General features: G+C 63.7%; 43 protein-coding genes and 1 pseudogene. 21 read left to right on the top strand and 23 right to left on the bottom strand.

What is annotated here, in order from left to right; translation table 11 throughout:
• The 3 genes from HP546_RS01070 to HP546_RS01060 form a co-directional block, all read left to right on the top strand.
• Nucleotides 1–288 (top strand): TolC family protein (locus tag HP546_RS01070; protein ID WP_172218805.1); only part of this gene is annotated, 288 nt, incomplete at its 5' end.
• 92 nt (nucleotides 289–380) lie between these two features.
• Entirely contained in the window at nucleotides 381–1,244 is an 864-nt protein-coding gene (locus tag HP546_RS01065) for a sensor domain-containing diguanylate cyclase (RefSeq protein ID WP_172218804.1), read from the top strand.
• Between the two features lie 5 nt (nucleotides 1,245–1,249).
• Nucleotides 1,250–1,918, top strand: coding sequence for a bifunctional 2-polyprenyl-6-hydroxyphenol methylase/3-demethylubiquinol 3-O-methyltransferase UbiG (locus HP546_RS01060; RefSeq protein ID WP_172218803.1), 669 nt, complete (start codon nucleotides 1,250–1,252; stop codon nucleotides 1,916–1,918).
• Between the two features lie 36 nt (nucleotides 1,919–1,954).
• Here the strand turns inward: HP546_RS01060 and quiC are convergent, their stop codons facing one another.
• On the bottom strand, nucleotides 1,955–3,862 hold the full coding sequence (quiC, locus tag HP546_RS01055) for a 3-dehydroshikimate dehydratase QuiC (protein WP_172218801.1): 1,908 nt from the start codon (nucleotides 3,860–3,862) through the stop codon (nucleotides 1,955–1,957).
• A gap of 288 nt (nucleotides 3,863–4,150) precedes the next feature.
• Here quiC and HP546_RS01050 point away from each other — a divergent pair, with 288 nt between their 5' ends.
• On the top strand, nucleotides 4,151–5,524 hold the full coding sequence (locus HP546_RS01050; protein WP_172218799.1) for an MFS transporter: 1,374 nt from the start codon (nucleotides 4,151–4,153) through the stop codon (nucleotides 5,522–5,524).
• 135 nt (nucleotides 5,525–5,659) lie between these two features.
• On the opposite strand, the gene HP546_RS01045 is transcribed toward HP546_RS01050, so the two are convergent.
• From HP546_RS01045 to HP546_RS01025, 5 genes are all read right to left on the bottom strand, one after another.
• Complete coding sequence (locus HP546_RS01045; RefSeq protein WP_172218797.1) at nucleotides 5,660–7,072, bottom strand: DOPA decarboxylase; 1,413 nt, start codon at nucleotides 7,070–7,072, stop codon at nucleotides 5,660–5,662.
• 179 nt (nucleotides 7,073–7,251) lie between these two features.
• A complete protein-coding gene (locus tag HP546_RS01040; RefSeq protein WP_172218795.1) occupies nucleotides 7,252–8,196 on the bottom strand; it encodes a LysR family transcriptional regulator in 945 nt (314 codons plus the stop codon).
• 94 nt (nucleotides 8,197–8,290) lie between these two features.
• The gene (locus HP546_RS01035; protein ID WP_172218793.1) at nucleotides 8,291–9,001 is read right to left on the bottom strand and encodes a YebC/PmpR family DNA-binding transcriptional regulator; all 711 of its coding nucleotides are present in this window, start codon (nucleotides 8,999–9,001) and stop codon (nucleotides 8,291–8,293) included.
• Nucleotides 9,002–9,098: 97 nt separating this feature from the next.
• The gene (locus HP546_RS01030; RefSeq protein WP_172218791.1) at nucleotides 9,099–10,490 is read right to left on the bottom strand and encodes an FAD-dependent oxidoreductase; all 1,392 of its coding nucleotides are present in this window, start codon (nucleotides 10,488–10,490) and stop codon (nucleotides 9,099–9,101) included.
• A gap of 15 nt (nucleotides 10,491–10,505) precedes the next feature.
• A complete protein-coding gene (locus tag HP546_RS01025) occupies nucleotides 10,506–11,822 on the bottom strand; it encodes an MFS transporter (RefSeq protein ID WP_172218789.1) in 1,317 nt (438 codons plus the stop codon).
• Between the two features lie 244 nt (nucleotides 11,823–12,066).
• Here HP546_RS01025 and HP546_RS01020 point away from each other — a divergent pair, with 244 nt between their 5' ends.
• Complete coding sequence (locus HP546_RS01020; protein WP_172218787.1) at nucleotides 12,067–12,987, top strand: LysR substrate-binding domain-containing protein; 921 nt, start codon at nucleotides 12,067–12,069, stop codon at nucleotides 12,985–12,987.
• Between the two features lie 24 nt (nucleotides 12,988–13,011).
• A complete protein-coding gene (locus tag HP546_RS01015) occupies nucleotides 13,012–13,383 on the top strand; it encodes a DUF2784 domain-containing protein (RefSeq protein WP_172218785.1) in 372 nt (123 codons plus the stop codon).
• Here HP546_RS01015 and tam read toward each other — a convergent pair.
• The 3 genes from tam to HP546_RS01000 are packed head-to-tail and all read right to left on the bottom strand — an operon-like array spanning nucleotide 13,373 to nucleotide 15,011.
• A complete protein-coding gene (tam, locus tag HP546_RS01010; protein ID WP_172218783.1) occupies nucleotides 13,373–14,149 on the bottom strand; it encodes a trans-aconitate 2-methyltransferase in 777 nt (258 codons plus the stop codon). The genes HP546_RS01015 and tam overlap by 11 nt on opposite strands.
• Before the next feature lie 60 nt (nucleotides 14,150–14,209).
• On the bottom strand, nucleotides 14,210–14,746 hold the full coding sequence (locus HP546_RS01005) for a thioredoxin family protein (protein WP_172218781.1): 537 nt from the start codon (nucleotides 14,744–14,746) through the stop codon (nucleotides 14,210–14,212).
• Complete coding sequence (locus HP546_RS01000; protein ID WP_172218779.1) at nucleotides 14,736–15,011, bottom strand: DUF2790 domain-containing protein; 276 nt, start codon at nucleotides 15,009–15,011, stop codon at nucleotides 14,736–14,738. The genes HP546_RS01005 and HP546_RS01000 overlap by 11 nt, the downstream gene beginning before the upstream one ends.
• Before the next feature lie 218 nt (nucleotides 15,012–15,229).
• Here HP546_RS01000 and HP546_RS00995 point away from each other — a divergent pair, with 218 nt between their 5' ends.
• The 3 genes from HP546_RS00995 (at nucleotide 15,230) to HP546_RS00985 (ending at nucleotide 17,919) form a co-directional block, all read left to right on the top strand.
• Nucleotides 15,230–15,970, top strand: a complete 741-nt coding sequence (locus HP546_RS00995) for a response regulator (RefSeq protein ID WP_172218777.1) — start codon at nucleotides 15,230–15,232, stop codon at nucleotides 15,968–15,970.
• On the top strand, nucleotides 15,967–17,253 hold the full coding sequence (locus HP546_RS00990; protein WP_172218775.1) for a HAMP domain-containing sensor histidine kinase: 1,287 nt from the start codon (nucleotides 15,967–15,969) through the stop codon (nucleotides 17,251–17,253). Before HP546_RS00995 ends, HP546_RS00990 begins: the two co-directional genes overlap by 4 nt.
• Nucleotides 17,254–17,430: 177 nt before the next feature.
• Nucleotides 17,431–17,919 carry a DoxX family protein gene (locus tag HP546_RS00985; RefSeq protein ID WP_172218773.1) on the top strand — a complete coding sequence of 163 codons (489 nt, stop codon included), beginning with the start codon at nucleotides 17,431–17,433 and terminating at the stop codon, nucleotides 17,917–17,919.
• A gap of 51 nt (nucleotides 17,920–17,970) precedes the next feature.
• Here HP546_RS00985 and HP546_RS00980 read toward each other — a convergent pair whose 3' ends face one another.
• The 7 genes and pseudogenes from HP546_RS00980 to HP546_RS00950 all read right to left on the bottom strand — a co-directional run bounded on the left by HP546_RS00980 (nucleotide 17,971) and on the right by HP546_RS00950 (nucleotide 29,083).
• Nucleotides 17,971–18,666 carry a DUF2063 domain-containing protein gene (locus tag HP546_RS00980; protein ID WP_172218771.1) on the bottom strand — a complete coding sequence of 232 codons (696 nt, stop codon included), beginning with the start codon at nucleotides 18,664–18,666 and terminating at the stop codon, nucleotides 17,971–17,973.
• Nucleotides 18,659–19,507, bottom strand: coding sequence for a DUF692 domain-containing protein (locus HP546_RS00975; RefSeq protein WP_172218760.1), 849 nt, complete (start codon nucleotides 19,505–19,507; stop codon nucleotides 18,659–18,661). The genes HP546_RS00980 and HP546_RS00975 overlap by 8 nt, the downstream gene beginning before the upstream one ends.
• A gap of 152 nt (nucleotides 19,508–19,659) precedes the next feature.
• Nucleotides 19,660–19,944: pseudogene (locus HP546_RS00970) on the bottom strand (EF-hand domain-containing protein); the annotation flags it as partial.
• Nucleotides 19,945–20,115: 171 nt separating this feature from the next.
• Complete coding sequence (locus tag HP546_RS00965) at nucleotides 20,116–20,676, bottom strand: DUF4174 domain-containing protein (protein WP_172218758.1); 561 nt, start codon at nucleotides 20,674–20,676, stop codon at nucleotides 20,116–20,118.
• Nucleotides 20,677–20,918: 242 nt separating this feature from the next.
• Nucleotides 20,919–25,364, bottom strand: coding sequence for an NEL-type E3 ubiquitin ligase domain-containing protein (locus HP546_RS00960; RefSeq protein WP_172218756.1), 4,446 nt, complete (start codon nucleotides 25,362–25,364; stop codon nucleotides 20,919–20,921).
• A 77-nt stretch (nucleotides 25,365–25,441) separates the two neighbouring features.
• Nucleotides 25,442–27,802 (bottom strand): DNA polymerase II, encoded by a 2,361-nt coding sequence (locus HP546_RS00955; RefSeq protein ID WP_172218754.1) that lies wholly within the window; start codon nucleotides 27,800–27,802, stop codon nucleotides 25,442–25,444.
• An 84-nt stretch (nucleotides 27,803–27,886) separates the two neighbouring features.
• Complete coding sequence (locus HP546_RS00950) at nucleotides 27,887–29,083, bottom strand: MFS transporter (RefSeq protein ID WP_172218752.1); 1,197 nt, start codon at nucleotides 29,081–29,083, stop codon at nucleotides 27,887–27,889.
• A 116-nt stretch (nucleotides 29,084–29,199) separates the two neighbouring features.
• Here HP546_RS00950 and HP546_RS00945 point away from each other — a divergent pair, with 116 nt between their 5' ends.
• The gene (locus HP546_RS00945) at nucleotides 29,200–30,096 is read left to right on the top strand and encodes a LysR family transcriptional regulator (RefSeq protein ID WP_172218750.1); all 897 of its coding nucleotides are present in this window, start codon (nucleotides 29,200–29,202) and stop codon (nucleotides 30,094–30,096) included.
• Here HP546_RS00945 and HP546_RS00940 read toward each other — a convergent pair.
• Complete coding sequence (locus tag HP546_RS00940) at nucleotides 30,077–30,997, bottom strand: LysR substrate-binding domain-containing protein (RefSeq protein ID WP_172218748.1); 921 nt, start codon at nucleotides 30,995–30,997, stop codon at nucleotides 30,077–30,079. The two genes, HP546_RS00945 and HP546_RS00940, sit on opposite strands and share 20 nt — an antisense overlap.
• A gap of 161 nt (nucleotides 30,998–31,158) precedes the next feature.
• On the opposite strand from HP546_RS00940, the gene HP546_RS00935 reads away from it, so the two are divergent.
• The 8 genes from HP546_RS00935 to HP546_RS00900 all read left to right on the top strand — a co-directional run bounded on the left by HP546_RS00935 (nucleotide 31,159) and on the right by HP546_RS00900 (nucleotide 36,764).
• Nucleotides 31,159–31,947 (top strand): YqcI/YcgG family protein, encoded by a 789-nt coding sequence (locus HP546_RS00935; protein WP_172218746.1) that lies wholly within the window; start codon nucleotides 31,159–31,161, stop codon nucleotides 31,945–31,947.
• A 2-nt stretch (nucleotides 31,948–31,949) separates the two neighbouring features.
• On the top strand, nucleotides 31,950–32,576 hold the full coding sequence (locus tag HP546_RS00930) for a LysE family translocator (protein WP_172218745.1): 627 nt from the start codon (nucleotides 31,950–31,952) through the stop codon (nucleotides 32,574–32,576).
• A gap of 39 nt (nucleotides 32,577–32,615) precedes the next feature.
• Nucleotides 32,616–33,698 carry a hypothetical protein gene (locus tag HP546_RS00925; protein WP_172218744.1) on the top strand — a complete coding sequence of 361 codons (1,083 nt, stop codon included), beginning with the start codon at nucleotides 32,616–32,618 and terminating at the stop codon, nucleotides 33,696–33,698.
• Between the two features lie 138 nt (nucleotides 33,699–33,836).
• Entirely contained in the window at nucleotides 33,837–34,532 is a 696-nt protein-coding gene (locus tag HP546_RS00920) for a sel1 repeat family protein (RefSeq protein ID WP_172218743.1), read from the top strand.
• Between the two features lie 96 nt (nucleotides 34,533–34,628).
• Nucleotides 34,629–35,321, top strand: coding sequence for an AzlC family ABC transporter permease (locus HP546_RS00915; RefSeq protein ID WP_172218742.1), 693 nt, complete (start codon nucleotides 34,629–34,631; stop codon nucleotides 35,319–35,321).
• A complete protein-coding gene (locus HP546_RS00910) occupies nucleotides 35,318–35,632 on the top strand; it encodes an AzlD domain-containing protein (RefSeq protein ID WP_172218741.1) in 315 nt (104 codons plus the stop codon). Before HP546_RS00915 ends, HP546_RS00910 begins: the two co-directional genes overlap by 4 nt.
• On the top strand, nucleotides 35,629–36,462 hold the full coding sequence (locus HP546_RS00905) for an AraC family transcriptional regulator (RefSeq protein ID WP_172218740.1): 834 nt from the start codon (nucleotides 35,629–35,631) through the stop codon (nucleotides 36,460–36,462). The genes HP546_RS00910 and HP546_RS00905 overlap by 4 nt, the downstream gene beginning before the upstream one ends.
• A 74-nt stretch (nucleotides 36,463–36,536) precedes the next feature.
• Complete coding sequence (locus HP546_RS00900; protein ID WP_172218739.1) at nucleotides 36,537–36,764, top strand: hypothetical protein; 228 nt, start codon at nucleotides 36,537–36,539, stop codon at nucleotides 36,762–36,764.
• Between the two features lie 49 nt (nucleotides 36,765–36,813).
• On the opposite strand, the gene HP546_RS00895 is transcribed toward HP546_RS00900, so the two are convergent.
• The 5 genes from HP546_RS00895 to HP546_RS00875 form a co-directional block, all read right to left on the bottom strand.
• Nucleotides 36,814–37,296, bottom strand: coding sequence for a copper chaperone PCu(A)C (locus HP546_RS00895; protein WP_172218738.1), 483 nt, complete (start codon nucleotides 37,294–37,296; stop codon nucleotides 36,814–36,816).
• Complete coding sequence (locus HP546_RS00890) at nucleotides 37,297–37,905, bottom strand: SCO family protein (protein ID WP_172218737.1); 609 nt, start codon at nucleotides 37,903–37,905, stop codon at nucleotides 37,297–37,299.
• A gap of 243 nt (nucleotides 37,906–38,148) precedes the next feature.
• Nucleotides 38,149–38,733, bottom strand: a complete 585-nt coding sequence (gene nfuA / locus HP546_RS00885) for a Fe-S biogenesis protein NfuA (protein ID WP_172218736.1) — start codon at nucleotides 38,731–38,733, stop codon at nucleotides 38,149–38,151.
• 58 nt (nucleotides 38,734–38,791) lie between these two features.
• Nucleotides 38,792–39,826, bottom strand: coding sequence for an acyltransferase (locus tag HP546_RS00880; protein ID WP_172218735.1), 1,035 nt, complete (start codon nucleotides 39,824–39,826; stop codon nucleotides 38,792–38,794).
• A 207-nt stretch (nucleotides 39,827–40,033) separates the two neighbouring features.
• Nucleotides 40,034–42,334, bottom strand: coding sequence for a fatty acid cis/trans isomerase (locus HP546_RS00875; RefSeq protein WP_172218806.1), 2,301 nt, complete (start codon nucleotides 42,332–42,334; stop codon nucleotides 40,034–40,036).
• Nucleotides 42,335–42,509: 175 nt separating this feature from the next.
• On the opposite strand from HP546_RS00875, the gene metH reads away from it, so the two are divergent.
• On the top strand, nucleotides 42,510–46,217 hold the full coding sequence (metH, locus tag HP546_RS00870; protein ID WP_172218734.1) for a methionine synthase: 3,708 nt from the start codon (nucleotides 42,510–42,512) through the stop codon (nucleotides 46,215–46,217).
• A gap of 171 nt (nucleotides 46,218–46,388) precedes the next feature.
• Nucleotides 46,389–46,604, top strand: coding sequence for a DUF2970 domain-containing protein (locus HP546_RS00865; protein ID WP_043201995.1), 216 nt, complete (start codon nucleotides 46,389–46,391; stop codon nucleotides 46,602–46,604).
• A 378-nt stretch (nucleotides 46,605–46,982) separates the two neighbouring features.
• On the opposite strand, the gene HP546_RS00860 is transcribed toward HP546_RS00865, so the two are convergent.
• Nucleotides 46,983–48,056: an ABC transporter substrate-binding protein gene (locus tag HP546_RS00860; RefSeq protein ID WP_172218730.1), complete on the bottom strand. Its 1,074-nt coding sequence runs from the start codon at nucleotides 48,054–48,056 to the stop codon at nucleotides 46,983–46,985.
• A 213-nt stretch (nucleotides 48,057–48,269) separates the two neighbouring features.
• Here HP546_RS00860 and HP546_RS00855 point away from each other — a divergent pair.
• Nucleotides 48,270–49,139: nitrite/sulfite reductase (locus HP546_RS00855; protein ID WP_172218728.1), on the top strand; the 870-nt coding region annotated here is incomplete at its 3' end.

Below are 49,139 nucleotides of genomic sequence, written 5' to 3'. Positions count from 1 at the left end.
GTGCAAAGTGGCGCCCTGCGTGTTCATGCACTGGAAAAGGCCGTGGCCTCCAACGAACGCTCGCTGACCTCGACCCGCAAGGGTTTCAAGGAAGGCGGCACCAGCACCAACTCGGATGTGCTCAATGCCGAAGAGCTGCTGTACGACGCGCGCCACGACCTGTTCGAGGCCAAGCTGAACTACCTGATGTCACGGCTGCGCCTGGCCTCGTCGGTGGGCAGCCTGGGGGATGACGATATCGAGCAGATCAACGGCTATCTAGGGCCGGAGTTGATGGTCAGCAACTGATGGGTGGATCCACGCAGGCATGTCACTGCACCGTAGCTGCCCGTTCCACCTTCAGGCTATGATCGGCCATCCTGCCGAGGACGCCCTGACCCATGCCCGTCGACCTGCAAGCGTTGTACCCCAGGCTGATCCACCTGATGCTGGACACGGTGTTCGTGGTCGACCGGGACAACCAGATCGTCTTCGTCAGCGATGCCTGCGAGGCCCTGCTGGGCTACCGGGCCTGCGAACTGGTCGGCACGCCGATCACCGCCTACATGCACCCTGACGACCTGGCTGCCACCCGCGCATCGATCGTGCGGGTGATGAACGGCCAACCGCATTACGACTTTCGCAATCGCTACATCCGCAAGGATGGCGGCATCGTGCACATCCTGTGGGCGGCATCGTGGTCCGAGGAGGCCGAGGCCCGCATCGGCGTGGCGCGCGACGTGACTGCCCAGCGGCAAGCCGAGGACGCGCTGCGCTTCCTGGCTCATCACGACCCGCTGACCCGGCTGGCCAATCGGGCCATGTTCAATGAGCAGCTGGACGCCGCCCTGCACGATGCACACCGCCGGGGTGGCAGGCTGGCACTGCTGTTTGTCGATATCAACGACTTCAAAAGCATCAACGATGTTCACGGCCATGCCGTGGGAGACCGTGTGCTGTGCACGCTGGCCCGGCGCCTGGAGGCCTGCATGCAGGCGACCGACACGGTGGCCCGAATTGGCGGGGATGAATTCACCGTGCTGCTGAACGACATGGCCTCGCAGGATGCCGTTGCCGAGAAAGTGGCCTGTGCCCTCGCTGCCATGGCAGCGCCGCTAGAGGGAGAACTGTCCGGCATCAAGGCGCCCACCTGCAGCATCGGGGTGGCCTGCTACCCTGAAGACGGCAGAGATGCCGACGCACTGTTGCGCCATGCCGATGGCGACATGTACCGGGTCAAGCATCTTTACTCCGCGAAACGGTGACACGCATGCCCAACTCCGACAACGCCCTGCTGGATAGCTGGCAGCATAATGCCAAGGCCTGGATCGACGCGGTGCGCAGCGGCGCCATCGAAAGCCGGCGCCAGGTCACCGACCAGGCCATCCTGCTGGCTATCCTCGGCCGCATGCCCGCACGTGTACTCGACCTGGGCTGTGGTGAGGGCTGGTTGCTGCGGGCGCTGGACGACCGGGGTATTGAAGCCGTGGGCGTCGATGGCGACCGGACGCTGGTGGATGCTGCGCGCGCAGCCGGCTCGGCCGAGGTGCACCTGGCCAGCTACGCACAGTTAGCCGATGGGCAGGCCTTTGTGGGTAAAGACTATGACCTGATCTGTGCCAACTTTGCCCTGTTGCAACAGGACATCATCCCGTTGCTGGCTGCGCTGAAAGGTTTGCTGCGGCCCGGTGCTGCGCTGGTAATCCAGACCCTGCACCCTTGGAGCGTGGCGGGCGGGGATTACCAGGATGGCTGGCGGGAGGAGTCGTTTGCCGGGTTTGCCGGGGCCTGGCAGGTGATGCCCTGGTACTTCCGCACCCTGGCCAGCTGGCTGACTGCGCTGGACATGGCGGGGTTGCGACTGGTCAGCCTGCAGGAACCGCAGCACCCGCAGAGTGCGGTGCCGCAGTCGTTGCTGATGGTGGCTGAACACCTCTGAGAAGCTGCTCCTACAGCAGAAATGGCGCCTTGAGGCCTACAGCACCGGCTTGCGCGCCGCGCCGCTGCGGGCCTTGGCCATGGCGGCCAGGCGCACCGCGACGTTGGCCGCGCCGTAACCGGCATAGCCACCTTTGCGCTGGATGATCTCGAAGAAGAAACGCTCTTCGAACGGCTCGGTGTACACGTGGAACAGCTCGCCACCCTGGGCATCGCGGTCGTACAGCACGTTGTAGTACGCCAGTTCGCTGAGGAACTCGTCATCGAAGTCGAACCGCGCCGCCAGGTCGTCGTAGTAGTTCAGCGGGATCTCCAGCAACGGCACACCGGCCAGCTTGGCCCGCGCCACTTCACGGAAGATGTCGTCGCAATCAAAGGCAATGTGGTGCACCCCTGAACCGCGGTAGCTGGACAACGCATGGGCGATGGCGGTGTTGCGGTTTTCCGAGATGTTCAGCGGCAGGCGCAAGGTGCCGCACTGGCTGCGCAAGGCGCGGCTCTTGACCAGACCATAGGGGTCGGGGAGCACCACCTCGTCATCGGCGGCGAAGTCGAACAGGCTTTTGTAGAACAGCACCCAGCTGTCCAGCGACTCGGCCGGCAGAGCCAGGGCCATGTGGTCGATGCGGCGCAGGCCACCCGTGGCAGTGGCGGCCTGGTCCAGGCTGAAGTCGGTGTCGTACAGGGTCTGGCCGGCAGTGCCCGGCTCCACCAGGTACAGCAGGCTGCCATCCGGCGCGCGGACCGCCGGCACTTCGCACTCGTTGGGGCCGACCAGGCCGCGGAATGGCTGGCCGCGGAACGCCGTGGCGCGCTTCAGCGCGGCCTGCTGGTCCTTGACCCGCAGCGCGGTGGCGCACAACGACGGGCCATGGGCCTCGAAGAAGTTGTGGCCAAAAGAATACGGTTCGGCGTTCAAGACAATGTTGATATCGCCCTGGCGCAGCAGCTGCACATCTTTGCTACGGTGCTTGCCCGCTTCGGCAAAGCCCAGGCGCTTCAGCCAGCTGCCCAGGCGCGCGCCGACGGCTTCGTCGACGGCAAATTCAAGGAACTCCACGCCGTCATAGGTACTGGCTGCAGGGGGGGTGAACAGCACGCCGGGTTCGATTGGCGTGCCTTCCTGCTCCAGGCGCAGGCGGGTGTGCTCTTCGAGGTACAGCAGAGAGCGCAGGCCGTCAGCGGCATTCTGCCGGGGTGGTGCGGCGCGGAAGCCGTCGTTGAAGATTTCCAGCGACAGCGGGCCACGGTAGCCGGTGGCGAGGATCGGCGCGAGGAAACCGGCCATGTCCATTTCGCCCTGCCCCGGGAAGCAGCGGAAGTGGCGGCTCCATTCCAGCACATCCATGGCCAGGATCGGTGCATCGGCCATTTGCACAAAGAAGATCTTGTCGCCGGGTATGTCGCGGATCGCGCTCGGGTCGCCCTTCAGCGACAAGGTATGGAAGCTGTCGAGAATCACACCCAGGGCCGGGTGGTCGGCCTGGCGCACCAGGTCCCACACTTGCTGGTAGGTGTTGACGTGGCGGCCCCAGGCCAGGGCTTCGTAGCCAATGCGCAGGCCACGCTTGCCGGCGTGCTCGGCCAGCAGGCGCAGGTCGTCTACCAGCAGTTGCTCCTCGCCCAGGGCGTCGGCCTGGACGTTGCTGCACACCAGCACCAGGTCGGTGCCCAGTTCCTGCATGAGGTCGAACTTGCGCTCGGCGCGGTCGAGGTTTTTCTGCAGGCGCTCGCGGCGGCAGCCTTCAAAGTCGCGGAACGGCTGGAACAGGGTAATGGCAATGCCCAGATCGGCGCACATCTGGCGTACCTGACGCGGGCTGCCAGCGTAATAAAGAAGGTCGTTTTCGAAGATCTCGACGCCGTCAAAACCGGCGGCGGCGATGGCTTCGAGCTTTTCCGGCAGGGTGCCGCTCAAGGACACGGTAGCGATCGAACGCTGCATGGCGGGAGTTCCTTATTGTTGGAAAATGACGGTGCCAGGCAGGTAAAAACCCCTGTCACAGTTTATGGCACGATCGATTATTCGCAGGTAAAGTCGTCGCTTCAATCCCTTTGTACGGAATGGTTAGTTTTGCGTTCGATTATCGCACAAAACCCGTTTTAACGAATTGCTAGACCGCTGGCCCGTGGTCAACATGAACCACAGACGCAGGCACACCGACCACCGCCTCCTGCCGTGGCGAGAACACCGGCGGAACCTGCGCAAACAACAATAACAACGGAGACAACGATGGCTCACTCCAGCTCGCAAGCCAAGAAAGCGACCGCCAGTGGATGGATAGGCTCGGCACTCGAGTACTACGACTTCTTCATCTATGCCCAGGCCGCTGCACTGATTTTCCCGCAGATCTTCTTCCCCAACACCGACCCTAAAATGGCCATCATTGCCTCGCTGGCCACCTACGGCGTGGGCTACCTGGCGCGCCCGGTCGGCGCCTTCGTGCTGGGCCACTGGGGTGACACCCGCGGTCGCAAGAACGTACTGCTGCTGTGCATGTTCCTGATGGGCCTGTCGACCATGGCAGTGGGCCTTCTGCCCACCTACCACGACATCGGCTTCCTCGCCCCTGCCCTGCTGGTGGTACTGCGCCTGATCCAGGGCTTTGCCGTAGCCGGGGAAATCTCCGGGGCCAGTTCGATGATCATGGAGCACGCGCCCTTCGGCCGACGCGGCTACTACGCCAGCTTCACCCTGCAAGGCGTGCAGGCCGGCCAGGTGATGGCGGCGGCGGTGTTCCTGCCACTGGCCTACTTCATGCCCAGCGAAGCCTTCAACGACTGGGGCTGGCGCATTCCGTTCCTGATGAGCGCCATCGTGCTGATCGCCGGTTTCATCATTCGCAAGGAAGTGCACGAAACCCCGGCGTTCGTGAAGGAAGAGAAGCAGGACAAAGTTGCCAAGTCGCCGATCAGCGAGGCCTTCCGCCACAGCTGGAAGCACATGGTGCTGGTGATGTTCATGGCGTTGATGAACGTGATTCCGGTGGTGGCCACCATCTTCGGAGCGGCCTACGCGGTGCAGCCAGCCTACGGCATCGGCTTCGACAAGAGCGTGTACCTGTGGATTCCGGTGGTCGGCAACATCGTTGCGGTACTGGTGATCCCGTTTGTCGGCAACCTGTCGGACAGGATCGGCCGTCGCCCGACCATGATCGCTGGCTGCCTGGGCTCGGGTCTGCTGGCGTTCGTCTATCTGTATGCGATCAGTATCCAGAACGTACCGCTGGCGTTCGCCGCCTCGATCGTGATGTGGGGCATGGTTTACCAGGGTTACAACGCGGTATTCCCAAGCTTCTACCCAGAACTGTTCCAGACCCGCTACCGGGTATCGGCCATGGCCATCGCGCAGAACGTCGGCACCATGCTGACTGCCATGCTGCCAGCGCTGTTCGCCCTGGTGGCGCCACCCGGCTCGGACAACATCCCGCTGGTAGTGGGTGGGCTGGCATTCTTCATCACTTGCGTGTGCGCCCTGGCGGCCTACATTGCCCCGGAAACTCATCGACTGGCGATGGAAGACCTGGGTAATCCGCAGGCCAAGCCGATGGAGAAAGAGGCGTATGAGGCCAGCCGTAAAGGCAGCTTTCAGGCAGTGAGCCACTGACAGGTTGCACGGGGCTGTCCTGCAGCCCATCGCCGGCAGGCCAGCTCCCACAGGATCGCATCACGCCTGAGGCAGATGCGGTCGTTGTGGGAGCTGGCTTGCCGGCGAATGGGCCGCGAAGCGGCCCGGGCGATTTCAGCTTTTGACAACTTCCTGCAAGTGAGCCCAAAGCCTTTCGACATCCCCGCGCTCGGTCGGCAACGCGCCGATCGACACCCTCACCATCCAGCGCCCGTCCAGCGTCGCTGGCGTCACATAGGCCTCCCCGCTGGCATTCAACCGCTCTGCCCAGCCCCTGGTATGCGCATCCAGCGCCTCCCCTTCCAGCCCTGCCGGCCGGTGGCGAATGCACAAGGTCTGCAACTGCACCGGCGCCAGCACTTCCCACTCTGCCGCCGAGCCAACCTGCCCCGCCAACCACTGGGCATTGTCCAGGTCACGGCGCAACCGCGCCTGCAACGCCTCAACCCCCTCGCTGCGCAACATGAACCACAGCTTCAGCGCACGGAACCGGCGACCCAGTGGGATGCCCCAGTCACGCAGGTTCTTCACCTCGCCATCCACGGCCGACTGCAGGTAGCTGGGGTTGGTGCTCATCACCCGGATCAGGTGCTGCGGGTCGCGTACGTAATAAATGGAGCAATCGAAAGCCACACCCAGCCACTTGTGCGCATTGACCACCACCGAATCGGCCAGCTCGATGCCGTCCCACATCCAGCGGCATTCAGGCAGGATCATCGCCGAGCCGGCCATGGCCGAGTCCACATGCAGCCACAGGCCGTTGGCCTGGGCGATTTCGCCGATCGGGCGCAGCGGGTCGAGGGCGGTCGTGGTCGTGGTGCCGGTGGTGGCGACGACGGCGCACGGCTGGTTGCCAGCAGCCAGGTCCTGCTCGATGGCCGCCTGCAGCGCTTGCGGCTGCAGGGCGTAGCGTGTGTCGGTGGGGATCAGGCGGATATTGTCGCGACCAAAGCCGGCCAGCAGCGCCGCCTTGTCCACCGAGCTGTGGGCGTGGGCACTGACATACACGATCAACGGTTTGGGCTGGGCCTGCAGGCCACCGCGCACCAGGGCGTAGTCACTGGCGCGCTCGCGGGCACTGATCAGCGCCACCAGGGTGCTGGTCGAGGCGGTGTCCTGGATCACCCCGCTCCATTGGCCAGACAGGCCGAGCAGCTGGCGCAGCCAGTCAAGCGTGGTTTCTTCCAGTTCGCTCAAGGCCGGGCTGGATTGCCATGACAGGCCAAGAACGCCCAGGCCGGTGCTGAGGAAGTCGCCGAGTACCGACGACAGGGTGCCGTTGGAGGGGAAGTAGCCGTAGAAATCCGGGTGCTGCCAATGGGACAGGCCGGGCATGACCAGCTGGTTGACGTCGGCGAGGATCGCTTCGAATGGCTCGCCTTGCCGGGGGGCAGCTGCAGGCAAGGCAGACTTCAGGTACCCGGGCTCGACCTGGGCCATGACCGGGCGTTCGCCGACGGTTGTGCGGTAGTCGGCGATCATGTCGATCAGTTGGTGGCCGTACTGGCGGAATTGTTCTGGGGTCACGTGGGGGCTCCTGAGGTTAGTCCGCTGCCTGTGCCGGCCCTTTCGCGGGTGAACCCGCTCCCACAAGCGCCCGCTGATGTGGAAGCGGGTTCACCCGCGAAAGGGCCGGTACAGGCAACACAATGCCCCCAGTCTAGGCACCTGTGCCCAGACTATTAACCCCGCATCACGCATACCTGCTATGGCAAACCCGCATGCCCACCCTGCACGCCGAACTGCGACTGGCGCCACAACTCGAATACCCGGTTGCGCAACCAGCGGTGCTCGGCCGAAGCCTGCAGGCGCTGGTGCCACACCACCCAGTAGCGCTGGCTGTGGTCGATGAAGCCCAGCGGCCGCCAGGCCAGGTGATGCAGGCGGCTCAGTTGCCGGGCAATATGTTCGGGCACCGTAGCCACAGCCAGGCTGTTGGCGATCACCTGCACAGTGGCCGAGAAGAACGGCACCTCCAGGCTGACCCGCCGCTGCAGGCCCTGAGCGCGCAGGTGGCGGTCGATGAAGCTGTCTTTGTCACCCCCGCCGGAGATACGCACATGCTTGTGCGCCAGGTAATCGGCCTGGCTGAGCGTGGTGTGAGCGGCCAACGGATGATCCTGGCGCATCAGGCACACCGCGCGGTCCTCGCCCAGCAAGCGCCCGTGCAGGTTGGGCGGCGACTCGTCGAACAAGGTGGTGGCCAGGTCGATCTCGCCACTGGCCAGCAAGGCATACTGCCCGGCCTGCCAGGTACGGTATTCCAGCGACACACCGGGTGCTTCACGCTCCAGTGCGGCGACCAGCAACGGCAGCATGTGCTCGGCCACGTAATCCGAGGCGGCCAGGCAGAAGCGCCGCTCGCAACGCGCCGGGTCGAACACCGCGGGCTGGCGCAGGGCGTGCAGTTCTTCAAGGACTTGCCGCAGGGGTTCGACCAGCGCTTCGGCGTACTCGCTGAGTACGTAGCCACGGCCCTGGCGTACCAGCAACGGATCATCGAAGGCTTCGCGCAGGTGGGCCAGCTGACGGCTCAGGGCGGACTGGCTGACGCCCAGACGCTCAGCGGCGTGGCTGAGGTTTTTCAGCTGCAACAGGTGGTCGAGGGTGCGCAGGTGGGCAAGGCTGAGGGAGGCGAAAGCGGGGTTCATGCAGGCTCCCTGCGGTGAAATTCAGAAGCCCGCTCCTACAAAATACCTGTGGGAGCGGGCGAGCCCGCGAAGGGCCGCAAGGCGACCCCGGAATTTACGCGGTCAGACCGACGTACACGTTCTGCACGTCATCGTTCTCGTCGATGGCCTCGAGGAACGCTTCAACCTCGGCCAGCGCCTCGGCACTGAGGCTGGCCGCGCTTACCGGGTTTTTCGGGGTGTAGCCGATCTTCGCCGAGGTCACGGTGAAGCCATGCTCCGGCAGGGCCTTCTGCACCGCGTCGAGGTCGGTGGTGTCGGTGATGAACAGGGTCGAGCCCTCTTCTTCACCTTCCTCGAAGTCCTGGGCGCCGGCTTCGATGGCGGCCATTTCCGGGTCGGCATCGCCTTCGGCAGTGGCTTCGATCAGGCCGACATGGTTGAAGTCCCAGGCCACCGAACCGCTGGCACCCAGCTGCCCCTTGCGGAACAGCACGCGGATCTGCGCGACGGTACGGTTGATGTTGTCGGTGAGGCACTCGACGATCAGCGGCACCTGGTGCGGGGCGAAGCCTTCGTAGCTGACCGCGTGGTACTGCACGGCATCACCGTCCAGGCCGGCACCCTTGCGGATTGCCCGGTCCAGGGTCTCGCGGGTCATCGAAGCCTTCTTGGCCTGCACGATGGCCAGGCGCAGGCGCGGGTTCATGTCGGGATCGGCGCCCGATTTGGCCGCGATCTGGATTTCCTTGGACAGCTTGCCCATGATCTTGCCCTTGGCGTTGGCAGCTGTTTCTCTATGCTTGGCTTTCCACTGTGCGCCCATGTCGACTCTCTTGTTTCAGCGGCCGGTTCCGGAAGCGACCGGCCAAAAGTGGGTGCAGTTTATACGCCCTCAGGCACGGGATCGACAAGAAATCGCATCAGCCTTTATCGGCCTTGCCCGCCGCCGCGGCAAACCGCGCCAGGCGCACATCCAGCCTGCGCGGGCGCAAGCCGTGGTCTTCGGCGCGCTCCTTGCGACGGATGGCATTGCGCACCATCAGCGAGCCCAGGTAGCGGATCGGCTCGGGCGGGAACAGCCCCAGCGGCCCCTTGACCAGCGGTGAGCGGGTCCACGGGTTGTCCAGCCCCAGTGCCAGCGACGAGAGAATCTGCCCGCCCATATGGCACGGCCCGACGCCGCTGCCGGAATAGCCAAAGCCGTAGAACACATTGCCCTGCCCGTCCAGCCGGCCAAAGAATGGCAGGCCGGTTACCGAGCGGTCCGACGGCCCGTTCCAGCTGGCCGCCAGCGGCACGTCGGCCAGCGCCGGGAAAAACCCGCCCAGGCTTTCGCGCAGCAAGGGCCGGTACGGCGATGGCTGGTCGAACACCGGCAACATGCGCCCGCCATAGGCAAAGGTATTACCGCCCTTGCCGAGCATCAGCCGGCCATCGGAGGTGTTATGGTAGTAATGCACGAAGATGCGCGAGTCGAGCACGCTGATGCCGCTGTCCAGGCCGACCTGGCTCAGCAGGTCGGGGCACGGTTCGGTGATCACCATGTCGCTGGAGACAATCGCCACGCTGCGCTCGAACTGCGGGAAGGCCCGCGCCATCCAGGCATTCAGGCCCAGCACCACGCGATCGGCACGCAGCGTGCCATGGGCGGTGCGCACCTGCACCGGGGCGCCGTGCTCCAGGCCGGTCATGGCGGTGCCCTCATGGATGCGCACGCCGCGCTGCAAGGCCACACGGCGCAGCCCGCGCACCAGCTTGCCTGGCTGCACAGTGGCTGCCGCGGGTGAAAACCAGCCCTCCAGGTGCCGCGCCGACCCTGCCAGGCGCTGCACCTGCTGCAACGGCAGACGGCTGAAGGAATTGATGCCCTTGTGCTCCAGCGCGGCGATTACTGCGTCGGTCGCCCCGATCTGGGCCGCGTTGGTGGCGGTGTACAGCGTGCCGTCCAGGCGATAGTCGCAGTCGATGCCATTGGCCGTGCAAAACGCGCCGATGTCACCGATGCTGCGCTCCGACTCCTGCACCAGGCGCACAGCCTCTGCCGGTCCGAACAAGCGCTCGAGGGTGAAGTACTTGGCCGACCAGGACAGCGCACACCCACCGTTGCGGCCACTGGCACCGGCACCGCAGATATCGGCCTCGATCAGCACGATATCCAGGGCCGGCGCTGCCTCCTTGAGCATCAATGCAGTCCACAGACCGGTGTAGCCGCCGCCGACGATGCATACATCGCAACGGGCATCGCCTTGCAGGGGCGGGCACACCGCCTCCTGCGCCGAATCCAGGGCCTGTTGCAGCCAGAACGGTCTCATTCGCTCGCTTTCCTTTCAGGTACGCAGTGGCTTGATTGCCATGCTGGTGTTCGGCGCCACATCGGCACTGTGCGCAGCGCTGGCGGGGCGGCTGTTCCAATGCGGCAGCAGCACCAGTGCCGAGAACAGCGCGCAGCCGGCGAACACGATGAACACCGTAACGCCATCGAAGTAACCCGGCAGCAGCCCGCCCAGCACCGCCCCCACCGAACCGCAACCGTTGACGAAGCCCGCCGCGGTGGCACCGGCCTTGGCCGTGCCGAAGTCGATCGCAGCAGCACCACTGATCATCGAGTCTGGCCCGTAGAGGGTCAGGCCCATCACGAACAGCAGGGCCACCACCAGCATCACGCTGCCGGTGTCCATGGCGGCCATGAACAGCGCCAGGGTCACGGTCAGCAGCACCAGGCTGATGACACACGCCGGCATGCGCCTGGCGCCGAACAGCTTGTCCGAGGCCAGGCCGATGATGATCGGGCCAAGCAGTCCGGCCAGTTCGAAGGCTGTGGGGATGATTGCCGCGCCAACCTTGCCCACCGACGGCATCTGCTCGAAGACGATCACCGGCCCCCACAGCAGGATCGCGTAGCGCGCCGGCTTCAACAGGAAATACGCCAGGCCGAGGGTCAGTACCGTGCGGTTGCGCATGATCTCCTGCAGCGGTGCCCACACACTGCACAGGTTGCCGGCCGGGGCCATGCTCTGCGGCTCGGGCTCCACCGCTGGCAAACCGACGTCTTCAGGCTTGTTGCGCTGCAGGAAGAAGAACAGCACGGCCACCAGCGCCACCACCGCGGCACTGGAGAAGAACGCCGCATGCCAGGTGCCGACCAGGGTATAGGCCCACCAGCCGGCAAACGGCGAGGCCACCAGGCCGCCAAAGGCGTAGCAGGAGCTCCACAGGCCCAGCACCCGGCCACGCTGCGAGGCAGGGAAGAAACTGCCGATGTTCTTGCACAACCCGGCCCAGCCAGTGGATTGCGCCAGCCCCTGAACCAGCATGCAGGTGGCAAAAATCGGGAAGGTGGCATAGCTGCCCATCACCACCGCCGCCACTGCCGATATCAGCAGGCCGCCAAGCACCACCACGCGCGGCCCGAAGCGGTCGGCGAGCATGCCCCAGGTAAACTGGCCAACCGCATAGGCGGCCAGGTAGATGGCGTCGAGGTTGGCCATGGCGGCCTTGTCGAGCATGAAAGCCGGGTCTTCGGCGATGCCCAGCTTGGCCACCGAAAACGCCTTGCGGGTGAAATAGAAGGCGGCGTAGGCCAGCCAGGTTATCGCAAAAATCTGCATGCGCCAGCGTTTGAACGTGGCTAGGGAATTATTCATATGAGTCTGACCTCTTGCTCAAGTGTGCCGGCAGAATGTGAAAAAACGCCTGTCTTGTTGTTGTGTTGCGCACAGCGATGACGAGGCTGTCATCGGGTCAGATGGCGCCGTGTGAGCGCCATGGCCCTGGCGGGCACTTGTGGTGTTCGCGTCGGGCTGAACGGTATGGAAACAGTTGCTGACTGATAAATAAAATCGATTTATCGTATTTCACACATAAGCCCAGCTTGTTACTGAGGTCGTCATGTCGGTTTCCCACGCACAACTCAAGGCCTTTCACGCAGTGGCCGTGCACGGCAGCTTTACCCGCGCTGCACAAAAGCTGTTTCTTACCCAGCCGGCGGTGTCGGACCAGGTACGCAAACTGGAGGAACGGTTCGGTGTATTGCTGTTCCACCGCAACAAGCGCTCGGTGCAACTGACCGACCTGGGCGAGCGCCTGTTGGGCATCAGCCAGCGCCTGTTTGCCTGCGAAGCCGAGGCCCATGAGCTGCTGCAGGACTCACGCGCCCTGCACACCGGCAGCCTGGTGCTGGCGGTGGATGCGCCGGTGCACGTGCTGCCGCAGATCGCCCGCTTCTGCCAGCGCTACCCGGGCATCCAGGTGAAGATCGAGACCGGCAACACCGATGAATCGCTGGCCAGGCTGTTCAGCTACCAGGCCGACCTGGCCCTGCTTGGCCGGGATGTCGATGATCAGCGCCTGCATTGCCTGCCGCTGCGCCGCGACCCGATGGTGGCGTTCGTTTCGCACAACCACCCGTGGGCCAGCCGCGGCTCGATCAGCCTTGCCGACCTGGACGACACGCCACTGGTGCTGCGCGAGCCGGGCTCGGTGACGCGGCAGACTTTGGAAGAAGAGATGCAGCGGGCCGGGTTGCGGATACGCCCGGCCATCCAGGTGGAGGGCCGGGAGGCGGCGCGTGAAGCGGTAGTGGTGGGGATTGGCGTGGGCGTGGTGTCGGCGGCAGAGTTTGGTGCCGATGCGCGGGTGTGTGCGTTGCCGATCATTGACTGCCAGCGGCACCTGACCGAAACACTGGTATGCCTGCGCGAACAGCGAACGCGGCGGGTGGTGGCGACCTTTTTGCAGATGGTCGAGGAAGGGGTGCAAGTCTGGGCTGGGCCTATTGCCGGCACTGCCAGCCCGGCTATGCTGGAATAACCTCACCCCGCAAACCGATCACCCATGCTCTACCGCCTCGCCGCCGACAGTCTGGTCCTGCTGCACCTGGCCTTCATCCTGCTGGTCCTGTTCGGCGGGCTGCTGGTGCTGCGTTGGCGCCCTACCCTGCTGCTGCACCTGCCAGCCCTGGCCTGGGGCCTGGCGGTGGAATGCCTGCAGTTGGGCTGCCCGCTCACCCGCTGGGAAAACCGAATGCGCGAAGCTGCGGGTGACGCGGGCTACGAGGGCGGTTTCGTCGAGCATTACGTTTGGCCACTGATCTACCCCACAGGGCTTACACCGCAGATCCAGTTGCTGATGGGCGGTTTCGTGCTGCTGCTCAACCTTGGCATCTACAGCTACGCGGCCCGGCGCTGGCACCGCCCTAGCGGGTAGCGATCAGGAACAGGCGCGGGAACGGCAACAGCACCTTGCCGTCGGTGGCTGGCGGGTAATCGCGCTGCATGGCCTGCAGGTACATCTGCAGGAAAATGGCCTGTTCCGCCGCGTCCAGGCGTGCCAGGTAGGGCCGAAGGGCCGAACCCTTGAACCACTCCACCACCGCTTCCGCGCCACCGGGCAGCGGGTGGTGATAGGTGGTACGCCACACATCCACGCGAGTGCACAGCGGGCTGAGCAGGTCATAGTAGAACGCCGCGCTGTGCCGTGGCGGCAGCTGGAAGTCTGCAAACTTCGCCGCCCAGGGGCCTTGGCTGGCGATTTCGCGCAGCTGACGGTGAGCCGGTTCGTCGAGGTTATCAGGCGTTTGCACGGCCAGGCTGGCACCTTCACTGAGTTGGCGCACCAGGTGCGGGTACAGCGAGGCGTGGTCGGCTACCCACTGCAGCGAGGCATTGGCCAGGATCAGGTCCTGCGGCTCAGGCGCGGACCAGCCGGCAATGTCAGCCACGGCCGTGCGTACCCGGGGGATACACAGGCGTTTGCGCTGGCGGGCCTTGTCAATCATGTCCGGGTCGCTGTCCAGCGCGGTTACCTGGGCATCTGGGTAACGTTGCAGCAGCACTTCGGTGGAGTTGCCAGGGCCGCAGCCCAGGTCGGTGGCGTGGCGCACCGGGCGCGCTGGCACGGCGGCAAGCAGGTCGCGCACGGCGCGGGTGCGTTCATCTTCGAACAGGGAATACTGGGTGGCGGACCAGGCCATGTGTGGCTCCTTTGGGCAGGCAATGTGCACAGCATATGCTATCTGCCGGCTGTGAGGGCCTTACTCCTGCTCCGCCAGCAATGCCTGTATCACCTGCTCCTGCCCCGCATAATCCCCCTCGCCAAAGTGCACATGGCGCACCTGCCCCTTGCGGTCGACGAAGTAATGCGCCGGCCAGAACTGGTTGCCCCAGGCATTCCACACTTTGTAGTCATTGTCGGCCGCAACCGGATAACCGATCCCCAGCTTGGCCACCTTGTCGCGCAGGGTATCCAGATCATGCTCGTAGTCGTACTCCGGCGTATGCACCCCGACCACCACCAGCCCCTGGTCGGCATAACGCCGCGCCCAGTCGTTGACATGCGGCAGGCTGCGCTGGCAGTTGATGCAGTCCCAGGTCCAGAAGTCCACCAGCACAACCTTGCCTTTGAGCGCCGGAGCATCCAGTGGCGCGGAGTTCAGCCAATGGCTGGCGCCCGACAGCGCCGGCATGGCGCCGTAGCTGTCACGGGGCATCAGCTGCCCGGCCAGGCCCAGACCGGCTGCGACCAGGGCAATACCTCCTACTAGCAACAGCAGGCGTCGATCAGTTCTCATGGCAACCGCCGGTGGCGTAGCTGCGGTACTGCACGCTCTGCTGCTGACCCTTGGAATCGAGGTAGTCCATGCGGGTATTCACCAAGCCGCAAGCGTTGCTCTGGTCATCCTGAACCGACAGTACTTTTTTCACATCCAGCTGATCGCCGTAGCGGTACTGCATGGGGCTGCCTTCATGCATTGGGGCGGTGGCGGCCTGGGCGGCGATAGCGCCGCAGCCGAGCACGGCGAACAGGCTGGCGCTGGCGAAGGTCTTGAAGTTCATGGCATCTCTCCTGTGTAGCACTGGGTATGGGGAGTGTTGCTCCCCGGTCGAGAGCCATTTGACGCCTGCCAGGTATCCCATATGTGTCGCCCGAAGCGTGATGTGCTTCCTGCTGTATCCATGCCCAGGCCAGATACACTGCAATACAAAACCCCGCAGGCACGCGCGAGCGTGCTCTGTACACTGCGGCAAAGCCCACTTACACAGGAACGCTGCGCATGGAACACGTCGATCACATCCTGATCGTCGACGACGACCGCGAGATCCGCGAACTGGTCGGCAACTACCTGAAAAAGAACGGCCTGCGCACCAGCATCGTCGCCGACGGCCGGCAGATGCGCGCCTTTCTCGAAGCCAACAGCGTCGACCTCATCGTCCTCGACATCATGATGCCCGGCGACGACGGCCTGCTGCTGTGCCGCGAATTGCGCGCCGGCAAGCACCGCAACACCCCGGTGTTGATGCTGACCGCGCGCAACGACGAAACCGATCGCATCATCGGCCTGGAGATGGGCGCCGACGATTACCTGACCAAGCCGTTCTCGGCACGCGAACTGCTGGCTCGCATCAACGCCGTGCTGCGCCGCACGCGCATGCTGCCGCCCAACCTGACCATTAGTGAAAGCAGCCGCCTGCTCGGTTTCGGCCAGTGGCGCCTGGACACCACCGCGCGTCATCTGCTCGACAGCGAAGGTACCCTGGTAGCCCTGAGTGGCGCCGAGTACCGCCTGCTGCGGGTGTTTCTCGACCACCCGCAGCGGGTGCTCAGCCGGGAGCAGCTGCTGAACCTGACCCAGGGCCGTGAAGCCGACATCTTCGACCGCTCCATCGACCTGCTGGTCAGCCGCCTGCGCCAGCGCCTGGGTGACGATGCCCGCGAGCCAAGCTGCATCAAGACCGTGCGCAGCGAGGGCTATGTGTTCTCGCTGCCGGTGCAACTGCTCGAGTCGCCCGCATGAAATGGCCACGGACGCTGGCCTCGCGCCTGGCACTGATCTTCTTCACCGGCCTGGTGCTCGCCTACGGCCTGTCGTTCGGCCTGCAGGCCTACGAACGCTATATCAGCAGCCGCTCGATGATGCTCAGCAACCTGGAGCAGGACGTGGCCACCTCAGTGGCCATCCTCGACCGCTTGCCCGCCGCCGAACGCGCAGCCTGGCTGCCGCGCCTGGAACGGCGCACCTACCGCTACCGCCTGGACCAGGGCCTGACGGGCGAGGCCATGCCCAGCAGCGACCCACCCATGGCTGCCGAGTCGATCGTCAAGGCCATCGGCAGTGACTACCGCCTGACCTTCGAGGAGATCCCCGGCCCGAATGCGCACTTCCAGGCCCACCTCACCCTGGCCGACGGTACGCCGCTGACCATCGACGTGACCCCGACCCCAGTCCCGGTGGCCCGTTGGCTGCCAGTGGTATTGCTGATCCAGCTGGCGGTGCTGTTACTGTGCACCTGGCTGGCGGTACGCCTGGCCATCGGCCCGCTTACCCGCCTTTCCCGTGCGGTGGATAGCCTCGATCCGGACAAGCCCGGCGTGCAACTGGATGAAACCGGCCCGCGCGAGGTGCGCTACGCCGCTGCGGCCTTCAACGCCCTGCAGGCACGAATTGCTGCCCATCTCAAAGAGCGCATGCAGCTGCTGGCGGCCATTTCGCACGATCTGCAAACGCCGATCACGCGGATGAAGCTGCGTGTCGAAGTGATGGATGATGGCCTCGAGAAAGACAAGTTGTGGAGCGACCTGGGCGAGATGGAGCACCTGGTGCGCGAAGGCGTGGCCTATGCCCGCAGCATGGACACCAGCACCGAGGCCCCGTGCCGGGTCAACCTCGATGCCTTCCTCGACAGCCTGGTGTTCGACTACCAGGACAGCGGCGCCCAAGTCCAGCGCCGCGGCAGCAGCGTAAGCCTGCTTCAAACCCGCCCGCACGCCCTGCGCCGGGTACTGGTGAACCTGGTCGACAACGCACTCAAGTTTGCGGGCGCCGCGGAGCTCGAAGTGTGCAGTGAGGGCGGCACTACAGTGATCCGCGTGCTCGACAACGGGCCAGGCATACCGGGTGGCGAGCTGGAAGACGTGCTCAAGCCGTTCTACCGGGTAGAAGGGTCACGCAACCGCAGCACCGGAGGCACCGGGCTGGGGCTGGCCATCGCTCATCAATTGATCCAGGCGATGGGTGGGCGGTTGACCCTTAGCAACCGCAAAGGTGGCGGGCTTTGCGCTCAGATCGAGCTCAACTGACTGGCAGGTCCGCTTCAAAAATCCAGCATTCTCTGAAGGGTTTCTACAATCCGATACACAATCCGTCTCTCCCGACACACTGCCGATACCCGCCCCCTTCACACTCCCGGTCATCCAACCACACCCGGCCTGCAGCGCCGCTGCGCCGGTGCACTTTACCTGGAAGAGACCACCCACATGACAACCTTCACTCGCACCCTTGCCCACTTCGACCGTTTCGGCACGTGGAGCGCCGACCTGCCTCTACGACTGTTTCTGGCGTGGGAGTTTTTTGAGTCAGGCCTGGAGAAGTTCAATGGCAGCAACTGGTTCGCCGACCTGCAATCCAGCTTTCCCTTCCCCTTCAATCTGCTGCCCGCCGAGCTGAACTGGCAGCTGTCGATGTGGGCGGAATTGATCCTGCCGTTGCTGCTGTTGCTTGGGCTCGGTACCCGGCTGGCATCTTTGGGACTTGTGGTGGTGACGGTAGTGGCTATAGCGGCAGTGCACTGGCCGGCGCATTGGTCAAGCGTGGCCGAATTGGCCCAGGGGTATGCGATCACCGACCAGGGCTTTGGCAACTACAAGCTGCCGTTGATCTACCTGGTGGCGTTGCTGCCACTGCTGCTCAAGGGGGCTGGGCGCCTGAGCCTGGATCATTGGCTAAGGGCGCGGTTCTACAGCTGAAATCGCTGGGGCTGCTGCGCAGCCCATCGCCGCGCGCCCCAATACGTGCAGTCAGCAGGTACCGATGATGACGCCTTGCCCGCGCAGTCCCTCCAGCAACGCCAGCCCCTGCTCTACATCCCCACCCACAGCCGCCAGCCGCGCCCGTCCACTGCCCTGCTCCACCAGCAGCCGATAGGCCATCGGCGCCAGCCGCGCAAAGCGCACCTGCAAGCCGGCATCGCGATACACCAGCAGCAAGGTCGGCGCGTCTGGCGCAACCGTTGGCTGGTAATCCACACCAATACGCTCCACCGGCCAACGATAAGCCAGCACTCGCGCCACACACGACAACAGCGGCTCGCCATCCAGCAAGTCGCCCGCCGGCTCATGCTGCGCATCCTCGGCATCACTCAGGTACAACTGCGCCTCGATCCATTCATAGTGCGCCAGCTCCAGCTGCCAGGGCGCGTCCAGCTCCACCCCCTGCAGGTAATCGACGAAGGCCTGGGCAATTTCGGTAAACAACGGCGTCTGGCTACGGTAGTTGGCGTAGAAGTCACGCACGCGGGCATGCCAGCACTGTTCCCCTAATGCCTGGCGCATCACCGGGAAGCTGCCAGCCAGCAAGCCTTCGATAGCGCCGTAGAACAACTCGCAGTAAACCTTCAGGCGCCGCGCCTCCAGGCCGGGCGGCGGGGCATGGCGCTGAGGATCGCGCAGGTGGCGGGCCAGGGTGTATTGCTGTTCGCGCAGGGTCTCATTCATGGATTGAAGCTCCCCAGGCACGCTGTACAGTGCGGATACGTGCCGTTTCGGCGAGCAGCTCGGCCAGTGGCGGGTAGTTGAAGTCGCGTTCGAGCACCGTTGGCAGCACGCCAAAACGGGCACAAGCGAAGGCATACAGGGCCCAGACATCTTCCCTGACCGGCGCCCCGTGGGTGTCGACTTTCAGATCGGGCGCCTCGTCAAAATGCCCGGCCACATGCATACCGGTCACGCGTTCCCTGGGTAAGCCGTTGAGGAATGCCCTGGCGTCGTAGCGATGATTGCAGGCGTTGACGAATACGTTGTTGACGTCCAGCAGCAGGTCGCAATCGGCTTCATCAAGAACCGCGCGAATGAATTCGAGCTCGCTCAGCGCCTGGTACGGTGCGGCATAGTAGCTGATGTTTTCCACGGCAATGCGCCGTTCAAGGTATTCCTGTGCCTGGCGTATGCGCGCGGCCACATGGCGTACGGCTTCATCGGTGAACGGCATAGGCATCAGGTCGTACAGGTGCCCGTCATCGCTGCAATAGCTCAGGTGCTCGCTGTACAAGCGCACCTGGTGGCGATCAAGAAACTGACGGGTCTGGTCGAGGAAATGCAGGTCCAGTGGCTCGCTGCCACCCAGCGACAACGACAGCCCATGGCAGGTGATAGGGAAGCGCTCAGCCAATTGAGCCAGACCCTTGCCATAGGCACCGCCCACGGCAATCCAGTTTTCCGGTGCGCATTCGAGAAAGTCCACTGTGCCGGCCTGCATCTCCAGCAGGTCGGGCAACAGCCCGCGACGCAGGCCGAGCCCTGTCTGCAGAGGCAGAGCGTAAGAAGGTGTGCAGTGCATTGGCAGGTCTCCAACAGGCACAACGCCCCGCCTGATCAGCAGGAGGGGCGTGGCGGCGTTTCATGGGAAGAAGATCAGCCCTTGGCAGTCAGGGGACTGAACAGGCCGTAAGCCATGGCAGCGTGAAGCCTGGCAAGCTACGCGCCGGCATGCTTGCCTTCAGCCCCAGCCTTGGCGCTGGCTCCGCACTTGCCTTCACCGCATTTGCCTTCGCTGTTGGTGGCCTTGTCGCTGCCGCCGCATTTGCCTTCGCCCTGCGTGGCCTTGCCACTGCCGCCGCACTTGCCTTCACCACATTTGCCCTCGCCGGCCACTTTGGCTTGCGCCAGCTGATAACCCTGAGCCAGCGGTTCGACGGCAAACGCGCTGCTGCCCAAGGCCATGCTGCCGATCAGGGCGGCACCCAGAATGCCGAAGGTGCTTCGTACTTGAGTCATGGTGATGCTCCACTTTGGTTTGGAAAGTGGAGCCATTAGGCCGGGCGGAGTTGTCGTGGATGTATCAGGCGATGCGCTGTTTTGTAGGGAAATGGGTCTGTACGCTTGCCAGATACAGACCGATACATGCCGCGCAGATGGCCCTGGGCATGCCAGGGCCATTACCGGGGATCAGTCTTCCAGCGGTTTGGGAGGTGCCGCCGGCTTGGCGGGTTTGGCAGGCTTGGCGGCTTTGCTGTCCTTGGGTTTGGGTTCAGCGGCGGCCGCAACGGGCTCGGGCGCTGTAACGGCCTTCTCGGTGGCGGGCAGCTCATCGACCGCCTTGAAGATGTCCTCTGGCTCGATCGTACCGCCGCTGTCGTCATCCTTGAGCATGTGCCGCTCACCATCCTTGCCGATCAGAATCACCTTGGTACCTTTGCTGGCACCCAGCTTGAGTTCGCGGATAAGCGCCATGGTGGTCTGCTGCTCCAGGTTCTTGTCCTCACGCTTGCCGATCATCTGGGCAACGCTGTACAACACCAGATTACGCTCCTTGAAACCCGCCTGAGTGGCAGGGTCCTTGAGCGCCTCGTTCAACCCGCGCAGGGTCGGGTCGGCGCTACTGGGCGCAATGACCACCAATGGCCTGGCTTTGCCCAGTTCCTTGGCCAGCGGCGCATCACTGTCGGCCGCAATAACAGGCCCTGTGATAGCGAGCAGGGCGGCGAAGGTCAGTGACCGGACGAGCATGCGTATCTCCTTATTCTCTCGATAAACCAGAAGACTACAGATCAGGGAGAAAGATCCGACGAACGAGCGTAAACCAACCGGGGGCATCGGTGTGTCAACGAAAAGTAACCGAGCATTACCGTTTGCGACAACCTGCCCAAGCCCCCACAAAGTCCATACGCCCGCCTGTCAGATGAGCATAGTCCAACGCGCCCTTTGCACACCGTAGTAACGCATCGCATCCAGCTGCAGTACGGCTTCGCTCAGCCATGGGGTGCAGGGGGTGCCAATACTACGGCGGGCAAATGCGTGGCGATCGCTTCGCGGGTCAGTTGTAACTGCAGGTTGCGCTCCCTGCGTTGCACACTGTCATTGAGCCGATTGATTTCCTCAGCGGGCGCGTTACGCTCCATCATTGCCTCGAGGTCGTCGTGCATGGACTGCGGAACTTGCAGGCGCACACCGAAAGCCTTCTGCAGATACGCTTTCCAGAACCGTTGCGACACCAGGTATTCCGCCAGCGCGTCCGGCGACTGCGCATTGCGGACCTGCCGTGCTGCGACGACGAGGTCCAGGTCGGAAAGCAAGGCGACTCCTGGGTTGAGCATTTCGTCGTGCTCGATGGGCAGGTCGAGATTCTCGATCAATGCCAGGCGGTACGCCAAGGCGAACTCCAGCGATTCATCGGCCCTGCCCACGCGTGCCGCGTGCAGCGCCGCCAGGCTATCAAGCGCTGCCAGCCGCCAGCATTGAGCGCCAATGGAAAGCAGCGCCTGCTCTGTGTCGACAACGCTGTGTTCGTTCAGCGCCTTCCAGACCTTCACCCGGATCTCCAGATCGCTGAAGCGCAGCGTCGCATTGTCTTCGCAATACTCGCTCAAGGCGTGCCTGAACACTTCTGCTTGCAGCTCCGGGCGCTTCACCAGGTACATCAGCATCCGCTGTACGCGCAAGGCCAGATACCGGCTGGTGAATGCCTGGCGAAAATCGGCGGAAGTCGTGAGCCTCTTCAACAGATGAAAAAAGTCCTGCGAACCCGCCCGGGCTTCAAGCGTGCCCCATGCATCGGCCAGGCGGTCGCGCTCGCTGCTGGTGACAAGGTCTAGCCAACGGAGCATGGTCGGAACCGGGTCATCATTCAGTTCATGCCATTGATCGCGTACGCCCTGTAGCGGGTTACCTGATAGCCGCACCCTGCCGTCGAGCCACAAAATGGAACGGTAGAAACCAAAGGGCAAGGTCCGGATGGCGTTGTCGGCAAGATCGAGCGTCCTCAGCCGTGCGGCTTGCAGAAGACCACCGGGCACCTCTGTCAACTGGGTGTTGCCCAACATCAACGTCCGAAGGCTCTGCATTTCGACGATGGAAAACGCCAGGCGTAATGGATTGTGCGACAGGTTCAAATAGACAAGCGAGCGGGATCGGGCCAGCAGGTCTGTGGCGCGCCCATCCAGACTGATCTGGTTACCGGACACGTCCAGCACTTCCAGCTGTGAAGCCAACTCGCGGGACAAAGGCAGACTGCGCAGTCGGCAATTGGTGACGCACAGCACAGTCAACCTGGCAAACACGTGGAGGAAGTCCTCCGGCACCCTGCGCAGCTGCAGGTTTCTCAAGTTGATCCGGGAAACGTGGGCAAAATCCACTTGCTGCGGTATGGCCGGCAGTTCATCCAGGTTGCTGGTGTAACTGCTGAGCTCAAAGGAGACACGCCCTTCGCCCGACGAGCGTGGGCCCAGGCGACGCCAACAGTGCTCTAGCGTCACCGCAAACTGGCGACGCGCATTCCAGGCCCAGATTCGGGCAGTAGACCGCTGCCAGCTACGCAGCTGGCGGGTCAGCATCCGCAACTGCTGCTCAAGGTCGACCAGCATCATCGTGGGATCAAGCTGCGAGGCCCGCGCGCGCGTAAGCCAGTCGTCTACCTGCTGCTCACCGAACCCCGGATACAGGTCTCGCAGCTGGGCAGCAAGACCCGCTGGCCGTCGCCTCGTGCCGCGGGCGCCGATACAAGAGCGGCAACCACTCAATGGGTATCCTGTCAGCCCTTGACCAAAGCGTTGTGGGGGAAGGAAGAAACCGGTAGGCCGCCTGATCCCCAGTACGTTCGCAATGACCAGCTGTCCTCGCGCCACATGCTCGGCGAGCCGTGCACGTAATTGCGCAGCGAACGGCTGCCCGATACCCATCGCCGCATGCGCTTCGTCGCTATACCCGGTGGCAACGAGATCGAACAGATCACCCGGTCCATGTTGTTCATTCAGATAAAAAGCACCGCCCTGAAACCTCAACCGCAGCAATCCCGCCCCCCCTTCGGTACTGGCCAGCGGCTGGCCTGCATCGCCGTCGAACAGCTGCCACCCGGGCCCTGCAGCTGCACCTGGCAGCTGGCTCATGCCTGCCAGCACAACGCGCGCCAGATTCAGGTCCTGTGGCAGGTCGAACAACAGCGCCTCATGCGCGCGCACGCAACGAATGTGCCTTGCCAGGTCGGCGGCATGGTAGGCAAGGCGCTGGTCCGTAGCGCCCAGCAGTTCCTCGGCTGCCAGGCGGTGCAAGCTTTCGAAGTCGCGCTGCAGCTCGTAAGTGGCCGGCGTCACGGGATACCGTTCATAGTACAGCTGCAGTAGCAGTGCATGCCGCGTGCCCCAGACCCGGTCCGCAAGCTCGGCGTCCGACAGCGCTTCGGTCTCCGCCCCTTGCCGGACCCTGTTCAGCAAAGCGCTGTCTCGAACCGTCTGGGTGCTGCGCAGCTGGCTGATCAGCGCCTGGATACGGTTCATCACCGCCACGCGATTCACCGTGTCCACCAAGCAGGCATGGGGCGCACCGCTACACACGTGCAACCCCCTCAGATGCTCTGCTGTCATGTCGTGGATCGCCAACACGTGGTCTATCTGCACAGGCGCCAGCTCGGTGAACGGGCCACCCAGGCGTTGGAACATCTTGTAGGTGTCATCCCACTCGACAGGCTGTTCGCACCAGACTCGCCATGCCCCGGAAGCGTTATGCCGAAGCAGGGGGCCATAGCCGTCGACGGGCTTGATCTGCCAGAGGTCGTCCGGGCGCTGCAGGACCTCGAAAAAGCTACCCTCCATGTTGACCCAGCAGCGTTCGCCCTGACGGTAGACCCCTGCGGCATCGGCCAGTGCCTGTACAGGGGGGGCAGCACTGCGAAACGGCGCCAGGTCGAACTGCCACAGTTTTTCAGACCCGTCCTCCAGACGTGCCACTACCATAGGGTCTACCCTCTGCCACGCTCGGCTGACGGTGCGCATGACCACTGCCGTAACCCCCAGCTCAACCAGCTGTGTGAACACGTCCAGCACATGGTCCAGCGCTGCTCGGGCATCGCCCTCACGCCAGGCGCCTACCGCATGGAACACGTCCTCGAGCAAGCCCCAGGCTGCAATGCCCAGCAACACGGCATTGAGCTGCGGCACGAATAGGCCCATCACGCCGGCAGTCATCCAGGCGCTGTTGACCAGCCGATTGTGCCGCTGCTGCTCAACCCTGGCGTCGATGTCCTTCACTGGCACCGCAATGAACGCCGCGTCGTCCTTGACCTGGTCAACCCATGCCTGGGCCAGGTGGGCGAACAATGGTTGCGGGTAATCGGACAGGTGCTGGTCCATGTCGCGGGTTGCCCAGTCAGCGACGTCCTTGAGGGCGCCGGCTACCTGGGCAAAGAACGCCTGACGGTCGCGGCGGCGGATGAACCGGCGGAAAAACCGCTGATACGGCTGTTTGGCAAGACGCTTGCCCAAGGTGCTGCGGATGAATGCATCCAGATCAGTCGCTACATTCCACGGGCTGACCGGGTCGTCCGGGATGTACACCAGTACCCGCGCGCTGGATTTGAACCCGATAAAGTCATCAGTGATGTCCAGCACCAGTATCTGCTCGAGCCTGCAAGCGTAGGCTGTCAGCTGCCGGGCATGCACCGCCCGGGTGCCTAAAGCGCCAAGCCGGCCGTGGTGACACAAGCCAACTACCAGTTCAAGCTCTTCGGCAGTCAGCGTGCCGTCGTTTCTGGCGCGACAGGCGTCGACCAGCATCGATGAGGCCAGCAGCGCTGCCAGGGACGATGCGACCGTATGCCCGCTGGGCGTGCGCTCAGCCGGCGCATCGAGCGCAGCCTGAAGGTGCTCCTGATAGCGCGCTCCCAGGTCGAGATTGCGGCAGCAACCGGCAAAAGCAGCCGCCGTCATGCCGGCAACTGTAGCGCCATCCCCGGCGACCACGCGATCCTTGCGCGATAGCCCACGCCCCTGCGCTTCGTGCTCGGTAAAATTGGCAAGCGCTGCGGTGACAAGCGGAATGTCGAAGTCGTTTTGTTGCTGCTGGGGCAATCGGCCAAGCGCCCAGTCGGGCCTGGGCGCAATAGTGAAATAATGGTGGCGCAGGTAGAGGGTGCTGCAGTCGACCAGCACTGAAAAATCGTCGCGCAAGGCGCGCTGCAGCAGCGGCCGGCAGTACTGCTCGATACCCTGAATATCCCGCAGGTCAAGACTCAGCCGTTGCTTGCACTGCAAGCCGGTTTTCAACGCTCGGACCAATGCCGTGAGTTGTATCGGCGACAATGCCGGTTGCTGCCCTGCACCGGCGGCGCTCAAGTTGCGCATCCAGGCCGGCAGTGCCCGCACGATCACGCCATCCTGATACCCCTGCTCCAACGCCAGGCTATCGCCCGCCTCACTATTGCTCATGAAATGCCCCTTTTTCATCGAAAGGTGCAACGCTAAGCAGTAGCAGTGGCCAAAGGGACTATGGCGTTACCACCGGCTCAGAACAGCTTCAGCTGGCTGCCTGTCAGGGCACTGAAGTCATCCCCGACAAAAGGCAGGATGGCATCGGCGACCGGTTGCAACTGACGGCTCAGGTAGTGCTCGTAGTCAATCGGTGATTGCAGGTTTTCCAAAGGTTCGGGACCCGCAGTTGTGATGATATAGCTGATCCAGCCACCCTTCTGGTACTGCGTGGGGCGGCCGATGCGCCGGTTGTAGTCGTCCGCCAGCCGTGCGGCGCGCACATGCGGTGGCACGTTGCGTTGATAGTCCGCCAGCGGGCGCCGCAGGCGCTTGCGATAGACCAGCTGCGCATCCAGCTCGCCAGCCAGGGTGCGCTGCACGTAATCACGCACATATTCGCGATAGGGCTCATTGCGGAACACCCGGCCATACAACGCCTGCTGGAACTCCCGCGCCAGTGGCGACCAATCGGTACGCACCGATTCCAGGCCTTTGTAGACCATGGTCTGGCTGCCATCGGGCTGCTGCACCAGGCCCGCATAGCGCTTCTTGCTGCCTTCTTCGGTGCCGCGGATGGTCGGCATCAGAAACCGCCGGAAATGCGTTTCGAACTGCAGCTCGAGCGCGCTGTGCAGGCCCAGCGTGTCGCCCAGGTGCTGCTGCCACCAGTGATTGACTTCGGCGACCAGTTCTCGACCAATGCGTGCCGCTGCGTCCTCGCCGTGGGCCCCCTTGAGCCAGACGAATGTCGAGTCGGTATCGCCATAGATCACGTCATAGCCGCGCGCCTCGATCAGCAGGCGGGTCTGGTGCATGATCTGGTGGCCGCGCATGGTGATCGACGACGCCAGGCGCGGGTCGAAGAAGCGGCAGCCGCTGGAGCCGAGCACCCCGTAGAAGGCATTCATGATGATCTTCAGCGCCTGGGACAACGGTGCATTGCCCTCGCGCTTGGCCGCTTCCCGGCCCTGCCACACCCGCTCGACGATGGCCGGCAGGCAATGCCGGGTACGCGAGAAGCGGCCACCGCGGAAGCCTTCCACCGAGTGCACGTCGTCCGGCTGGCGCAGCCCCTCGACCAGGCCAACCGGGTCAATCAGAAAGGTACGAATGATCGACGGGTACAGGCTCTTGTAGTCCAGCACCAGCACCGAGTCGTAGAGGCCCGGGCGCGAATCCATGACAAACCCGCCAGGGCTGGCTTCGTCCGGGCGGCTGCCAAGGTTGGGGGCGACAAAGCCCAGGCGGTGCATTTGCGGAATGTACAAATGGCAGAACGCCGCCACCGAACCGCCGCTTCGGTCCACCGCAAGGCCGGTCACCGAGGACCGCTCCAGGAGGAATTCGAGCAGGCGGGTGTGGGCGAAAATACGCGTGACCAGTTCGCAGTCCTTGAGGTTGTAGCGTGCCAGCGCCGGTTTGTCTTCGGCGAAGCGGCGGTTGATTTCGTCCATACGCTGGTAGGGCGTGTCGATGGCCTTGCCTTCGCCGAGCAGGGTCTGGGCGACATTTTCCAGGCTGAACGAAGGGAAACTCCAGGTCGCCGAGCGCAGCGCCTCGATACCGTCGATCAGCAGTCGCCCCGGTGCATCGGCAAACACATGGCCGCCACCGGCCTGGCTGCGCAAGGTCATGGGCGCGCCATTGCGGCCCAGTGCCAATGGCACCTGTAGTTGCCCGCCATGCTCATGCAGCAGACGCAGGTCGAACTGGATCAGGTTCCAGCCGATGATCGCATCGGGATCGTGTTCGGCCATCCACTGGTTGAGGCAGTTCAGTAGCGCGGCACGATTGGTGCAATAGTGCAGGTCGAAGTCGATGTCAGCAGGATCGCCGTTGGCCGGGCCAAGCATGTATACCTGGCGCTGGCCGCAGCCTTCCAGGGCAATGCTGTACAACTCGCCGCGCTCGCTGGTTTCGATGTCCAGCGACACCAGGCGCAGAGGCGGGCGATACCCCTTCAACGGCTTGAGCTGCGCATTGCAGAGCACGCCGTGGGGATCCGGTTGGCCGGTGAACTGTACCGGGGCAGTGATGAACCGCTCCATCAGGTAGCGCTCGGGCGGCCGGATATCGGCTTCGAACACCTCGATGCCGGCAGTACGCAGGCGTTGCTCCAGCTGCATCAGCTGGCGGTGCTGGCGGCAGTACAGGCCCAGCACCGGCCGGTGGTCGAAATCCTGGAGCTGCAGGGGGCGCAGCTCGACGCCAGGCTCGTTGCCGAGCAATACCCTGGCATGCGCCTCCTGCGCCTGAGGGATGAACGCCACCGACACCTGCGGTGCCAGGCGCAGCTGGCGCGGGCCTTGGTCGGTGGCTAGCCACAGCTCCACGCAGGTGCCGTCGGGCGTGTCGTGCCAATGCCGGGTCAGGACAAAGCCCTGTTGCAACTCCACCGCGCCAACCTCTTACCTGTCTGTTGAATGGGTGATTCTACCGCTGTCGGGTCTGGCGTGAGGCTTTTAGTGGCGCTGAAAACCTCAAGCCTGGCGCTCCCCCTTCACAAAACCGCCGCGTCGCCCGGCCCAGGCCAACAACCAGGCCACCACAATCAATGCCAGAACCACCGCGCCAAACGACCCGACACCTGCCCCCGTCAGCAGCACCCCGCCGATGATCCCGCCCAAGGCAATGGCGCTGTTCCACACCGTCACCAGCATCGACTGCGCCACATCACCGCCCTCGCCCGCCGCGTCGGCGCAGGCGGTTTGCAGCAGGGTCGGCGCGCCACCGTAGGTGACGCCCCACAACGCAACGCTCAGGTACACCAGCCATGACGACGCCTGCCCCAAGGCCAGGGTAGCCAGCGCGAAACCCGCCAGGCTCAGCAGCACCAGTGTGCGCAGATGCCGGTCGACCAGTAGCCCCACCAGGCCGATCCCGGCCAGTGCCGCCACGCCGAACACCATCAGTACCGGACCGATGTCGGCCGCCATGCCGGCCGCCGCCAGCAGCGGCACGATGTAGGTGTAGAGAATATTGTGGCCCAGCACCCACGTCAGGATCACCAGCAGCACAATGCCTACCCCCGGCGTGCGCAGCACCTGCATGGCCGACGGGCGCTTGCCAGCGGCATGCCCGGGGTAGTCTGGTACCGACAGCAACACCCAGATCACCAGCAACAGCGCCGCCAGGGTGATCACCACGAAGGTGGCGCGCCAACCCAGCCATGCCCCCAGCCATGTGGCGATCGGCAACCCGAGCGACAAGGCAATCGGTGCGCCGAGCATGGCCACCGCCATGGCTTTACCCTGCTGCGCCACCGGCACCATGCGCCGCGCGTGGCCTGCAATCAGCCCCCAGGCCAGCCCCGCTGCAGCGCCGGTGAAAAAACGCAGGAGCAGCGTCAGGGTATTGGAGGTCGACAAGGCGGTCAGCCCGTTGAACAGGACGAAACCGACGATTGCCAGCAGCAGCGCCCGGCGGCGATACCACCCTTGGGTCAGGGTCACCAGCGGAATGGCCGTCAACAGCGAGCCAAGCGCGTACGCCGTCACCCACTGCCCGGCCATGGCCTGGCTGATGTGCATGCCATCGGCGATCTGGTCGAGCAAGCCCGCAGGCAAGGTTTCGCTGAGGATGGCGATGAAGCCGGTCAGCGCCAGCGCCAGCAAGCCGCTTAGCGGCAAGCGCTCGGTGCTGGCTGCAGGTAGCGCAGCAGATGAGGTCTGGGTCATTGCGGAGGCCTTGAAATGAAGAGAGGCGCACAGTCTGCCGGGGGGCGGCATTAGGGAAAAAGATGGGTACAATGCCGCTCAGCCAGGACATTCATGTCCGTAATCAGGAAAATGCAATGGACAGCCTCAGCGGCTTCGTGGTGTTCAACCGGGTGGCCGAGACCCGCAGTTTCGTCGCCGCCGGGCAGTCGCTGGGTGTCAGCGCGTCAGCCGTGGGCAAGCGCGTGGCGCGGCTTGAAAGCCGCCTGGGGGTGCGCCTGTTCCACCGCAGCACTCGCAGCATCACCTTGACGGCCGAGGGCATGCTGTTTCTGGAGCGCAGTCGGCGCATCCTGGCCGAGATCGAGGCCACCGAGCAGGCGCTGTCGCAAGCCAGCGAAACCCCGCGTGGCCGCCTGCGGGTGAGCATGCCGCAGGTTACCGGGCTGGTGATGCCGGCGCTGGCCGAGTTCATGGCGCTGTATCCGCAGGTGGAACTGGACCTGGACTTTTCGGACCGCATGGTGGATATCGTCGGCGAAGGCTTCGACGTGGTTATGCGCGGCGGGCAGCCGCTGGACTCGCGGCTCAACGCCAAGTTCCTGGGGCACTTCCAGCACCGCCTGGTAGCCTCGCCCGACTACTTGCGCGAACGCGGCACACCCTTGCACCCGCGTGACCTGGCGGCGCATACCTGCCTGCACTACCGCTTCCCCAGCACCGGCAAGCTGGAAACCTGGCCGCTGCGCCAGGAGCACCCCGAACATGCCTACGACATCCCCATCTCGATGGTCTGCAACCACGTCGAAACGCGCGCCTGCTTTGCCGTCAACCACCGTGGCATCACCTGCCTGCCCGATTTCAACGTGCGCCGCGAACTTGGCAACGGCACGCTGGTCAGCGTGCTCGATGACTTCATGGAGCGGCGCGGCAGCTTCTACCTGCTGTGGCCATCCGGGCGACAGGTGCCGCCGAAGTTGCGGGTGTTCATCGACTTCATGCTCGAACGCGTGTTCAACCGTAAAGGTAGTTGATGTCCTTGTGCGCCAGCGGCGCGACCTGGCCAAGCAGGAAGTCGCGTAGCTTGTGCATCTGCCGCGCCTTGGGGCTGGCCTTGAGCCAGGTCATGTAGTAACCGTCGCCGGTGGCCACTGCGTGCTTGAACGGGGTCACCAGCCTTCCTGCCGCCAGGTCGGCACTGGCCAGCACCAGGTCGACCACCGAAATGCCCAGGCCTTGCTGGGCAGCCGAAATGCCTTGGTCGAGGGTATCGAACACTTGCCCCTGGTCGATGCTGACGTGCAGCGCGTCCATGCGCGTCAGCCAACGCCGCCAGTCGCGCCGGTCCGGGGACGGGTGAAGGAACTCGCACTGGCTCAGGTCGGACAGCGCCGGTTGCGCCTGCGGCAGGTAATCGGGGTGGCACACCGGAATCAACCATTCATCGAACAGCTTGCAGCTGTCGATATCGGCGGGGAAACGCCCGTTGGCCAGGAGAATGGCGCAGTCGTAGGGCTCGGAGTAAAAGTCCACGCTGTCGATGTCCATCCACACGCTCGACAGCTGCACGCTGCAGTTGTCCTCGATCTTCTTGAACCCGTCCAGCGCGCGTAGCAGCCAGCGCACGGTGAGCGTTGACGGCGCCTTGAGGCGCAAGCCATAGCGGTCCTGGCGCAGCAATGCACAGGCATTCTCGATGATCTTGAAGCCTACCTTCAGCTCCTGCGAGAGCAGCCGGCCGTGCTCGGTCAGGCTCAGTTTGGGGCCGCGACGTTCGAACAGGTCGCAGCCGAACATGGCTTCGAGGGTTTTGATGTGATGGCTCACTGCACCCTGGGTCAAGGCCAGTTCTTCCGCAGCCCGGGTAAAGGAGCCGTAACGAGAGGCCACCTCGAAGGCACGCAGGGCGTGCAAGGCCTGAATCCGTTCTGACATGGCGGCGCCTTAAGCATGAGCAAGACTAATAGTAGGTCATAGTTCCACGCGTTTTACAACGTCAGGTTCGTCTCGGAAAATGCAGGTAAATAACAAACATAACCAAGATCCTGCCTGCATATGACTGGAACGTTCAATTTAATTAACGCCTGGGGAAATCCATGTTTACGGGATATGGAAATTGCTATCGCCTGGATGCGCTAGAGCTGGCCGCTGAACATGGTTGCAACATGCAACACTGGACGTACAAGACCATAGAACATTTTCGCAGTATTCTCGCCAACCCTGAATTCCCTTGCCTGTTCGGCCGCAAGGCGGTGAACGGTGAAACCTGCCACATCCTGTTCGCCCGCGCCGAGCAACTGGCCGATGATATTGCACAGGGCCTGGCCGACTATGTCAGCACCGTCGCCCCGATCAAACCCAAGCAGCGTATCGGCAGCCCACTGGTGGTGTTTCTCGAAACCGCCGCCAGCTGCACCCTGGCCGAACAGCAGGCGCTGGCCTGGAAGGTGCTGCGCGGCGTGCATGCCCGCGACCCGCACCCATGGCCGCAGGGCATCCCTACCGACCCCGACGACAACGGCTGGTCGTTCTGCTACGCCGGCATGCCGCTGTTCATCAACATGAATTTCCCCGGCCACCAGCAGATGAAAAGCCGCAACCTGGGGCAGCACATCACCTTCGTCATCAACCCGCGGGAAAACTTCGACGAAGTGGCCAATGCCAACACTGAAAGTGGCAAACGCATCCGTGAACGCATCCGCGACCGCGTGCGCCACTACAACAACGGCGTCATGCCGGAAACCCTGGGCTTTTTCGGCGATACCGACAACTACGAGTGGAAGCAGTACCAACTGCAGGAGGCAGGGTCGCTCAACCCGTCCCGCTGCCCGTTCCACGCCCATGCCGCACACCAGGCGACCCCCGACATACTGATCGAGAACTGACCGTGAATACCGCACTTACCGCCACCTATGCCCTCACCGTCCTGCTGCTTATCGCCACCCCCGGCCCGGTGGTGGCGCTGATCGTCAACACTGCGGCTGCCTCTGGCTCGCGCAAGGCCATGTTCACCGCCGTCGGCACCAACTGGGCGTCACTGGTGCTGATCGGTGCTGCCGCGTGGATCATCCTTACCAGCGCCGCCATCGACAAGGCCTGGCTCAGCACCATGAGCCTGCTTGGCTGCCTGTTCATCGGCTACATCGCCATGGGCACGCTGAAGGATGCCTTGCAAGCGCCCGCGGGCGATGCGCCGGCCGAGTCCGCCAAGCCGGACCGTGGCGGCCTGCTGCAAGGTTTCATGGTGGGCATCTCCAACCCCAAGGACATCATTTTCTTCATCGCCTTCTTCCCGCAGTTCATCCAGATCACCGAATCGTTCGGCAAAAGCATGGTGGTGCTGTCACTGCTGTGGGTGGCCATCGATTTCGCCGTGCTCAGCCTGTACATATTCGCCATCGGCAAGCTTGCCTCGCAGCGCAGCAACCGCTTCATCAGCCTGGCCTCGGGGGTCGCCCTGCTGCTGATCGCCTCGGGCGGGCTGCTGTACAACCTCAAGGAACTGGCGGCCTGAACCTGCTGCGGAGCAGCCGATGCAACAGAAGGAAAGACCATGACCGCAACTGATATGAGCCCGGCTCCTTCGCCGTTGCAACAGGACTACCAGCGCTTTCTGCTGCTGGGCAGCCGCCGTGCCCCGCACACCGTGCATGTGCACGAAACCGGCTACCGCTCCGGCACCATCAACACCGATGCCTTGGGCCTGCGCTACAGCCATTGCGCCGGCAAGCGTTTTTCGGCGGCCGAGCGCGGCGGTGCATCGCGCATCAACCTGTTGGTCGGCGGCTCCACCGCCCTGGGCATCGGCGCCAGCTCCGACGAACACACGGTGGCCTCGCACCTGTCCATGCTCACCGGCGAGGTCTGGCTGAGCCTGGCCGGCTGCGGGCTCAATGCCAGCCAGGAACTGCTGATGTTCCTGACTCACCAGCACCGGTTTGGCCAGCTCGGCCATGTGGTCGTGCTGAGCGGCCTCAACAGCCTGGCCCACGAAGCCCTGTGCGAAGTCGTCGCCGGCCCCGGCGACGCGCAGCAGGCCAAGGCCTACCAGGACTTTCTCAACAGTTTCAGCGAAGGCATGCAACCTGCCGCGCCGCCGCGTCGCCAACCGCTGTGGCGGCGCATCGGCCAGGCACTGACAGCCCCTCCGGTCAAGGCGCCGCTGAACTGGGCGTTGTCCCCTCCGGAAAAGCGACTGGCCCGCGCGGCGGACAGCATCGGCCGTACCTTGCGCCAATGGGACAGGTTGCTGGCAGACAGCCACGCCACCCTCACTTTCATCCTCCAGCCGCTGCTGCCCTGGTGCCGGGATACCCTGCCCAGCGGCGAGCAGGCCATGCTGGCAGCGCTGGAACAACAACCGGCGAACTTCGACCGGCTGCTGGAAGGCGCATTCGACAGCCAGCTGCACTCGGCCTTCTTCCGCCGCATCAAGAGCCAGGCCGACCCGGTGCCCTGCTACGACATGAACGGCATGCTCAGCAGCTCGCCGGTATTCGGCGCCGACCTGTTCATCGACCGCCTGCACCTGAACGACCTGGGCAACAATGCCTTGGCCAAGGTGATCACTGCCAAGCTTGGCCTGGCCCAGGAAAAACACGCCCAGCGCAAGGTCACGCCGATCAAGCTCGTCTGAGAGTTGCCGGATGCTCTTCCGACAACCCCCCTTGGGTGGCTAGAATACGGCGTCGTTCCGATCTGCCCGAGGCGCACGCTTGACCGCCATGAACATCGAAGCCGTCCACCCGCCTATGCTCGCCCATAGGGTGCGCCCGTGAGCCGCACGCGTAGCCTGCTCCCGTTGTTGGTCGCGCTGATGCCGCTGGCCGGGCACGCGCTGGAGGTGAACATCGACCCACATGCCGACCTGCTGTACCGTCAGGCCTTGCCGCTGCTGGAGCAGGCCGACAACCAGGAAGACGGCGCCAGCACGCTGCGCACCTCCATAGGCGGCGACCCCGAACTCAGCCGCCAGGGCCAGGCCTTGGCGCACACCTTGCCGACAGCGGTCGCCTTACTGAAAAAGTCGGTGGACCTGGGCCATCCGGTCGCGCAGTACCGCCTGGCGCTGTACTACATGACTTACCTGCCCGCCGGGCAAATCGCCGATGCTGCCTGCCCATTACTCGAAGCCAGCCTCAAGCAGGGCTTTGCCGCACCGGCGCCCGCCATCGCCACGTGGTGCGCGCCCTACAACGCCAGCAGCGAGTACCGCGCAGCACTCGAAGCTATCCCCAACATGGCCACCGTGTACGCTGCCTACTACCCGCAACCGGCGCCGCGTCTTGTCTGCAACCGTAGCCGTCCGCAAGGTCTGGAAATGTTGTGGGGGCGCCAGCGTGACTATCAGGCCGAATTGTACCGCCTGCTCGGTGACCTCGACCCGCAGCACCGCCAGAGCCTGCTGCAGAAGGCGGTGGACACCAACGGCTGCGTGACGGCGCAGCGGCAGCTCACCAGCCGCCCCTGAACGGCTACCTCACACGCCTGCAGCAGCAAGATCGTTCAAGCCATGCCCTGCCCCGTCTGGCATGCTGCTCTACCACGTCCACGCATTGCAGCCATCATGCCCCACATCGCCCGCCAAGCCTTTCTCCACGGCGCCATCGCCATCCTGCCGCTGTCCCTCGCCGTCGCCCCCTGGGGCTTGCTGGCCGGGTCCATGGCCATCGAGGCCAACCTCAGCGCCTGGCAGGGCCAAGGGCTGTCGGCCATCGTCTTCGCCGGGGCCGCGCAGCTGGTGGCCATCGGCATGCTCAAGGGCGGCGCCAACCTGGCGTCGATCCTGCTGACCACCCTGCTGCTGACCTCGCAGCACCTGCTGTACGGTCTTTCGATGCGTCCGCTGCTGTCCGGCCAGCCGCTGCGCTGGCGCCTGGGCCTGGGCTTTCTGCTGACCGACGAGTTCTTTGCCCTGACCAGCCATTACGACCAGCAGCAGTTCAACCGCTGGTACGCCCTGGGCGTGGGCCTGACCTTCTACGTGGCCTGGAACCTGTTCACCCTGGCAGGCATCTTGCTGGGCCAGAACATCCCGCACCTGGACCAGTACGGCCTGGACTTCTCCATCGTTGCCACCTTCGTCGCCCTGATTGCACCGTTGGTGCGCAACCTGGCCACGCTGGTGTGTGTGGCGGTATCGCTGTTCTGCTCGGTGCTGTTCAGTTACTGGCACTGGGAAACCGCCCTGGTGGCCGCAGGCCTGCTGGGCATGAGCGCCGGTTTCGTCTGCCAGAAATTTGCCGGAGCACGCGCATGACCTGGATCCTGATTTTTGCCATGGGCGCCATCGTGTTCCTCAACCGCTATGCGTTCCTGGAGCCGCGCCTGCCCCTGCGCCTTAGCTCCAATGCCCGGCAGTTCCTGGGTTTTGCAGTGCCGGGCATGCTCACCGCCATCTGCGGCCCGATCATCTTCATGCCCGACCACCAGCTTGACCTGAGCCTGCTCAACCCCTACCTGCTGGGCTCACTGGTAGCGATTGCGCTGGTACTGTTGACCCGCAGCGTGTTGCTGAGCATGCTGGCGAGCATGCTGATCTTCTTCTTCCTGCGCAGCTGGCTGGCATGAGCACGCGCCTGCGCGAACAGACACACCTGTGGCAGGCGCCGGCACTAGGCCACGTCGAGATGCTGCACGCGCGCTACTTCCAGCAGCGCTTCGCCCCCCATGTGCACGAAGGCTATGTGTTCACCGTGATCGAATCGGGCGCCCAGCGCTTCTGGCACCGTGGCAGCGAGCACCTGGCACCGGTCGGCAGCATGGTGCTGATCAACCCTGACGAGCTGCACACCGGCGCGACCGCCCACGAAGCAGGCTGGCGTTATCGCGGTTTCTACCCCGAGCAGCAGCGCGTCACCGGCGTGCTCGACGAGCTGGAACTGGGCGGCCACGGCATGCCAGGGTTCAAGGACAGCGTGATTCACGACCCCGCCCTGGCCCTCGCCTTCAGCCAACTGCACCAGTTGTCCGAAGGCGGCGCCAGCGCCTTGCAGCAACAGACCGCCTGGCGCCAGGCGGTGCTTGCCCTGGTGCAACGGCACGGGCAGTGCGCCGAACCTGCGGCCCCCGGCCACGAGCCACTGGCCGTGGCCCGCGCCCGGGAATTACTGGAAACCCAGCTGGCCGACCCGCCTTCGCTGGAGGCCCTGGCAGCGGCGGTCAATCTGTCGCCGTTCCACTTCGCCCGGGTGTTCCGCCAGGCCACGGGGCTGCCGCCGCATGCCTGGCTGAAGCAGCGGCGCCTGGCGCGCGCCCGGGAAATGCTCAAGCGTGGGCTGGCCGCCGCGCAGGTGGCGTTCGACCTGGGTTTTGCCGACCAAAGCCATTTTAGCCGGCAGTTCAAACAGGCATACGGGGTGACGCCCGGGGCCTACCGCAGTGCCTGCCTGCCCGGATGAAGGGTGCGGCACCCGGCCTCAGGCAAGCTGCTCAGGCGCTGCTACACTGACAGGGCTGAATGGAGGATCCTGCCATGTCCGAAAGAGAGTTCACCACCCTGCTGTCGCTGATGAACCAGCGCCAAGCCTGCCTGAGCAGCGCCTGCAAGGAGATTGCCGACTGGATCGACCGGCAGGGCGATGTGCCCGCCGCCGGCAAGATCCGCGCGAGCCTCAGGGCGCTGGAGGCCGACGAGGCCCAGGTTCGCAAAACGCTGACCTCGCTGACACTCGACAGGCCGCTGCCGCGCTTTCGCAGCTGAGCGCCGCAGCTGAAAAGAAAAGGGCCGCTAAATGCGGCCCTTTGGTCTGTCAGTGTTGCATGTGCATGTGGTCATGCCCACCGCCAGCGTCGGCGTTGAGCGGACGCACGTCGGCTTGTACGTCGAGGGTTTCCTTGGCCCCAGTGGCATCTTCGATGGTCAGGGTCAGCGGCACTTTGTCGCCTTCTTTCACCTGGCCGTTCAAGCCCATCAGCATCACATGCAGGCCATTCGGGTCCAGGGTCACCGGTTTGCCGGCCGGCAGTTCCACGGCCTTTACCTCACGCATGCCCATCACGTCACCGTTCATGGTCATCTCGTGCACCTGCACGGTCTTGGCCACGGGCGAAGCCACACTCACAAGCTTGCTGTCGCTGCTGGCGGTCAGGGTCATGAAGGCACCGGTGGACTGCTGGTGCGGCACGCTGGCACGCGCCCAGGCATCGCTCACAGTGGTCTGAGCCAGGGCCGGCAGGGCCAGGCCCATGAGTACCAGGGCAGCCAGGCCGCGTTTTATCGGTTGCATCGACATTCAGCAGATCTCCATCAAGGTGACCAGGTCTTCGGCGCATTCCTTGGCGTTCAGGGAATGGCCCAGGCTCAGGCGCAGGGTGCCACGCGTATCGTAGACGTAGCTGGTGGACGAATGAGAGATGGTGTACGTATCGCCGGCCGGGACCTTTTCGTAGAACACCTTGAACTCCTTGGCCACCGCAGCGATTTCCTCGGGGGTGCCAGTGAGCGCGGTGAACGACGGGTCGAAGGCCTTGACGTAGGCGTCGAGCACTTCGGGGGTGTCGCGCTCCGGGTCCAGGGTAATGAACACCACCTGGAACAGGTCGCGGTCACGGCCGCGCAGCAACTTGCGGATTTGCGCCGCACGCGCCAGCGCGGTCGGGCAAACTGCCGGGCACTGGGTGAAACCGAAGAACACCATCGGCATGCTGCCGTAGAAACTCGACAGGGTTCGCACGTTGCCTTGCGGGTCCTTGAGGCTGAACTTGCGCCCCAGGATTTCGTTGCTCATGTTCTTGCCGTACTTGAAGTCGAGCCCCCGGGCCGGGCTGCAGCCAGCCAGCAAACCAAGCCCGAGAACGCCCATCCCGGCGACAACTGCGCGCCGGGTATATAGATCATTCATGAAACCATCCTTTACAGGGAAGGTGCCGACCCTTGGGACGGGCCGACCGAAAAACCGGGGCATTCTGGCATGACACCCCCAGGGGTTCTACCCGACCATGGCGGTGATGGGCTACAGCCCTTTGAATACGGGCTGCGGCCTGTTGTCGCAGGGGTTGAAACCGTAACAGTTTGTTGCTAAGGGAAGGCTTTGTGAGGGCGGCTTTTCACGGCTGAAGGCCACCCCACACAAACCGCGCCTGCATCAGTAGTAGGCGTTTTCTTTCTGGGTATGGTCGGTCACGTCACGCACGCCCTTGAGCTCCGGGATACGCTCAAGCAGCGTGCGCTCGATGCCTTCCTTCAGGGTCACATCGGCCTGGCCACAACCCTGGCAACCACCGCCGAACTGCAGCACGGCGATGCCGTCGTCGACCACATCCACCAGGCTGACCTGGCCACCGTGGCTGGCGAGACCGGGGTTGATCTCGGTTTGCAGGTAGTAGTTGATGCGCTCGTTGATCGGGCTGTCTTCGTTGACCATCGGCACCTTGGCGTTCGGTGCCTTGATGGTCAGCTGGCCACCCATACGGTCGGTGGCATAGTCCACCAGTGCGTCTTCCAGGAACGGCACGCTGACCGCGTCCAGGTACGCCGTGAAGCTCTTCAGGCCCACGGCGGTGTCGTCAGGCTTTTCTTCGCCCGGCTTGCAGTAGGCAATGCACGTCTCTGCGTACTGCGTGCCCGGCTGGGTGATGAAAACGCGAATGCCGATGCCAGGCGTGTTCTGCTTGGAGAGCAGATCGGCCAGGTAGTCATGGGCGGCGTCGGTAATGGTTATAGCGCTCATGTAGGTTCCTCACAGACTTGCGGCCAAGTGTACGCCAACCCGGCCTTTGTACAAAGTCCTAGTATTTGACTCGGGAAAGCGCGTATTCCGGGGCCTGCCCCCGTGGCGCCGCCAGCCACGCCTGCATGCGCCGGTACAGGCCGCGTTCCAGCCACTGGTAGCTGAACCACGACATTAGTCCAATGGACGGCACGCACAGGGCGAACACCAGGTAGGGGTTCAGGTGCAGGCGCTGGCTGGCGAACCAGCCGGCATACAGCACCAGCACATGGATGAGGTACACCGAGTACGAACAATCGCCCAAAGCCTTGAGCAGCCGGTTGCCCTGGAACATCGGCTCCAGGGCAATGAATGCCAGCACGATCATCGCGCTGGGCACGCCCCAGTGGAGCAGGCGCAGGGACGCATCCAGGTGATAGATGGCAAGGCCCGCCGCAGCCAGCAATACCAGCGGCAGCCAGCGCCCCTGGCGGATCAGCCCGCGGCGGTACAGCACACCCAGGCCGATACCGAGCAAAAACTCGTAGATGATGCCGTTGTTGTAGAAGTGGCTGAGCAGGCCCAGCCGACCCAGGACCTCGCTAAGCAGTAACAACAAGGCGGTCACCAGCAACTGGTGATGACGCTGACGCACCAGGAAGGCCAGGCCGAACAGCAGGTAGAAGAACATTTCGAAGTTCAGCGTCCAGCCCACGTTCAAGGTCGGGTAAAGGCCATAGCCACCGGGGTTTTCCGCCGGTATGAACAGCAACGACAGAAGCAGGTGATGCCAGTCGAATTCCTGGTGTGGCATCCACTGGCTGAAGGCCAGCAGCAGCAGCGCCATCAGCGCCGTGTAGAACCAGTAGGCCGGGACGATGCGCAAGGCGCGGTTGAGCAGAAACTGGCGCGGTTCGATGGTTTTGTCGCAGGTCGACAGGTAGATGACCAGCCCGCTGATGACGAAGAAAATATCGACGCCGACAGCGCCGCGGTCAGTGAGCAACTGGCCGATCGGGCCGGTTGCGTGGAAGTCGAAGAATATCTGCATGAAATGGTGGCAAACCACCACCCAGGCGGCGAACGCCCGCAGTGCCTGAAGCGAATACAGCATGGAATACCCTGCAATTGCCGGTGCATTGAGGTCTTCGGGAGCGCAGTGCGCTCCATCACCAGCAAACCAGCGCCCACAGGGACCGCGTCAACCGAAAGCAACGCGGCCCCTGTGGGAGCTGGCTTGCCGGCGATTGGGCTGCAGCGCAGCCCCCGGACCACCCACTATTTCCGACCGCAGGTTGATCGGAAAGGTCAGCCACCCCGATCAGAGGTTCTCGTAGCGGTTCATGTCCAGCACCCCGGCCTCGACCGGCTGGGTTTCCTTGATGAAGCTGTTCAGGTCATGGAAGTAATGCCAGAACTGCGGATGGCTACGGCGCACGCCCCAGCGCATGACAATGCGTTCAAATCTCGCCGCATCATCCTTGGCATACTCCATGTCTTCGACAAACTCCGGCACATCGTCGGTCGGGATGTTGAAGATGAAGTTGGGGTAGCTGCTGAGCACGCCTGGGTACAGGGTCAGGGAATCCAGCCCCGGCTGGTAGCGGTACGCCTCACCCAGCAGGAACGCCACGTTGCTGTGCGCGCGGTTGCGCAGCAGGCTGTAGACCTGGCGCTGGCCGCCCGGCGCCTCGATGCGCAGCAGCGTCGCCTCGGGCAACTGATTGATCACCTTGAGCCCTGCGGCCGGGCGCGACACCAGGCGGCTGAGCGACTGCTCGGCATTGCGGAACGCTTCGTTCATCTGCGGCCGTGAGCAGAACGCACCCTGGCAGCGGTTGATCGGGTCGGGCGCGGCGTTCAGGCTGCCGGTGCGCTCCACCAGCTTCAGGCCAAAGTCGCGCTTGGGGTTGCGCGGGTCGAGCTTGATGCCGCTCGGGGTGTCGGTGTCGATGTTTTCATAATCCATCCACATCTTCACCTTGCCGCTGTTCTGGTACCAGTCACTCAGGATTGCCTGGCGCTGATCGGCCGGCATCAGGCGCAGGAAGTTGACCTCGGCGCCATTGCGGATCAGGTCGAAGTACAGGCGCGTCTGCAACTGGTGCGAAACATTGCCGTACACGTCGAAGTTGACCGCCAACTGATAATAAGTGCGCTCGAACAGCGGGTAGTCGAACAGCCACATGGTCAGCGGCACATCGCCGATCAAGCCTTTGCTCACCGCGGCGCTGTCGAAGTGACGGAAAATGCTCAGCAGTGCATTGTCGTTACCGGCCCACAGCGTCGCCCAACCCGGTGCCGGCATTTCGGCATAGGCTTCACGGCGCAGCTTCTCGTACTCGTTGCGCTTGTCGCGGTAGGCATGCCACAGGCCCAGCACGCTGCCCACATCATCGATCTGCCCGGGCATGGCCAGCAACGGCGTGGCCTCGCCCCGGTACTTGGCATCGGTGATGTAGCGGTCATGCGCCGGTTCCTGGAACAGCGCCCAGAAATTGTCGCGGATCACGTCCGTGGCGATCTGCCCACGGCACACCGGGCCACGGATGAAGGTGCGCACGAAGTATTCAGCGTTATCCAGCATGAACTGGTAGCGCGCCACTGCCGGGATCGCCTCGAAGGTTTCGAACGGGTTGGCCCGGTGACGCGGGCCATAGCCCGGCAATGCAGCAGCATGCCAGTCGCCGGCGTAGAACAGTTGCTTGACCCGCTTGAGCTTCTGCGGCCCCATCGGGTAGGTGATGTGCGTCTTGTGCACGATCACCCCCTGCGCCGGGATCAGCCGGTAATAGAAGTCGGTGCCTGGCGGGTCGTTGGGCCGGCGCGTGGCGATCAGGTCGACCGCCTTGCCGCTCGGCGTGCGCGAGCGCACCCACTGGAAGAAGTGGCCCTGCTCGCCACCCACGAAATAGATGTGCGCAAGGAACAGGTGCTCGTACAGCCAGCGGCCAACCAGCGCCTCGGTGGAACCCGGGCGGTTGAGCAGCTCCTCCCAATCGGCAATCTGCCGGGCCTCGGCCGCGTTCGGTTTGATCGGCTGATATTCCACCGGCGCGCCGGCCGCCAGCCAGCGGCGCATGGTGTCGTATTCCTGGTCGGTCAACCCGGTAACCGCCAGTGGCATGCCTTCCTTGGGGTGGGCGCCAGCGTAGGCGTCGAATTCGTGGGGCAAGGGGCACATGTTGTTGCGGTTCAGGCCCAGGACGATGTCCTCGGGCAGCTTGGCGTTGGGCGTAAGCGGGGTCTTGTGCCCAAGCTCCAGCATGCGCGCCATCAGGGCGGCCTGGCTGCCCTGGTTGTCGAGCACCGAATAGAAGCCTTTCTTGCGCCATTCCCCTTCGCTGTGGGCATCGTAGAACAGCCGCGTGGTGGGCACCGCCTTGCTCCGTTCACCCTGGTACACAGGTACCTTGGTTGCACCGCGCAGCGCACCCTCGGGACTTTCCAGCTTCAGCTGGCAGGCAGCGTCGTTGCAGGCGTGGCAGGCCACGCACTTCTCGGTGAAGATTGGTTGAATGTCCCGGGTGTAGGAAATGGCCGGGCTCGACTGGGGGGCTTGCCCGAACGCCAGGCCACTGATCAACAGGGCGAAGGCGCCAGCAAGAAAACGATGCACCATGTGCGAAATGTCCTGGTTCTTGAAAGCAATCACGATTTATCTGGTCGTCCCTGGTGCTCTTGCCAGCATGAAACCAACATGAGCAGTTTTCATGCAAATGGCCTATGCGCCTAAAAACCGCGCAGCTTTGTTATGATTCGGCACCTTCTGAAATTTGCCCGACCAGGTAGTTCCTATGTCCGACCGCAGCGCTCGTCTCCAAGCACTCCAGCACGCACTCAATGAGCGCATCCTGATCCTCGACGGCGGCATGGGTACTATGATCCAAAGCTACCGGCTCGAGGAACACGACTATCGTGGCACGCGCTTCGCCGATTGGCCAAGCGATGTCAAGGGCAACAATGACTTGCTGCTGCTCAGCCGCCCCGACGTGATCGCCGCCATCGAGAAGGCCTACCTGGATGCCGGCGCGGATATTCTCGAAACCAACACCTTCAACGCCACGCAGATTTCCCAGGCTGACTACGGCATGGAGTCGCTGGTCTACGAGCTGAACGTCGAGGGTGCGCGCATCGCCCGCCAGGTGGCCGACGCCAAGACTCTGGAAACCCCCGACAAGCCGCGCTTCGTCGCCGGCGTGCTCGGCCCTACCAGCCGCACCTGCTCGATCTCCCCGGACGTCAACGACCCCAGCTACCGCAACGTCACCTTCGACGAACTGGTGGAAAACTACATCGAGGCCACCCGTGGCCTGATCGAGGGCGGCGCCGACCTGATCCTGATCGAGACCATTTTCGACACCCTCAACGCCAAGGCTGCGATCTTCGCCGTGCAACAGGTGTTCGAGGACGACAACGTCGAACTGCCGATCATGATCTCCGGCACCATCACCGACGCCTCCGGCCGTACCCTGTCGGGCCAGACCACCGAAGCGTTCTGGAACTCGGTGCGCCACGCCAAGCCGATTTCGGTGGGCCTGAACTGCGCCCTCGGCGCCAAGGACCTGCGCCCCTACCTGGAAGAGCTGTCGACCAAGGCCGACACCCACGTTTCGGCCCACCCCAACGCCGGCCTGCCAAACGCCTTTGGCGAGTACGACGAAACCCCGGCAGAAATGGCCGCCGTAGTAGAAGAATTCGCCGCCAGCGGCTTCCTCAACATCATCGGCGGTTGCTGCGGCACCACCCCTGGGCACATCCAGGCGATTGCCGAGGCCGTGGCCAGGTACAAGCCCCGCGAGATCCCGGAAATCGCCAAGGCCTGCCGCCTCTCGGGCCTGGAACCATTCACCATCGACCGCCAGTCGCTGTTCGTCAACGTCGGCGAGCGAACCAACATCACCGGCTCCGCCAAGTTCGCCCGGCTGATCCGTGAAGAGAACTACACCGAAGCCCTGGAAGTCGCCCTGCAGCAGGTCGAGGCCGGCGCCCAGGTGATCGACATCAACATGGACGAAGGGATGCTCGACTCCCAGGCGGCCATGGTGCGTTTCCTGAACATGATCGCCGGTGAGCCGGACATCTCCCGCGTACCGATCATGATCGACTCCTCGAAATGGGAAGTGATCGAAGCGGGCCTGAAGTGCATCCAGGGCAAGGGCATCGTCAACTCCATCTCCATGAAGGAAGGCGTCGAGCAGTTCAAGCACCACGCCCGCCTGTGCAAGCGCTACGGCGCCGCCGTGGTGGTGATGGCCTTCGACGAGCTTGGCCAGGCCGACACCGCCGCGCGCAAGAAGGAAATCTGCCAGCGCAGCTATGACATCCTGGTCAACGAAGTGGGCTTCCCGCCAGAAGACATCATCTTCGACCCGAACATCTTCGCCGTCGCCACTGGCATCGAGGAGCACAACAACTACGCCGTCGATTTCATCGAAGCCTGTGCCTACATCCGCGATCATCTGCCCCACGCCCTGAGCTCGGGCGGTGTGTCCAACGTATCGTTCTCGTTCCGTGGCAACAACCCGGTGCGCGAGGCGATCCACTCGGTGTTCCTCTACCACGCGATCCAGAACGGCCTGACCATGGGTATCGTCAACGCCGGCCAACTGGAGATCTACGACGAGATCCCGGCCCAACTGCGCGAGAAGGTCGAGGACGTGGTGCTCAACCGCACCCCGGAAGGCACCGACGCCTTGCTGGCCATCGCCGAAGACTACCGGGGCGGCGGCGCCACCAAGGAAGTCGAGAACGAAGCCTGGCGCTCGCTGCCGGTTGGCAAGCGCCTGGAACACGCGCTGGTCAAGGGCATAACCGCGCATATCGTCGAAGACACCGAGGAGTGCCGCCAGCAATGCGCGCGCCCCATCGAGGTCATCGAAGGCCCGCTGATGAGCGGCATGAACGTGGTCGGCGACCTGTTCGGCGCAGGCAAGATGTTCCTGCCGCAGGTGGTCAAGTCGGCCCGCGTGATGAAGCAGGCCGTGGCCCACCTGATCCCGTTCATCGAGGCCGAAAAAGGCGACAAGCCGGAAGCCAAGGGCAAGATCCTGATGGCCACGGTAAAAGGTGACGTGCACGACATCGGCAAGAACATCGTCGGCGTGGTGCTGGGCTGCAACGGCTACGACATCGTCGACCTGGGCGTGATGGTGCCCGCCGAGAAGATCCTGCAAACCGCCCGCGACGAAAAGTGCGACATCATCGGCCTTTCAGGCCTGATTACCCCGTCGCTGGACGAGATGGTTCACGTGGCCCGCGAAATGCAGCGCCAGGGCTTCCAGCTGCCGCTGATGATCGGTGGCGCCACCACTTCCAAGGCACACACGGCGGTCAAGATCGAACCCAAGTACAGCAACGATGCAGTCATCTACGTTACCGACGCTTCACGCGCCGTAGGCGTTGCCACCCAGTTGCTGTCCAGGGAGCTGAAGCCCGGCTTTGTCGAAAAGACCCGCCAGGACTATGTCGAAGTTCGCGAGCGCACCGCCAACCGCAGCGCCCGCACCGAGCGCCTGAGCTACGCCCAGGCCATCGCCGCCAAACCGAAGTACGACTGGGCCGGCTACCAGCCTGCGGTGCCCTCCTTCACCGGCGTCAAGGTGCTGGAAGACATCGACCTGCGCACCCTGGCCGAGTACATCGACTGGACCCCGTTCTTCATCTCCTGGGACCTGGCCGGCAAGTTCCCGCGCATCCTCACCGACGAAGTGGTCGGCGAGGCGGCCACGGCGCTGTACCAGGACGCCCGTGAAATGCTCGACAAGCTGATCAATGAAAAACTGATCAGCGCCCGCGCAGTGTTCGGCTTCTGGCCGGCCAACCAGGTCGCAGATGACGACATCGAGGTGTATGGCGAGGACGGCCAGGCGCTGGCCACCCTGCACCACCTGCGCCAGCAGACCATCAAGCCGGACAGCAAACCGAACTGGTCGTTGGCCGACTTTGTCGCGCCAAAAGACAGCGGTGTGACCGACTACGTGGGCGGGTTCATCACCACCGCCGGCATCGGCGCCGAGGAAGTGGCCAAGGCCTACCAGGACAAGGGCGACGACTACAGTTCGATCATGGTCAAGGCCCTGGCCGACCGCCTGGCCGAAGCCTGCGCAGAGTGGCTGCACGAGCAGGTGCGCAAAGAGCACTGGGGCTACGCCCGCGACGAGCACCTGGACAACGAGGCGCTGATCAAGGAGCAGTACAGCGGTATCCGCCCTGCCCCTGGCTACCCGGCCTGCCCCGACCACACCGAGAAGGAAACCCTGTTCCGCCTGCTGGACGGCACCGGCATCGGCGAGACCGGCCCGAGCGGCGTGTTCCTTACCGAGCACTTTGCGATGTTCCCGGCGGCGGCGGTCAGTGGCTGGTATTTTGCCCACCCGCAGGCGCAGTACTTTGCCGTGGGCAAGGTCGACAAGGACCAGATCGAGCGCTACAGCGCGCGTAAAGGGCAGGACATCAGCGTCAGCGAGCGCTGGTTGGCGCCTAACCTGGGTTACGACAACTAAGACCTTGCTGGCTTCTTCGCGGGTAAACCCGCTCCCACAGGTACGGCGCAGGCCTCAAGGGCAATGCGGTCCCTGTGGGAGCGGGTTCACCCGCGAATAGGCCGGCACAGGCAACCTCATGTCAATTGCCTACACTGTCCCTGATTGCCTCTGATTCCCTCAGGAGCCACCATGGACGATTCCAGCCAGGGCAAACCCCCGACCTTCTGGCAGATGCTGCACAGCATCCTCGCCGCCGCCTTCGGCGTGCAAAGCGGCAAGAACCGCGCCCGCGACTTTACCCACGGCAAAGCCAGCCATTTCATTGCGCTGGGGACGCTGTTCACCCTGGTGTTCATTGCCGTGCTGATCGGCCTGGTGCAACTTGCCCTGCACCTTACCCGTTAGCCTGCAAGGGCCTCATCGCCGGCAAGCCAGCTCCCACAGGCCCACCACAGTTTTTAAGGCCTGTGGTGAACCTGTGGGAGCTGGCTTGCCGGCGACGAGGCCCTGACAGGCAAAATAAAAGCGCCCGCGAGATTCCCTCCCGCAGGCGCTTTGGCTGCATCACGGTCTTGAGTTTCAAGTCACTGGTGGCTGACCCAATACACAGCGGTCACTACAACCAGAACGATCAGACAGAGGATCGCCCAGGCATCGACACTGCTGTCAGCTTTGCGGACCTTGGTTGAGTTTCCCATTGCATTGCCTCTTGTAGTGGTTATGGGAATGCACTTCACCACCAGCAGTTAAGACGAGCAATGCCCTTCCCTCAAGCAGGGTCTTTCAATATTCGACAGGTGACGCAAGAAACGGATACCGATAGCTCGCTGGCCGCCCTTCAGCGCTGTAATGCTGGAAGTCGACGCCATAGTCGGCCCGTTCAAGCAGCTTCAACCAGCGTCTGGCCTTGGCCGGGTCGATTGCCTGCAACACTGGCACTCGGTGCTCGCGCAGGCCGTCGCGGTTCACCGCCAACCCCAGGGCGTCATCGTGGAGCATCACCATGGCCCAGCCGCCGAGGGTGAAATGCCCGCCCATCAGCGCACTCAGGCGGCCATCGAGGCGCGCACGCAAGGCCTCGGGCGAGCTGTTGACGGCGCTGAACAGCACATCGCCGCCGGGCTTGCGCCCCGCCTCCTCGAACGCCTGCATGGCCCCGAAGGCCATCTCGTCGTTGGCCGACCATACCAGCCGGGTAGCCGGGTAACGCTCCAGCAACTGCTGCGCCTGCTCGTAGGCACGCTGGCGGCTCCAGCCGCCGTAGACCACCTGACGCAGGCGCACTTGGGGAAAGTCGGCCAGGGCGCGACGCATGCCCTCCTCGCGCAGCTGCGAGGCCGGTGTGGTCTTGACCCCGGCAAACGCCACCAGGTCCACCGGCCCGCTGTCGCGCGGCAACTGCCTGGCCATCTGCTGCAACATCTGGAAGCCCGCCTGCTCGTCGTTGGCGGTCAAGGACCCCAGCAGCTCGGCGTACTTCCCGGGCTGGGCCTCGATACTGCGCGCCTGGCTGGAGGTCAGGCCGTTGTTGACCAGAAACAGCTTGACCCCGCTGCCCCGCGACAGGCGAATGATCTCGGGCGCCACGTACTGTTCATTGACCAGCACCAGATAGTCTGGCCGTTGTGGGCCTTGCAGGATCGCCCTGGCCTGGGTCAGGGCCAGGTCGGCACGGCGCTCGCTGTATTCTATCCGCAGGGTCATGCCCAGCTCATCCGCTGCCGCCTGCATGAAGCTGGCATAACTGGTCCAGAACGTTTCATTCGACAGCCCCGGGTTAAGGAAAACCACCGATGGCTGCGCGCTTGCCGCCAATGGCACGGCAAGGCAAAAGCTTTGGCACAAGGCCTTGAGCATGGGCTGACATCTCTGCGAAGCAAACGCCAGATTATAACCGCCAGGGCTGGCCTGGCGCACAAATGGCAGTCAGTCTCACATAGTCCATTTGGTTCTTTTCATATGCTAAAACATCACTTTAGCGCATAACCGCAACCTGCTATCTTTCCCCCGCTCCGTACCGGAGTGCGCGGCCGTGCGCGCGAATAGCTGCATGCCTGAGACAGGACTTTTATGTACGTATACGACGAGTACGATCAGCGGATCATCGAGGACCGCGTCAAGCAGTTCCGGGATCAGACCCGCCGCTACCTGGCCGGTGAGCTGAGCGAAGAAGAATTCCGCCCTCTGCGCCTGCAGAACGGCCTTTACATCCAACGTTTCGCGCCGATGCTGCGTGTCGCCGTGCCGTACGGCCAGCTGAACGCCACCCAGGTCCGCACCCTGGCCAAGATCGCTCGCGACTACGACAAGGGCTACGCCCACATTTCCACCCGCCAGAACGTGCAGTACAACTGGCCGGCGCTGGAAGACATCCCGGACATCCTCGCCGAGCTGGCCACCGTGCAGATGCACGCCATCCAGACCAGCGGCAACTGCCTGCGCAACACCACCACCGACCAGTTCGCCGGTGTCGCCGCAGACGAAATCATCGACCCGCGCCCATGGTGCGAGATCGTCCGCCAGTGGACCACCTTCCACCCGGAATTCGCCTATCTGCCGCGCAAGTTCAAGATCGCCATCAACGGCTCGCAGGAAGACCGCGCCGCCATCGAAGTGCACGACATCGGCCTTGAACCGGTGCGCAACGCTGCCGGCGAGCTGGGCTTCCGTGTTCTGGTCGGCGGCGGCCTGGGCCGTACCCCGGTGGTGGGCTCGTTCATCAACGAGTTCCTGCCGTGGCAGGACCTGATCAGCTACCTGGACGCGATCCTGCGCGTGTACAACCGTTACGGTCGCCGTGACAACAAGTACAAGGCGCGGATCAAGATCCTGGTCAAGGCCCTTACCCCGGAAGTGTTTGCCGAAAAGGTCGAGGCCGAAATGGTCCACCTGCGTGGCGGCGACACCACCCTGACCGAGGCTGAAGTACAGCGCGTGTCG

It is taken from the genome of Pseudomonas sp. CM25, from assembly GCF_013179705.1.
In the GTDB taxonomy this organism is placed as follows: Bacteria; Pseudomonadota; Gammaproteobacteria; order Pseudomonadales; family Pseudomonadaceae; genus Aquipseudomonas.
The sequence above is the reverse complement of the archived record's forward strand: the minus strand, read 5'-3'. Positions and strand labels throughout refer to the sequence as shown.

Bases quoted from the DNA above. Each gene is read 5' to 3' on its own strand.
- HP546_RS01065 (WP_172218804.1), top strand. From the start codon at position 381: ATGCCCGTCGACCTGCAAGCGTTGTACCCCAGGCTGATCCACCTGATG.
- HP546_RS01060 (WP_172218803.1), top strand. From the start codon at position 1,250: ATGCCCAACTCCGACAACGCCCTGCTGGATAGCTGGCAGCATAATGCC.
- quiC (WP_172218801.1), bottom strand. From the start codon at position 3,862: ATGCAGCGTTCGATCGCTACCGTGTCCTTGAGCGGCACCCTGCCGGAA.
- HP546_RS01050 (WP_172218799.1), top strand. From the start codon at position 4,151: ATGGCTCACTCCAGCTCGCAAGCCAAGAAAGCGACCGCCAGTGGATGG.
- HP546_RS01040 (WP_172218795.1), bottom strand. From the start codon at position 8,196: ATGAACCCCGCTTTCGCCTCCCTCAGCCTTGCCCACCTGCGCACCCTC.
- HP546_RS01035 (WP_172218793.1), bottom strand. From the start codon at position 9,001: ATGGGCGCACAGTGGAAAGCCAAGCATAGAGAAACAGCTGCCAACGCC.
- HP546_RS01030 (WP_172218791.1), bottom strand. From the start codon at position 10,490: ATGAGACCGTTCTGGCTGCAACAGGCCCTGGATTCGGCGCAGGAGGCG.
- HP546_RS01025 (WP_172218789.1), bottom strand. From the start codon at position 11,822: ATGAATAATTCCCTAGCCACGTTCAAACGCTGGCGCATGCAGATTTTT.
- HP546_RS01020 (WP_172218787.1), top strand. From the start codon at position 12,067: ATGTCGGTTTCCCACGCACAACTCAAGGCCTTTCACGCAGTGGCCGTG.
- HP546_RS01015 (WP_172218785.1), top strand. From the start codon at position 13,012: ATGCTCTACCGCCTCGCCGCCGACAGTCTGGTCCTGCTGCACCTGGCC.
- tam (WP_172218783.1), bottom strand. From the start codon at position 14,149: ATGGCCTGGTCCGCCACCCAGTATTCCCTGTTCGAAGATGAACGCACC.
- HP546_RS01005 (WP_172218781.1), bottom strand. From the start codon at position 14,746: ATGAGAACTGATCGACGCCTGCTGTTGCTAGTAGGAGGTATTGCCCTG.
- HP546_RS01000 (WP_172218779.1), bottom strand. From the start codon at position 15,011: ATGAACTTCAAGACCTTCGCCAGCGCCAGCCTGTTCGCCGTGCTCGGC.
- HP546_RS00995 (WP_172218777.1), top strand. From the start codon at position 15,230: ATGGAACACGTCGATCACATCCTGATCGTCGACGACGACCGCGAGATC.
- HP546_RS00990 (WP_172218775.1), top strand. From the start codon at position 15,967: ATGAAATGGCCACGGACGCTGGCCTCGCGCCTGGCACTGATCTTCTTC.
- HP546_RS00985 (WP_172218773.1), top strand. From the start codon at position 17,431: ATGACAACCTTCACTCGCACCCTTGCCCACTTCGACCGTTTCGGCACG.
- HP546_RS00980 (WP_172218771.1), bottom strand. From the start codon at position 18,666: ATGAATGAGACCCTGCGCGAACAGCAATACACCCTGGCCCGCCACCTG.
- HP546_RS00975 (WP_172218760.1), bottom strand. From the start codon at position 19,507: ATGCACTGCACACCTTCTTACGCTCTGCCTCTGCAGACAGGGCTCGGC.
- HP546_RS00965 (WP_172218758.1), bottom strand. From the start codon at position 20,676: ATGCTCGTCCGGTCACTGACCTTCGCCGCCCTGCTCGCTATCACAGGG.
- HP546_RS00960 (WP_172218756.1), bottom strand. From the start codon at position 25,364: ATGAGCAATAGTGAGGCGGGCGATAGCCTGGCGTTGGAGCAGGGGTAT.
- HP546_RS00950 (WP_172218752.1), bottom strand. From the start codon at position 29,083: ATGACCCAGACCTCATCTGCTGCGCTACCTGCAGCCAGCACCGAGCGC.
- HP546_RS00945 (WP_172218750.1), top strand. From the start codon at position 29,200: ATGGACAGCCTCAGCGGCTTCGTGGTGTTCAACCGGGTGGCCGAGACC.
- HP546_RS00940 (WP_172218748.1), bottom strand. From the start codon at position 30,997: ATGTCAGAACGGATTCAGGCCTTGCACGCCCTGCGTGCCTTCGAGGTG.
- HP546_RS00935 (WP_172218746.1), top strand. From the start codon at position 31,159: ATGTTTACGGGATATGGAAATTGCTATCGCCTGGATGCGCTAGAGCTG.
- HP546_RS00925 (WP_172218744.1), top strand. From the start codon at position 32,616: ATGACCGCAACTGATATGAGCCCGGCTCCTTCGCCGTTGCAACAGGAC.
- HP546_RS00915 (WP_172218742.1), top strand. From the start codon at position 34,629: ATGCCCCACATCGCCCGCCAAGCCTTTCTCCACGGCGCCATCGCCATC.
- HP546_RS00910 (WP_172218741.1), top strand. From the start codon at position 35,318: ATGACCTGGATCCTGATTTTTGCCATGGGCGCCATCGTGTTCCTCAAC.
- HP546_RS00905 (WP_172218740.1), top strand. From the start codon at position 35,629: ATGAGCACGCGCCTGCGCGAACAGACACACCTGTGGCAGGCGCCGGCA.
- HP546_RS00900 (WP_172218739.1), top strand. From the start codon at position 36,537: ATGTCCGAAAGAGAGTTCACCACCCTGCTGTCGCTGATGAACCAGCGC.
- HP546_RS00895 (WP_172218738.1), bottom strand. From the start codon at position 37,296: ATGTCGATGCAACCGATAAAACGCGGCCTGGCTGCCCTGGTACTCATG.
- HP546_RS00890 (WP_172218737.1), bottom strand. From the start codon at position 37,905: ATGAATGATCTATATACCCGGCGCGCAGTTGTCGCCGGGATGGGCGTT.
- nfuA (WP_172218736.1), bottom strand. From the start codon at position 38,733: ATGAGCGCTATAACCATTACCGACGCCGCCCATGACTACCTGGCCGAT.
- HP546_RS00880 (WP_172218735.1), bottom strand. From the start codon at position 39,826: ATGCTGTATTCGCTTCAGGCACTGCGGGCGTTCGCCGCCTGGGTGGTG.
- HP546_RS00875 (WP_172218806.1), bottom strand. From the start codon at position 42,334: ATGGTGCATCGTTTTCTTGCTGGCGCCTTCGCCCTGTTGATCAGTGGC.
- metH (WP_172218734.1), top strand. From the start codon at position 42,510: ATGTCCGACCGCAGCGCTCGTCTCCAAGCACTCCAGCACGCACTCAAT.
- HP546_RS00865 (WP_043201995.1), top strand. From the start codon at position 46,389: ATGGACGATTCCAGCCAGGGCAAACCCCCGACCTTCTGGCAGATGCTG.
- HP546_RS00860 (WP_172218730.1), bottom strand. From the start codon at position 48,056: ATGCTCAAGGCCTTGTGCCAAAGCTTTTGCCTTGCCGTGCCATTGGCG.